Consider the following 48,840-nt stretch of genomic DNA (forward strand, 5'->3'; position numbering starts at 1 on the left):
TTGGTGATGATGGCAGAGAGGTCACACCCGTTCCCATACCGAACACGGAAGTTAAGCTCTCTAGCGCCGATGGTAGTTGGGACCTTGTCCCTGTGAGAGTAGGACGTCGCCAAGCAATTAAAGCACGAGTCAATGGACTCGTGCTTTTTTATTTTAAGGTAAGAAGATAATAAAAAGGTTTCATTATGTGAATGACAAACACACTGCCTAAATTTTACTCATATCATATGTATATAACAAAACGATGTATATTTTTCTAAAAAGTGTTAAGGAATAGGAATAAGTATATTTTAATTCAAAATAGAGAGGGAGGGAATCTCCATCGTCTTCATTTAAAGGAAAATGAAGGTGATTGGGAGAAGCATATGGAAATAAAATATGAGGTTTGCATTGTATGCGAAAATAGAAAAAATGATGGCATATATGTACAAACGAGTTTTATATGTGGTGATTGTGAACGAGACATGATCGAAACTGAAACAAACGATCCGAAGTATATATACTATTTACAACGACTGCGAAAAATTCAAATATCATATTGATAAATAGGCACACATGCCTATTATTTTTTTTGCCAGAATATCTTTGTATAATAGATAGAGAATGAAAAATAAGGAAGAGATGAATATGGATCAAAATCGAATACCGTTATATGAAGCTTTAATCCAATTTCGAGATAAAAACCCTCTATCTTTACATGTTCCAGGACATAAAAGTGGCTTGAATTTCCCGGAGCAGGCACAAGCGGGTTTTAATGATGTACTTTCTATTGATGTAACAGAATTAACAGGACTAGATGATTTACATAGCCCGTTTGAGTGTATAGATGAAGCGCAGCAGTTACTAGCTGATATATATAATGTAAAAAAGAGTTATTTTTTAATCAATGGTTCTACAGTTGGAAATTTGGCGATGATTCTATCATGCTGTGAGGAACACGATATTGTTATTGTACAAAGGAATTGTCATAAATCTATTATCAATGGCCTAAAATTAGCTGGAGTCAATCCAGTGTTTTTAGAACCTTGGATTGATGAATTATATGGTGTACCAGTTGGAGTTCAGCATGAGGTGATTAAGCGAGCTATTGAACGATATCCAGAAGCTAAGGCATTGATTTTAACTCATCCTAATTATTATGGTATGGGGATTGATTTAAAGGAAAGTATTACGTATGCACATGAATATAAAATTCCAGTGTTAGTCGATGAGGCTCATGGAGCCCATTTTTGTATAGGAGAGCCATTTCCGAAGTCGGCACTAGAATATGGTGCTGATATAGTTGTGCACTCAGCGCATAAAACATTACCTGCTATGACCATGGGTTCTTATTTACATATCAATAGTGATTTAGTTTATGAAGAAAAAGTTTCTTCTTATTTAAGTATGTTACAATCTAGCAGTCCATCTTATCCAATTATGGCATCATTAGATGTAGCTCGCTTTGCATTGGCAAATATGAAGGAGAAGGGTTGCCATAAAATTGTTGAGTTTTTAAAGAAATTTAGAAATGAATTGCAGCGTATTCCACAAATCTCTGTTTTAGAGTATCCTTTACAGGACGAACTGAAGATTACAGTACAAACGCGCTGTGAACTGTCTGGATATGAATTACAATCTGTATTTGAAAATATAGGGGTATATGCAGAAATGGCAGATCCGTATAATGTCCTACTTATTTTACCATTGCAAGTGAATGAGCAGTACACGAAAGCGGTAGAAAGAATACGATTAGCATTAGGGAACTATAAGGTAAAAGACAAGATACCATCTATTCGGTATACTTACAAGGGGAGCTTTTCTGCCCTACCGTTTACTTATAAACAATTAAGCAAGTATAAGAAAAAAATTGTACCATTACAAGAAGCTATTGGGATGATTGCAGCAGATATGGTTATTCCATATCCGCCGGGTATTCCATTACTTATGTATGGAGAAAGAATTACTACAGAACACATCGAACAAATTTCTTACTTAGAAAAAATAGGTGCTCGTTTTCAAGGAAATATACAATATATGAATGTGTATGATATAGAAAGTAGGTTTTAGGATGAAGGGATTATTTGTAACAATTGAAGGACCAGAGGGTTCAGGGAAATCGACATTAATTACAAAGCTGTTACCTTATTTCGAAAAAAGAGAACAAGAAATAATAGCAACAAGGGAACCAGGTGGTATTGCGATTTCAGAAGAGATTCGAGAAATCTTACATAAACAAGAGAATACGATAATGGAAGCACGTACAGAGGCACTTTTATATGCTGCAGCGCGTAGACAGCATTTAGTAGAAAAAGTTATGCCAGCTTTAGAGAGAAACTGCCTTGTATTATGCGATCGTTTTATTGATAGTTCTCTTGCTTATCAAGGCTATGCAAGAGGGTTAGGTATTGATAAAGTATTTGAAATTAATCGATTTGCAACAGAAGACTGTATGCCTGGTTTGACAATCTATCTAGATATTGAACCTGAAGTGGGATTAGCACGTATTGAAAAAGATGAGAATCGTGAAGTGAATCGTTTAGATATGGAAAGTATCTCTTTCCATAGGCGCGTACGTGAAGGCTATCTACAGGTTGTAGAGCGCTTCTCAGACCGTATAGTTGTTGTGAATGCAGATCAACCAATGGAAAAGATAATGGAAGAAGTTATACAGCTTATAGAAGATAAATTGTTATAATAGAAGGAAATTATAAAACAAATGAGGTATGCATTATGACGAGAACGTGGGAGCAGCTTTCTGCTATACAACCCATTGGTGTAAAAATGTTGATGAATAGTATTGCAAAAGGGCGTATATCCCACGCTTATTTGTTAGAAGGTGCAAAAGGAACTGGAAAATATGAAACAGCAATTCAAATGGCAAAAAGTTTTCTATGTGTACAAAGAAATGGTGTAGAACCATGCCACACATGCACCAATTGTCGCCGAATTGATTCAGGCAATCACCCTAATTTACATGTTGTAAAACCAGATGGATTATCTATTAAAAAACAACAAATTCATGATTTACAAGAAGAGTTTTCAAAAACAGGTTTAGAGGCAAATAAAAAGGTTTATATTATTGAACACGCAGATCGAATGACAGCTAATGCTGCGAATACTTTATTAAAATTTTTAGAAGAGCCAAGTAGCGATACAACTGCTATTTTACTTACTGAACAAAGTCATCAAATTTTAAATACTATTTTATCACGTTGCCAAGTTGTTACATTTAGACCGCTATCTACGGAATCTTTAATTGGGAGATTGCGGGAGGAGGGAATCACAGTTTCGTTATCTGCTCTTGCCGCGCAACTTACGAATAGTTTCGAGGAAGCATTATTACTGTGTAATGATGAATGGTTTGCACAAGCACGAGATTTAGTGATAAAATTATGTGAAGCGCTCGAAAAAGATACGGCCTCTCTTTTTTTTGTACAAGAAAAATGGGGGAAACACTTTGGAGAGAAGGAACAATTACAACAAGGTCTAGATATGTTACTCCTTATTTATAAGGATTTATTATATGTTCAACTAGGAGAAGAAGATCGTCTTGTCTTTCAAGAGCAAAAGGAGATGTTCCATTCTTTCTCCTACGCTCAGAAGCGCATTGTATCAGCTCTTTTTAATATATTAGAAGCAAAAAATAGAATCAACGCTAATGTAAATGCGCAGCTTGTGTTCGAACAGTTAGTGTTGCGGTTGCAGGAGGGATGACCGTTTTGTATGATGTAGTAGGTGTTCGCTTTAAGAAGGCCGGAAAAGTATATTACTTTGACCCAAATCAATTTGATATCTCAGAAAATGAATTTGTGATCGTGGAAACTGTGCGGGGGATCGAATATGGGAAAGTCGTTATTACAAAGAAACAGGTTGATGAAAACGATGTTGTACTACCGCTAAAGAAAGTCATTCGCATTGCAAATGAAAATGATCGAACAATTGTTGAAGAAAACAAACATGCTGCAAAAGAAGCATATCAAGTTTGTCAACAAAAGGTAGGGGAACACAAACTTGATATGAAACTTGTAGACGTAGAATATACGTTTGATCGTAATAAGATTATTTTTTATTTTACAGCAGACGGTCGTATTGACTTTCGTGAGCTTGTAAAAGACTTAGCTGCAATTTTTCGGACAAGAATTGAGCTAAGACAAATTGGTGTTCGCGATGAAGCGAAAATGCTTGGTGGTATTGGTCCGTGTGGTCGTATGCTTTGTTGTTCTACATTTTTAGGTGATTTTGAACCTGTATCCATTAAAATGGCGAAGGATCAAAATTTATCATTAAATCCTGCGAAAATTTCTGGCTTATGTGGTCGGTTAATGTGTTGCTTAAAATATGAGAATGACGAGTATGAAGCGGCAAAAGAGCAACTTCCTGATTTAGACCAACGTATACAAACACCGCATGGTCTTGGACGCGTTATCGGATTAAATATTTTAGAAAGATTAATTCAAGTGGAATTAGTAGACAAGGAACGGATAGTAGAATATACGTTAGATGAATTAATTAATGAAGGGGTCGTTTCGAGTCAAACCACAGATTAATGAGGTGGGTGCTTGTGGAGAAAAAAGATATTTTTGCAGCTGTTTCCAGTATGGAAGAGCAAATTGGACATTTATATAAGCAGTTGGGAGAATTAAAGCAACATCTTGCAGAGTTACTTGAAGAAAACCAACATATTAAAATGGAAAATGAAAATTTGCGACATCGTTTTGAAGAAGTACAGAATAAGGAAAAACAAAAAACTCAAAAACGAAAAGAAATGAAACCCAAAACGGATATTGGTGAAGGATATGATAACTTAGCTCGCCTATATCAAGAAGGTTTCCATATCTGTAATTTACATTATGGGAGTGTACGTAAAGAAGGAGATTGTTTATTCTGTCTGTCATTTTTAAATAAAAAATGAAATTACCTTTCCAAGTATATTGGAAAGGTAATTTTTTATACATGAGAATAATGATAAGAGGGAATGTATCTTATTGTTACATTAATAGGGAATCAAATGGGGTAGGTTAAGTATAAGAAAGGAAATCGTATATGCACTTATATGAAGATGAACGTTTAGATTATTTATTAGCAGAAGAAATGAAAATTATTCAAAGTCCATCTGTGTTTAATTTTTCTTTAGATGCAGTGTTACTTGCAAATTTTGCGTGGGTTCCGATTCAAAAGGGAAATTTGCTTGATTTATGTACAGGAAATGCTGTTGTTCCGCTTTTATTAAGCACAAGAACAAAAGGAAATATTACAGGTGTAGAAATTCAAGAACGCTTGTATGATATGGGAATCAGAAGTATTCAGTATAACAAGCTAGAGGAACGTATTCATTTAATTCATGGCGATTTAAAAGAAATGCCAGAAAAGCTTGGACGTCATCAATATGATGTTGTAACATGTAATCCGCCGTATTTTCAAACGCCAAAGGCATCTGAGAAGAATATTAATGAGCATTTAGCTATAGCTCGTCATGAAATTATGTGTACATTAGAGGATGTTGTATATGCTAGTAGCCAGCTGGTAAAGCAAGGTGGAAAGGTAGCGTTTGTTCATCGACCAGGTCGATTACTTGATATTGTAACACTTATGAGAAAGTATAAGATTGAACCAAAACGTGTGCAGTTTGTATATCCTAAAGCGGGTAAAGAAGCGAATACGCTACTAATAGAAGGAATCAAAGATGGAAGTGCGGATCTGAAAATTTTACCACCGCTCTTTGTATATGAGGAAAACAATGAATATACAAAGGAGCTTCGTTCAATTTTATATGGAGAAGAATAACCATTATTTTTATGTAGTAGAATGTTCAGATAGAAGTTATTACGCAGGATATACAAATAATTTAGAGAAACGAATTCAAACTCATAATAGTGGGAAGGGGGCACGTTACACTCGTGCTAGACTTCCTGTTGTTTTAAAATATGTAGAGGTTCATAAAGATAAAACAACAGCGATGCAGGCTGAATACCATTTTAAACAATTAAAACGAAAAGAAAAAGAAGAATATATGAAAAAAGGAGAACGCTATGTGGCAGCAAAAAAGCTTTCAAGCAAATGAAAAAGGGGTCTTATATTTAGTTCCAACGCCGATTGGTAATTTAGAAGATATGACGTTTCGTTCGATTCGGATATTGAAAGAGGCTGATATCATTGCTGCTGAAGATACGCGGCAGACGAAAAAGCTTTGTAACTATTTTGAAATTGAAACGCCGGTTATGAGTTATCACGAGCATAATAAGGGAGTAAGTGGACAGAAAATTTTAGATAAGCTAGAAGATGGAAAAACGGTGGCCCTTGTAAGCGATGCAGGTATGCCTTGTATTTCGGATCCAGGTTACGATATTGTTGTAGAAGCTGTAGAAAAGCAATATCATGTTATTCCACTTCCAGGAGCAAACGCTGCTCTTACAGCGTTAATTGCATCAGGATTAGAAACGAAACATTTCTACTTCTATGGATTTTTACAAAGAAATAAGAAAGAACGTAAGGCAGAATTAGAAAAACTTCGTTATGTTCCGACTACCATGATGTTTTATGAGGCGCCACATCGATTAGATGATACATTAATTTCTATGAAGGAGGTACTTGGAAATAGAGAAATTGTATTGTGCCGGGAGCTAACGAAAAAATTTGAAGAATTTATTCGTGGCTCGATAGAGGAAGCGATTGAGTGGACAAAGCAAAATGAAGTTCGTGGAGAATTTTGTATATTAGTATCTGGATCAGAAGAGGAAGCTGCGCCCGAGGAACAATGGTGGGAAGCTATATCAGTATATGATCATATCGAACACTACATAAACGAGCAAGGAATCTCTTCAAAGGATGCAATTAAAAAAGTGGCCAAAGATCGAGATTTGTCGAAACGAGACGTCTATCAAATCTATCATGTCGATAAAAAATAAGCTTCTCATAATTGAGAAGCTTATTTTGCTGCTTGAATATATTGTTGAAGTTCGTTTAAGACTTGTTCAGCGCCTTCTTTGCTTAAAATAATTTTACCTTCAGCTAAAGAAAGGTTACCATCAGATACCTCACCAGTTACTTGGCAAGTCATGTTTGGTTTGTATTTTTTTAGGATGATTTTTTCGTCATCAACGTAAATTTCAAGAGCATCCTTTTCAGCAATACCTAATGTACGACGTAATTCAATTGGAATTACAACACGGCCTAATTCATCAACTTTACGAACGATACCAGTAGATTTCATATTCGTTATCCTCCTCAGATTCTGTAAGTTTGCGAGTCTATATTTTAATTCGTCATTTTTCGACAAAATACCCTATGAACATATGATACCAATCATTTACATTTCCGTCAATTCTTAAATTTTATATTTCATAAAAAGAATCATAGATTTATATATTTCTTGTATAATACAAATTGAAAGAATTAAACAAGTATTTTATTATATTTTTAAATTTTATCAATATTTCAGACAAAATGCTGTATATTTTTTGCGGATATAAGTAATAGATGATAAAGATAATCGAGCATTAATTCGTTTTTATACGTCAGTTTTTGATATACTGTTTATAAATACATATGAGGTCATTTGGGAGGTTCAAAACAATGACAGAGGAAAACAAAACCTTTTATATCACTACTCCAATTTATTATCCAAGCGGAAAGCTTCATATTGGACATGCTTACACAACGGTAGCAGGAGATGCAATGGCACGCTACAAGCGCATGCAAGGATATGATGTTCATTATTTAACAGGTACTGATGAGCATGGACAAAAGATTCAAAAGAAAGCTGAAGAACTACAAGTTACACCGCAAGCATATGTTGATAACATTGTAGAAGGAATTAAAGAGCTGTGGGGGAAAATGGACATCTCTTACGATGACTTTATTCGTACAACCGAAGATCGTCATAAAGAAGTTGTCGAAAAGATTTTTAAACAGCTTGTTGATCAAGGGGATATTTACCTTGATGAATATGAAGGATGGTACTCTGTACAGGATGAAACATTCTATACAGAACACCAACTAGTAGATCCGATTATGGAGGATGGAAAAGTAGTCGGTGGAAAAAGCCCAGATAGTGGTCATGCTGTAGAACTTGTTCGTGAAGAATCTTATTTCTTTAGAATGGGTAAATATGTAGATCGACTGTTACAATTTTACGAAGAAAATCCACACTTTATCCAACCTGAATCACGTAAAAATGAAATGATTAATAACTTCATTAAACCAGGATTAGAAGATTTAGCAGTTTCACGTACTTCTTTTGATTGGGGAGTTCGCGTACCAGGTAATCCAAAACACGTTATTTACGTATGGATAGATGCATTATCTAATTACATTACAGCACTAGGGTATGGAACAGATAATGAAGAGAAGTATAAAAAATATTGGCCAGCAGATGTTCATTTAGTAGGAAAAGAAATTGTACGTTTCCATACAATTTATTGGCCAATCATGTTGATGGCACTAGATTTACCACTGCCGAAAAAGGTATTTGCTCATGGCTGGATTTTAATGAAGGATGGAAAAATGAGTAAATCAAAAGGAAATGTAGTGGATCCTGTTACGTTAATTGATCGTTACGGATTAGATGCATTACGATATTACTTACTTCGTGAAGTTCCGTTTGGATCTGATGGGGTATTCACGCCTGAAGGTTTTGTTGAACGTATTAACTTCGACTTAGCAAACGACTTAGGAAACTTATTGAATCGTACAATAGCTATGATTGAAAAGTACTTTAATGGAGAAATTCCTGCTTTTAAAGAAAGTATAACTGAGTTTGATGGAACATTAGTAACATTTGCACAAGATACATTGCAAAAAGTAGAAGAAGCAATGGAAAACATGGAATTTTCAGTAGCATTAAGCTCCATTTGGCAATTGGTTAGCCGTACGAATAAATATATTGATGAAACTCAACCTTGGGTATTAGCGAAAGATGAGAGTGATCGTGATAAGCTTGCTTCTGTAATGGCACACCTTGCAGAAATGCTTCGTCAAACGGGTATTATGCTTATGCCATTCTTAACAGCAACACCAAGCAAAATTTTTGCACAACTTGGTCTTATAGATAAAGCGCATCAATCTTGGCATAGTCTTTCTAAGATTGGTTGTATTCCAGCGGGTACGAAAGTAGTTAAAGGACAACCTATTTTCCCACGCTTAGAGGTAGAGGTAGAAGTTGAATATATTAAAGAACAAATGAAAGGTTCTGCTCCTAAAGTGGAAGAGAAGAAGGAAGAAGAACCGAAAGCAGAAGAGATTACAATTGATGATTTCTTTAAAGTCGAATTGCGTGTAGCAGAAGTAATAGAAGCAGAGCCTATAAAAAAAGCAGATAAACTGTTAAAGATTCAACTTGATTTAGGCACAGAAAAGCGACAAGTTGTTTCTGGAATTGCTAAATTCTATACACCAGAAGACTTAAAAGGGAAAAAAGTTATTTGTGTAACAAATTTAAAACCAGTGAAATTACGTGGTGAATTATCACAAGGTATGATTTTAGCGGGTGAAGAAAACGGCGTATTATCATTAGCAACAATCGATCAAAATTTACCAAATGGTACAAAAATCAAGTAATCTTGACAAAGTAAGAGATGTTTCACGTGTAACATTCGTGGAGCATCTTTTTCTTGTTAGGAGCATTTTTAATATTACATTTTTTGTATTAATATTGTAATGTTGTTATCATTACGTTGTCAGGAAAGTTTTTTCCCTATGATAGAATTTATTTCAAATAAAAGGAGTTATTTGTCATGTTGTTTGATACACATTCACATTTAAATGCAGAGCAATTTGAAGAAGATTTACAGGAAGTCATTGCAAGAATGAAAGAAGCAGAGGTTACCTATACAGTTGTTGTTGGTTTTGATGAAGCGACAATCAAGAAGGCAATTGAACTCGCAGAAACATATGATTTTATTTATGCAGCAGTTGGCTGGCACCCTGTTGATGCAATTGATATGACGGAAGCTCATTTAGTTTGGTTAGAAGAATTAGCTGCTCATCCAAAAGTTGTTGCTCTTGGTGAAATGGGATTAGATTATCATTGGGACAAATCTCCAAAAGAAATACAGAAAGAAGTATTTCGTAAACAAATTCAGTTAGCGAAAAAAGTAAAATTACCGATCATTATACATAATCGTGATGCGACACAGGATATTGTAGATATATTAGAAGAAGAAAATGCAGCTGAAGTAGGCGGCATTATGCATTGTTTTAGTGGCAGTGTGGAAGTAGCGAAGCAATGCATTGATATGAACTTTTTGATTTCGTTAGGAGGACCAGTAACGTTTAAGAATGCAAAGAAACCAAAAGAAGTTGCTATGGAAATCCCAATGGAAAAATTATTAATAGAAACGGATTGCCCATATTTAACGCCACATCCATTTCGCGGTAAACGAAATGAGCCAAGTTATGTCAAACTCGTAGCAGAAGAAATTGCAAATTTAAAAGGGATTTCATATGAAGAGGTCGCACAAGTGACAATGGAAAATGCAAAAGCCTTATTTGGTGTTAAGTAAGACGAAGGAATAGGGGGCTCATTCCTTCCATATATATTCGTACGGGCCTTGATAAGAAAGAGATATTGCTCACAGAAGCGCAGGCAGAGGATTTTTTCTCCTCTGCTTTTTAAATTACATGAATGGGAAAATAATAATGGAAAAGTATTCGTTTTTTTGTTTTACTAAGTAGAGACGAAATGAGTGTGGAGGCAGGCATGAAAATTAAAGAGATTATCGTTGTAGAGGGTAAAGATGATACAGTTGCGATTAAACGTGCTGTTGATGCAGATACAATTGAAACGAACGGTTCAGCAATCGGTGATCATGTCATTGAGCAAGTAAAGTTGGCACAGCAAAAAAGAGGCGTTATTATTTTGACAGATCCTGATTACCCAGGAGAACGTATTCGGAAAATTATTTCTGAAAAGGTTCCGGGGTGTAAGCATGCTTTCTTACCGAAAGAAGAAGCGCTTGCCAAGAGAAAAAAAGGAGTCGGAATTGAACATGCTTCTAACGAATCCATTCGACGTGCTTTAGAAAATATTCATGAAGAAATGGAAGCATATACGAGCGAAATTAATTGGAGTGACTTAGTGGACGCCGGTTTAGTGGGTGGAGAACAAGCAAAAAGTCGCAGAGAGAAAATGGGTAAGCTATTAAAGATTGGTTATACAAATGCGAAGCAGTTACATAAACGTTTACAAATGTTTCAAGTTTCAAAAGAAGCATTTGCGGAAGCATATAAACAAGTATTACAGGAGGAAAAAAAATGAAGGATATAGCAACGCCGAATCGCACGAAAGATATTGTTGAAAAGTACGGATTTTCATTTAAAAAGAGCTTAGGACAAAATTTCTTAATTGATACCAATGTATTAAATCGGATTGTGGATTATGCAGAAGTTGGCTCAGAGAGTGGTGCAATTGAAATTGGTCCTGGTATTGGAGCGTTAACAGAACAGTTAGCAAAACGTGCCAAGAAGGTAGTAGCTTTTGAAATTGATCAACGACTATTACCAATTCTAGATGAAACATTAGCTCCTTATAGTAACGTAACTGTAATTAATAAAGATGTTTTAAAAGCAGATGTACATGAAGTGTTCGGGGAGCAGTTCGAAGAAGGGCAAGACGTAATGGTAGTAGCGAATTTGCCATACTACGTTACAACACCAATTTTGTTTAAATTACTAGAAGAGAAGTTACCAGTTCGTGGATTTGTTGTTATGATGCAAAAAGAAGTAGGAGATCGCCTAGCAGCTAAACCAGGAACGAAAGATTACGGTTCTTTATCTATTGCGATTCAATATTATACAGAAGTAGAAACGGTTATGACTGTTCCACGTACCGTATTTGTACCGCAACCAAATGTAGATTCGGCAGTTATTCGTCTTTTAAAACGTCCAAAACCGATTGTTGAAGTAAAAGATGAAAAGTTTTTCTTCGAGGTAGTACGAGCAAGTTTTGCACAGCGTCGTAAAACATTGATGAATAATTTATCAAATAATTTAAATGGTTTCCCAAAAGATAAAGAATTGTTAGATCGGATTTTAGTAGAGGTGGACATTGATCCAAAGCGAAGAGGCGAAACATTATCAATTGAAGAATTCGCTGCATTGAGTAATGCATTAGTTTCCTATAAACAGTAAAATGACATTGTGCATCAGTGGTGTATTATGAACTACTGCTGGCAGCAGAAAAGGGCAGCTCAATTCGAGTTGTCCTTTTTGTCACCTTTTCTCTCCTAAATTCATACGTTAAAAACAGAACATGGTTAGTGAGATGGCCTAGTGAGTTTGGAGGTAGGATAATGGCTGTACATGTTGGAGATTTAGTGGAACGAAAGTCCTATAACCGAGACATTCTTTTTCGCATTACAGAAATAAAGGGTGAAATTGCAATATTATTTGGAGAAGAAATTAGGCTTGTGGCAGATGCACCGCTTGAAGATTTAATTAGCATTGATCAGAGAGAATATAAAAAAAGAGAAAAGCGTGAAAAGGAAACGATCGAACGAACATATCGTCTGTTTCAACAAGATTATGTTTTGATGAAGCAACGGCATGAACATAATTCCACAGGTGGATATACGAGTGAAGTTAATTATTTTCAAATGCCAGGTAGGGTGTTGCATATAGATGGGGACCCATTATATTTACGGAAGTGTTTAGATCTATATACAAAGATAGGAGTTCCAGTTCAAGGCGTACATTGTAAAGAAACAGAAATGCACGAAAAGGTAGTTGATTTAATTGATCATTTTCGTCCAGATATTTTGGTAATTACAGGTCATGATGCATATACAAAATCAAAGGGAACTATGGGAGATTTAACGGCCTATCGTCATTCTCGTCACTTTGTACAGGCCGTTCGGGAAGTACGAAAAAAATACCCTTCTTTAGATCAGCTCGTTATTTTTGCTGGGGCATGTCAATCCCATTTTGAAGCTTTAATTCGAGCTGGTGCTAATTTTGCTAGCTCACCTTCACGTATCAATATTCATGCATTAGATCCAGTATATGTAGTAGGGAAAATTAGTTTTACTTCTTTTATGGAACGCGTAAATGTATGGGACGTTGTTCGAAATACCATTACTGGGCAAAAAGGTCTTGGAGGTATTGAGACCCGGGGGCTTTTGCGAACAGGATTACCTTTTCAATATTATGAGGAGTAAGCAAGGTGTAGATACCTTGCTTTTTTTTGCGCGAGAAAAAACATTCTATAAACAAGGATTTATAGGTGGTTGGATAAAAACAGATAAGAACGTGCAGACTATAAAATGATACTTTTATAATATAGTAATTCTTTTATCTATTCGTACGCATTAGGTTCTTGCGAAAATATTGTTTATTATATATAGGCAATAATTAGGATAGATATATCATGGATTTAATCTAAATTACAGCGAGGTGTAGCAAAGTATATGTCAAAACGTTTAGATGAAATTAAAAGTGAATTAGATCACCATCTTGGAAAACGTCTTATGTTAAAGGCGAATAGTGGAAGAAGAAAAACAGTGGAGCAATCAGGTGTATTAGCAGAAACATATCGCTCTGTTTTTGTTGTCCAATTGGATCAACAAGAGGATACACTGCAGCGTGTTTCTTATAGTTATGCAGATGTTTTAACAGAAACGGTAGAATTAACGTTTTATGATGATCCCCATAATGAGGTTATTTTAGGATAATCACCCACTCTGCTACATATATTCCCATAAATAAAAATGATATTTTTTTGCATACTAATTATACCGCAGCGAAATAAGGAGGGACCCTGCATTGAGTAGGCGAAGAGGAGTCATGTCAAATCAGTTTAAAGAAGAGCTTGCAAAAGAGCTTGGCTTTTATGATGTTGTTCAGAAAGAAGGATGGGGCGGAATTCGTGCGAAAGATGCTGGTAATATGGTGAAACGTGCTATTGAAATTGCACAGCAACAATTAATGAAAGAAAACCAGTAGTTGTAAGATAACTTCTATGCTGCGGTAGCCGAGGAGAATTTCCTCGGCTTTTTGCACGCCAAAAGGTATCATCATTTTGCATAAGTAGTTTCATTCTGAATGCTTTTCGTTATAATAAGGGAAGTGTCATCGTCTTACTATAAATTTATGGTAAAATAAACGATAAAAGATTGAGTACATAGAGTGGGTGAATAGATTGAAGCTACTAGTGAAAGCACCGGCAAAGATTAATTTGTCGTTAGATGTACTAGGGAAAAGAAAAGACGGTTATCATGAAGTAAAGATGATTATGACGACGATCGATTTAGCAGATCGTTTAGAGTTAACGGAGTTATCAGAAGACCGGATTGAAATCGTGTCTCATAATCGGTATGTCCCAGACGACCAGCGTAATTTAGCTTATCAAGCTGCAAAATTATTAAAAGAAAAATTTAAGGTGAAGCAAGGTGTATCTATTGCTATTGAAAAAACAATTCCAGTAGCAGCAGGATTAGCAGGTGGAAGCAGCGATGCAGCTGCTACATTACGAGGGCTTAATAAGCTGTGGAATTTAGGTCTAACGATAGATGAATTAGCGGAACTTGGAGCAAAAATTGGATCAGATGTATCTTTTTGTGTATACGGTGGAACGGCGATTGCTACAGGAAGAGGGGAAAAAATTAACCATATAAAGACACCTCCTTCTTGTTGGGTTATTTTAGCAAAGCCTCATATCGGTGTATCTACTGCTGATGTGTATGGGAATTTACAATTAAATCGCGTGACACATCCAGATGTAGAGCAGATGGTTGAATACATTAATAGTGGTGATTACAAAGGAATTTGTAGTGCCGTTGGAAATGTACTAGAAGGCGTGACGTTTGCGATGCACCCTGAAGTTGCGCATATTAAGTCACAGATGAAACGTTTTGGTGCAGATGCAGTTTTAATGAGTGGCAGTGGACCAACTGTATTTGGATTGGTACATCATGACTCACGTATGCATCGCATTTATAATGGTTTAAAAGGGTTCTGTGAACAAGTATACGCAGTACGCCTATTAGGAGAGCGAGAAACGCTTGAATAAAGGCGTATAATACGGTATGATTTGTTTAGAATATTCGTGATTTGGGGTGAGAGTGTGAAAATTAGACGAAGTACAAGATTAGTCGATATGACTTATTATTTATTGCAAAATCCTCGTCAGCTAGTTTCTCTCACTTTTTTTGCTGAACGGTATCAATCGGCTAAGTCTTCCATTAGTGAAGATTTAGTTATTATTAAGCAAACGTTTGAACAACAAGGGGTCGGCACATTGCAAACGATACCAGGGGCAGCAGGAGGAGTGAAATATATTCCATATATAAGTGAAGAAGAAGCAAATCTGGTTATTAATGAACTTTGCAGTTTATTTGAGAATCCAGATCGTATCCTTCCAGGTGGATACTTATATATGACAGATCTTTTAAGCAATCCGCGTTATATCAATGGAGCAGGTCGTCTATTTGCTTCTGTATTTGCGAGACAACCAATTGATGCTGTTATGACGGTAGCAACAAAAGGAATTCCGCTTGCATATGCGGTAGCGAACTATTTAGATGTACCTGTTGTAATTGCAAGAAAAGATAATAAGGTAACAGAGGGACCAACAGTTAGTATTAACTATGTATCAGGTTCATCTAAGCGCATTCAAACAATGACTTTAGCGAAACGTAGTCTTCCAGAAGGGGCTAATGTTTTAATTATCGACGACTTTATGAAGGCTGGCGGAACAATTCAGGGTATGATTAGTATGTTAGAGGAATTTAATGCTAATGTGGTAGGAATTGGTGTGTTAGTAGAGTCAACAGATATTGAAGAAAGACTCATTAATAACTTTGTTTCTTTAATCCGTTTGTCAGAAGTGGATATTAAAGAGAAAACGATTCAAGTGGAAAAAGGAAATTATTCGCTCGTACCATTTAATGAAGGGCTTGTAGAAGCTGAATAAAAAGGTAAAGCATAGGCTTTATCTTTTTTTGTAAATGAAAGTGCTAGTAGGCGTTAAAACTTTTCTTATATAAATCCATGTAACGGCATCATTTCTTTATTTGTTAGGTGGGAGAGAGGAGAGGCTGATTAGATCCCTTTTCGTCTCACGCTAAGAGAAGACAGATAGAAGTGAATGTAGGGAGGATTTGAGTCTTCAGGACAGTAATTTATCTCGATGTTCTTGGTTGGATAAAGTTCCACTTTATATGTTAAAAAATCAAAGTGGGTTTATATAGCTAAAGTTTTACCCCCTACTAGCAAGGTACATTTTATTTGTTCAGAATAGATGACTAAGTGTGTATGGGGAAATTATGTTTGAAAGTAATAATAAAATAATAAAAGGGTGAGAAAATATGAAAGTAGTTCAAACAAATCAAGCACCGCAAGCAATCGGTCCATATTCACAAGGGGTTATTGTAAATAATATGTTCTATAGTTCAGGACAAATTCCATTAACAGTGGATGGAGACCTTGTAACAGGTGATATCAAGGTACAAACAGAGCAAGTATTTCAAAATTTAAAGGCTGTATTAGAAGAAGCAGGCGCATCATTTAATACGGTTGTAAAAACAACTGTATTTTTAAAAGATATGGATGATTTTAATGATGTAAATGAAGTGTATGGAACGTATTTTTCTGTACATAAGCCAGCTCGTTCTTGTGTGCAAGTAGTAAAATTACCGAAAGATGTTTCTGTCGAAATCGAAGTAATTGCCCTTGTAAAATAAGTTTTGTAAGCGATAATTTCTGCTAATTCGTATATTCCATTGAAATAAAAATTTTTATCTTAAAAATTTTTAAAAAATTAAAGGGAAAATAGAAAATTTGTGGAATTTATACAAACATATCGCTTATTTAGAAAAGGGTGGTGAACACAAGATGGAAGTGACTGACGTAAGATTACGCCGCGTAAACACAGAAGGCCGTATGAGAGCAATTGCCTCTATTACCCTAGATCATGAATTTGTTGTTCATGATATTCGCGTAATTGACGGCAATAATGGATTATTTGTAGCAATGCCAAGTAAACGTACTCCGGATGGGGAGTTCCGTGATATTGCGCATCCAATTAATTCTAACACACGCTCAAAAATTCAAGATGCGGTTTTAACGGAGTATCACCGTTTAGGCGAGTTAGAAGAAGTTGAGTTTGAAGAAGCTGGAGCTTCGTAAAATTCGAATGAAAAGAGCCCTAATAAAAAGAGCTCTATAATTTTGCAACAAACTCCTGTAAACACTTACAGGGGTTTGTTTTTTTATTCTTTCGTTTGATATATAGCTCCAAAGTAAAATGGTGGAAAAAATAAAGAAGAAAATAATCCGATCGCTACTATGCAAGGATACTCTTTCCTATCTAAAAGAAAGGTTTTATATTTATTTTGAACAAATCTTCAATTTACTGCCCACGTTATATGTAAACTGCTCATTTCTTTAAAATTACTTGAAATAGTATATCTTATTTCTTAAAAAAAGATACTAAAGAGTAAAACAATCTTATAAGAAGTATGGTAAAATTTAATAGTTATGCCATGTTTCTTGAAATATATAATGATTTAGGATAATATCTTTAATGGATAAATAGGTTGCGATGGAGGGTCTATATGTCAAACAGATTTGCAGTGATTCTAGCTGCAGGTAAAGGCACACGTATGAAGTCCGAGCTATACAAAGTGCTTCATCCTGTATGCGGAAAACCAATGGTACAGCATGTAGTCGATCAAGTATCTCAGTTAGGATTGCAGAAACTTGTAACGGTAGTTGGACATGGTGCTGAAAAAGTGCAAGAACAACTAGGAAACGTAAGTGAGTTTGCATTACAAGCAGAACAACTTGGTACGGCACATGCTGTTGATCAAGCTACTGACGTACTTGCAAATGAAGAGGGAACAACTTTAGTTATTTGTGGTGATACACCACTGATAACAGCAGAAACAATGGAAGCATTGCTTCAGCATCATGAAGAAGCAGGGGCGAAAGCAACAGTGCTAACGGCATACATAGAAGAACCTGCTGGATATGGTCGTATTGTTCGTAACGAGAATGGTCATGTTGAAAAAATCGTTGAGCATAAAGATGCAAATGAAGTAGAGCGAGCTATTAAAGAGATTAATACAGGTACGTATTGTTTTGATAATAAAGCGCTATTTGCTTCACTTTCTAAAGTTTCAAATGATAATGTACAAGGTGAATATTATCTTCCAGATGTAATTGAGATTTTGAAAAACGAAGGTCATATTGTATCAGCTTACCAAACGGAGCATTTCGATGAAACATTAGGTGTTAATGACAGAGTCGCTCTATCGCAAGCGGAAATGATTATGAAAAAACGTATCAACCAAAAGAATATGGTAAATGGTGTTACAATTATTGATCCAAATAACACATACATTTCTGCTGATGCAATTATTGGCAGTGATACAGTTCTTCATCCAGGAACGATTATTGAGGGTAAAACTGTAATTGGTTCTGATTGTGAAATTGGTCCACATACAGTGGTGCGCGATAGTGAAATTGGAAACCGCACGATAATTCGCCAATCTACTGTACATGATAGCAAGCTTGGTACAGAAGTTTCGGTCGGTCCATTTGCACATATTCGCCCAGATTCAGTTATTGGAGATGAAGTACGCGTTGGTAACTTCGTGGAAATCAAAAAAACTGTTTTTGGTAATAGAAGTAAAGCTTCACACTTAAGTTATATCGGGGATGCACAAGTTGGAGAAGACGTGAATCTTGGTTGTGGTTCAATTACGGTGAACTACGACGGCAAGAATAAATTCAAAACTGTTATTGGAGATGGTGTATTTATTGGTTGTAATTCAAACCTTGTTGCTCCTGTAACAGTTGAAGATGGTGCTTATGTTGCAGCAGGTTCTACAATTACAGAAAATGTTCCATCAAAAGCATTATCAGTAGCACGTGCACGTCAAGTTAACAAAGAAGACTATGTTGATCAATTGCTGAATAAGAAAAAATCATAATGTGGAGGGTTAATCTAGATGTCGACTCAATATCTAAATTCTAATTTGAAAGTATTCTCTTTAAACTCTAATAAGGAACTTGCTGAGCAAATTGCAAAGCATATTGGAGTAGGGTTAGGGAAATGTTCTGTTGACCGTTTTAGTGATGGAGAAGTTCAAATTAACATTGAAGAAAGTATCCGTGGTTGCGATGTATTCATTATTCAATCTACAAGCTTCCCAGTAAACGAACATATCATGGAATTACTTATTATGATTGATGCATTAAAACGTGCATCAGCGAAAACAATTAATATCGTTATTCCTTACTATGGTTATGCGCGTCAAGACCGTAAAGCGCGTTCTCGTGAACCAATTACATCGAAACTTGTAGCAAACTTGCTTGAAACTGCAGGTGCAACTCGTGTAATCACTCTAGATTTACATGCTCCACAAATTCAAGGATTCTTTGATATCCCAATCGACCACTTAATGGGTGTACCGATTCTTTCTGATTACTTTGAGACAAAAGGCCTTAAAGATATCGTAATCGTATCTCCTGACCACGGTGGTGTAACACGTGCAAGAAAAATGGCAGACCGTCTAAAAGCGCCAATCGCTATTATTGATAAGCGTCGTCCTCGTCCGAACGTATCAGAGGTAATGAACATTATTGGTAATATCGAAGGCAAAACAGCAATTTTAATTGATGACATCATTGATACAGCTGGTACAATTACATTAGCGGCAAACGCTCTTGTTGAGAACGGTGCTTCTGAAGTATATGCTTGCTGTACACATCCAGTTTTATCTGGCCCAGCAATTGAGCGTATCCAAAACTCAAATATTAAAGAGTTAGTTGTAACAAACTCTATCGTATTACCGGAAGAGAAGAAAATTGATAAAGTACATGAGCTCTCTGTTGCTCCACTGATTGGAGAAGCAATTATTCGTGTTTATGAAGAAGAGTCTGTGAGTGTATTATTCAATTAATTGGATAGAATGAGACGTAACCAAATTTGGTTACGTCTTTTCGTATCGTAAACAGAAAGTAGTGATGCAAGAATGAAATTAATAGTAGGACTTGGGAACCCAGGTAGAGAATATGAATTAACAAGGCATAATATCGGATTTATGGGTATTGATGAATTGGCGAAACGATGGGGCATTTCCTTAAATGAACAAAAATTTAAAGGCATGTATGGTTCAGGCTTTGTTAATGGTGAAAAAGTAGTTTTATTAAAGCCGCTGACGTATATGAATTTATCTGGGGAAAGTATTCGTCCGCTTATGGAGTATTATAAAATTGATGTTGAAGATTTTGTTGTCATGTATGATGATTTAGATATTCCAGTAGGTAAATTGCGTCTTCGTATGAAAGGTAGTGCAGGTGGTCATAATGGTGTGAAATCGACAATTTCCCATTTGGGAACGCAAGAATTTCAGCGGATTCGTATGGGTATTGATCGTCCGAAAAATGGTATGAAAGTAGTGGACTATGTATTAGGGCGTTTTACAGCTGAAGAGTTACCAGAGGTAAATCAGTCTATCGACAAGGCGGCGGATGCATGTGAAGAATGGTTGAAAAAGCCATTTCTTCAAATTATGAATACTTTTAACGGTTAATGTTCTAATCTGGAATATTTTATGATGTTTTTATCCATACTAAAAGTAATTGCAAATTTAGGAGGATAGTATGGAGGGACATTATTACTGTAGACATTGTGGGGAGAAGTTGGGCTCCATTTCCGCAGAAAAGGTATACAACAAAGTTTTATTTCAACTAACAGAGCAAGAGCGATTGGATATGATTCATTTCCATGAAAATGGAAATATATCTATAAAAACAATCTGTGAGTCGTGCCAAGAAACGCTCTCATCTTATCCGGAGTATTATGAGTATGAAAAGTTTTTGCAATAAAATGTTGTCGCTTTGGCGTGTCCAAAGCATTTTTCTGTTTTCTTTTTCCAAAATATTTGCATAAAAATATATTAACTTGCTCTTTTATGTTGAGAGGAGTTTTAAAAATGATAGGTTTATTAGAGCGATTTTATAAAAATAAAGAAATACAATCCATTATTAATGGACTAGAAGAGGGATTGAAAGAGCAACTTGTATCAGGTATGGCCACTTCTTCTCGTTCTCTATTAATGGCTGCTGTATATAAAAAAACAAAGCAGTCACAGCTTGTTGTGACGCATAATTTGTATCAAGCACAAAAGGTGTATGAGGATTTAGTATCATTGCTTGGTGAACAAGATGTATGGCTATATCCAGTTAACGAATTAATTGCGTCAGAAATTGGGGTTGCGAGTCCTGAACTTAAGGCACAGCGTATTGAAGTGTTAAATCGCCTAGCTATGGGAGAGAGTGGGATTATCGTTGTCCCTGTTGCTGGATTACGCAGGTTTTTACCAATAAAGGAATTATGGAAGCAAAAGCAAATCGAGATTAGTCTAGGGCAAGAGATTGATTTAGAGGCACTGCTTCATACATTACACCATATTGGTTATGAACGTAAGTCGATGGTAGAGGCTCCTGGAGAGTTTAGCTTGCGTGGAGGGATATTGGATATTTATCCATTAACTGAAGAGTTACCATTGCGTATCGAATTTTTTGACACGGAAGTAGATTCTATTCGTTCGTTCGATGTAGAAGAACAACGCTCTCAGGATAAAAAGGAAAGCGTGAAATTTGGTCCTGCAACAGAGTTCCTATTTTCAAGGGAAGAGTTAAATGTAGGTATAGAACGACTTGAAAAAGGTTTAATGAAGACGATGCAGAGGCTCTCTGATGAAAAAATCAAGACAGCAGTACTTGAAACGGTTAGCCGTGAGATCGAAATATTAAAAGATGGACAGCCAATAGAGCAAATGTTTAAATATTTATCTATTTTCTATAAAGAACATGCTAGTCTAATAGACTATTTACCTGAGAACGGTGTAGTTATTTTAGATGAAATTTCGCGTATTCAAGAAACGGCATCACATCTTGAAACAGAGGAAGCAGAATGGTATACATCACTTCTAAGTGAAGGGGCAATTATTCAGGATTTAGTGTTTTCGCATCAATTTGAAGAGTTTTTACATCATAAAAAAAGAAGTTTTGTATATTTAACATTATTTTTACGCCATATTGCACATACACACCCACAAAATATCGTTAATGTAACGTGTAAAACAATGCAAGATTTTCATGGACAGATGCAACTTTTAAAAACAGAAATCGATAGATGGACTGAAGGGGATTTCACGACAGTCGTACTAGGGACAGATGAAGAACGTGCGAAAAAATTACAATATATTTTAAGTGATTATGATATTGAAGCAGATATTATTGAATCTACAGATATATTGCTTCCTGGCCGTCTTCAAGTCGCTGTAGGCGATTTACATGCGGGATTTGAAATGCCAATGCAGAAGCTAGTTGTTATTACAGAAAAAGAGCTTTTTCATAAAAAGGTAAGAAAATCACAACGCAAACAAAAATTATCAAATGCAGAGCGTATTAAAAGTTATTCTGAGTTAAAAGTCGGCGACTATGTTGTTCACGTGAATCATGGTATCGGTAAATTTTTAGGGATTGAAACATTAGAAATTAATGGTGTTCATAAAGATTACTTAAATATTAAATATCAAGGTAATGATAAGTTATATGTGCCAATTGAACAGATTGATCAAGTACAAAAATATGTAGGGTCAGAAGGTAAGGACCCGAAAGTTTATAAATTAGGCGGGAATGATTGGAAGAAGGTTAAAACAAAGGTAGAAAAGTCTGTCCAAGATATTGCGGATGACTTAATTAAATTGTACGCAGAACGTGAAGCCTCAAAAGGTTATGCATATACACCGGATACTGCGGAACAACAGGAGTTTGAATCATCTTTCCCATATCAGGAGACCGAAGATCAATTGCGTTCTATTGAAGAAATTAAGAAAGATATGGAACGTGGGCGTCCGATGGATCGACTTCTATGTGGTGATGTAGGATATGGTAAAACAGAAGTTGCGATTCGTGCAGCATTTAAAGCGATTATGGATGAAAAGCAAGTAGCGATTTTAGTACCGACAACGATTCTTGCGCAACAACACTATGAAACAATTCGGGAGCGTTTTCAAGACTATCCAATTAATATTGGATTGTTAAGTCGATTCCGCACGCGAAAGCAACAAAATGAAACAATTAAAGGCTTAAAAGATGGAACAGTTGATATCGTTATTGGAACACATCGTATTTTATCTAAAGATGTAACTTATAAAGATTTAGGCTTGTTAATTATCGACGAAGAGCAACGATTTGGTGTTACACATAAAGAAAAGATTAAGCAATTGAAAGCGAATGTTGACGTATTAACATTAACGGCAACGCCAATTCCGCGTACGCTTCATATGTCGATGCTCGGTGTACGAGATTTATCTGTTATTGAGACGCCACCAGAAAATCGTTTCCCAGTACAAACGTATGTGGTGGAGTACAATCCAGGGTTAATTCGAGAAGCGATAGAGCGAGAGCTTGCAAGAGGCGGTCAAATTTATTTCTTATATAATCGTGTTGAAGATATTGAAAGAAAAGCAGATGAAATTTCTATGTTAGTGCCAGAAGCGCGTGTGACGTATGCACATGGAAAAATGAATGAGAGTGAACTAGAATCCGTCATGCTATCATTTTTAGATGGACAACATGATGTACTTGTAAGTACGACGATTATTGAAACAGGCGTTGATATTCCGAATGTAAATACATTAATTGTATTTGATGCTGATCGCATGGGATTGTCACAGCTTTATCAGCTTCGTGGACGTGTTGGTCGTTCAAACCGGGTTGCTTATGCATACTTTTCGTATAAGCGTGATAAAGTGTTATCAGAGGTCGCTGAGAAGCGTTTACAGGCCATTAAAGAATTTACAGAGCTTGGATCTGGATTTAAAATCGCAATGCGAGATTTATCCATTCGTGGTGCCGGAAACTTGTTAGGTGCTGAGCAACATGGATTTATTGATTCAGTCGGATTTGATTTGTATTCTCAAATGTTAAAAGATGCGATCGAGCAGCGTAAAGGAACACAAGGGATTGAAAATGTAATTGATGTTGAAATTGATTTAGAAGTGGACGCATATTTACCGGATGCGTATATTTCAGATAGTAAACAAAAAATTATGATGTACAAACAATTTAGAGGTGTTTCTACAATTGAGGATATTGAAGAGTTGCAAGAAGAAATGATTGATCGTTTTGGAGATTATCCGCAAGAAGTTGGATATCTATTGCAAATTGCGAATATAAAAGTGTTGGCAATGAAAGAACAGATTGACCTAATTAAACAAACAAAATTCGAAGTGACATTTTTATTCTCAGAACAAGCGAGCCAAAACATTGATGGTGGAAAATTATTCATGCTCGGTAATAGTTTTGGTCGCATGATTGGTCTTGGTATGGAAGGTTCTCGTTTGAAAATTGTTATGAAAACGAATGGATTAGAGACATCAAAATGGTTAACAATTGCTGAAAATTTATTAAAAGGCTTGCCTGACGTGAAAAAAGAAGTAATAAATGCGTAAAACAAAATAAAAAATACAATTCGGCGTGCATAGAAGAAGTAATGTGTAAAATACTATGTCTAACAGTTGGTGATTTTTACATGAACAGGTAAATTCACCACTTTCATCATCAGTAGAAAGTGAGGCAGCATTAGAATGAAAGCAACTGGAATCGTACGTCGAATTGATGATTTAGGTAGGGTAGTAATTCCGAAAGAAATTCGTAGAACTCTTCGTATTCGAGAAGGGGACCCGTTAGAAATTTTTGTTGATCGCGATGGAGAAGTAATTTTGAAAAAATATTCTCCAATTAGTGAATTAGGTGATTTTGCAAAAGAATATGCTGATGCTTTATACGATAGTTTAGGACATAACGTACTCGTTTGTGACCGCGATTCTATTATCGCTGTAGCTGGGGTATCTAAAAAAGAATACTTAAATAAAAGTGTTGGTGATTTAATCGAAAAAACGATGGAAAATCGAAAGTCTGTTATTATAACAGATGAAAGTGAAATTTCGATTATTGATGGGATAACTGAAAAGGTTAGCTCGTATACAGTTGGTCCGATTGTTGCAAATGGGGATCCGATTGGAGCTGTTATTATCTTCTCGAAAGAAGCGGTTATAAATGAAGTGGAGCATAAAGCGGTAAATACCGCTGCAAGCTTTTTAGCAAAACAAATGGAGCAGTAATCTTTCTTAATTATAATATTTTTTACAAAAAAGGAATTCTTTTCGGAAAAGCAAGATTGTAGTTTGTTAAAAGGTAGCGTTTTGCTACCTTTTTTATTGTATAAAGTTAAAAAAGCCTGTTTTTTTCTTTGTGATATAATACGAGGGATGAGAATAGGAAAAGGAGTTTTCTCGTATGGAAGCGAAGAAATATCAAGCTTTTTGGCGCGGGGCTATTATATTAACGATTGCAAGTTTTGTTACGAAAGTATTAAGCGCTTTTTACCGTATTCCATATCAAAATATAGCAGGTGATGTTGGTTTTTATATTTATCAACAAATTTACCCATTTTATGGATTTTGCTTAATTTTAGCTACTTATGGTTTTCCCATTATCATTTCTAAGATAGTGGCAGAGCGTTTGGAACGGGGGAAGCAAGAAGAGGCAGAGGAGATTATTTGTGTTTCTTTTTGGTTTTTATTAGGAATTGGTTGGGTAGGTTTCTTTACGCTATTTTTTGGTGCTCATACGATTGCATCATTTATGGGAGATGTAAATTTAGGTAAACTGTTAAGGGTTATTTCATTTTCATTTTTGTTAATGCCCTTTTTATCTGTTGCAAGAGGATACTTTCAAGGGTTTAACAATATGATGCCGACGGCTATATCACAAGTGATTGAACAAACAATTCGCGTATCAATTATTGTATTTTTATCGCTGTTCCTCATGGCACACGAATTTGATTTATATACGGTTGGCGCAGGAGCGATGTTTGGATCAATCGCAGGCGGATTAATTGGTATAATAGTACTTCTGTTTTATATGCGACACAATTTCCGTTCTATTTTTCTGCAAGGATGGAAGAGAATACGAAATAAGAAAGCGATAATTCGAATCCTTTTTTGGCAAGGGATCGCGGTTTGTGTTAGTAATTTAGTATTAATTTTTATACAAATGGCAGATTCAGTTTCATTTTATACTTTGCTTATTCAGGCAGGAGAACCAGGGGAAGTTGCCAAAGTATTAAAGGGTGTTTACGATAGGAGTATTCCTCTCGTGCAGCTTGGTACAGTTGTGACAACTTCATTTTCACTTTCGCTTATCCCAATTATTACGGCAGCGAAAGAGCGAGGGGACCATCTGTTTATTCAACAAAAGGTGCAGTTAGCGATAAAGATAACTTTTGTAATTGGAGTTGCGGCCTCATTAGGATTAGCCTGTATTATTAAACCAACAAATATTATGTTGTTTGAAAATAGTGAAGGCTCAGGTGTACTAGCTATTTTAGCCGTTTCTATTTTATTTAGTTCTTTATCTATTACAACAGCTTCTATTCTACAAGGTCTTGGGCAAACCGTCAGACCAGCGTTATTTGTTGTATTTGGAGGCTGTCTAAAATTATCGTTCAATTATATGTTAATGCCACATTTGGGTGTAACTGGAGCGGCTGTCGCAACGGTAATTTCACTCATAATTATTGCCTTGCTAAATAGTGCTTTACTTATTCGAGTTGTAGACGAGCCGCTTATTCATAAACAAGGCATATTTGGTGTAACGGTCAGTGGAGTAGGAATGGTTATTATCGTAATGCTATTCATGCGTATTTATGAAAAATTTGGACTAGCCATTGCTGTAGGATATAGAGGAGTGGCTACAATTGAAGCGTTATTAGGCGTAGCGATTGGTGGATTAGTATATCTATTTTTAATTATGAAATTAAATGTTTTTACAAAAAAAGAATTAGGAACTGTTATGAAGCAAGAAAAGATACAAGCTTCATTGAAGAAGAGTGGATAGAGGTGACTGGTTGTGAGTGGAGTAATCACGATTTTAGGATTAGGTGCTGGTGAGTTAGAGCAACTAACGATGGGTGTGTACCGAAAGATTCAAGAAACAGATCATATGTATGTTCGTACGAAGGAACATCCGGTTATTGATGAGTTAGAAAAAGAAGGTGTGAAGTATACTGCTTTTGATAATGTATATGAGGCGCACGATACATTTGAAATTGTATACGAAACGATTGCGAATACGTTAATAGAACAAGCGCAGGGTACGGAGATTATCTATGCTGTACCAGGTCATCCACTTGTCGCTGAACGAACTGTTCAATTGCTTTTACAAAAAGGAAAAGAAAAACAAGTCGAGATACGAATTGAAGGTGGACAAAGCTTTTTAGATCCGATGTTTTCCAGTTTGAAGATAGATCCTATTGAAGGATTTCAGTTGGTTGATGCAACTTCGTTTGAGCGAGGTCAATTAGAATTACGACAACATTTAATTTTTTGCCAAGTATATGATGCGTTTGTTGCATCTGAGGTGAAATTAACATTAATGGAAATGTTGCCTGATGAGTATGAAGTATACATTGTAACAGCCGCAGGGACATCTTTTGAGCAAGTGAAAAAGGTTCCGCTGTATATGTTAGATCATGAAACAGAATTGAACAACTTAACGAGTGTGTATGTGCCACCTGCCACTGAGCGTTCTTCTTTATATCAACAATTTGATGTGCTTAGAGGAATTATTGCTGAGCTTCGTGGACCAAATGGTTGTCCGTGGGATAAAAAGCAAACGCATCAATCTTTAAAGAAATATTTAATTGAAGAAGCGTATGAAGTACTAGAAGCAATTGATGAAGAAGATGATGATCATTTAATTGAGGAACTTGGTGATGTGCTCTTACAAGTTATGCTTCATGCTCAAATTGGAGAAGATGAGGGCTGGTTCTCTGTTGATGATATCATTCGAACGCTATCTGAAAAAATGGTACGCCGTCATCCACATGTATTTGGAGATATAGATGTAGAGAACGCAGAAGAAGTTGTTGCAAACTGGGAAGATATTAAAAAACAAGAAAAAGGGTATGTACGAGAATCAGCTTTAACTGGAATTCCAAAAAGTTTACCACAATTAATGCGAGCGTATGAAATTCAGAAAAAAGCTGGAACAGTTGGTTTTGATTGGGATGATGTACAGCCGATGATGGAGAAAGTTTTTGAAGAATTGAAAGAGTTCGAGCAAGAAGTTGCAAAGATGGATAAAGAAAAAATGTTAAGTGAATTTGGAGATTTATTATTTGCCTTTGTTAATATTGGTCGTTACTATAAACTGAATCCAGAAGAGGCACTGCATACGACAAATGAAAAATTCATGAGCCGATTTCTATACATGGAAACGAAAGTAGCTGAAATGAATAAGGAAATGCAGGAATTAACGTTAGAACAAATGGACGTTTTATGGGAAGAAGCGAAACAGATAGAGAATCAATAGGGGGGAAATGAGATGCGCTTAGATAAGTTTTTGAAAGTGTCGCGTCTAATTAAAAGAAGAACATTGGCAAAAGAAGTAGCTGATCAAGGGAGAATTACAATTAATGGACAAGCTGCAAAGGCGAGTTCTGATGTGAAGGTAGATGATGAGCTTACAATTCGTTTTGGACAAAAAATAGTAACTGTAAAAGTAAATGAATTAAAAGAAACAACGAAAAAAGAAGATGCAGCAAACATGTACTCAGTCGTTCGTGAAGAGAAAGTAAAAGTGGAAGAAGGCTTGTTCTAAATTATTTTATCCCCTCATACATTATTTACTAGATAGTATAAAGCTATGGGGGGATTGACGTGAATCAGGGCTACTCAGCTATGTCTTCTAATCAACAGAATGTTTCTGTAGAACATGATATTATTATGCGAGGTAGACGTGTAATAGATATTACAGGCGTAAAGCAAGTGGAGAGTTTTGATAGTGAAGAGTTTTTATTAGAAACTGTAATGGGCTTTTTAACAATTCGCGGTCAAAACTTACAAATGAAAAATTTAGATGTAGATAAAGGAATTGTATCCATTAAAGGGAAAATTAATGAGATATTGTACATTGATGAGAATCAAGGGGAGAAAGCTAAAGGCTTCTTTAGTAAGTTGTTTAAATGAGTTTAACGATTCAACTGTATACAATGCTTTCTATGATTGGAATGGGTGCTTGGATTGGAGCAGCGTTAGATACATATCAACGTTTTTTACAGCGACCCCAGCGTAAGCGTTGGCTTGTATTTATATATGATATACTGTTTTGGATTGTCCAAGCACTGTTTGTCTTTTATGTATTGCTCATTGTAAATGAAGCTGAATTACGTATATATGTTTTCGTAGCTTTGCTTTGCGGCTTTGCTGCATATCAAAGTTTATTGAAAGCAGTGTACATGCGAGCATTGAATTTTCTTATTTATATTTTTGTGCAAACGATACAATTTTTTATTCAAATTGTACAGCTACTTATGATAAAACCTGTTATTATTATAGCGCAGCTTATTATTGCTTTTATATTATTTTTATTTCGTATACTACTTTCAATCGGGCGTTTGTTGTGGAAGTGTTCCGCAGGGATATTACTTTGGATATGGAAACTTTTTTTCTGGCCTGTTCGATTTGTTACTTTGCTCATATGGAAACTTCTCCCTAACCGTGTTAAACTTTTTATAAAGAGACATGTAGGATTGCTGGAACATACAAAGAAATTGAAGCAGTATATTTTTCAAATCTGGGATTGTATAAAAAAGAAGTTAGGGGGACCTCGGAGATGAGGGAACTGAAGCAAAGAATGATTGTAGAGGAGAATCCAAATTCTGTAAAAGAACATATAATACAGACGAATGAAAATAGGAGGCGATTATATCGCCGATTAGCAGTTTTTTTGGTTTTTGCTTTTACAATTATTGCGAGTATTAGTGTAACATTTTATCAACAAAACAGTTCCATTAGAGCAAAAGAAGTAAAGATTGAAGAAATGAAAAAAGAACTAGGCTCATTAACGAAGCAAGAGAAAAAATTGCAAGATGACGTTCAAAAATTGAATGACGAAGAGTACGTTTTAAAGATTGCTAGGAGAGATTATTTCTTCTCTGGAAAAGGGGAGATAATTTTTCCTGTTTCTAAGTAGGGTGTGTCTTATTGACACTATATTTTAGGATTATATATAATAAAGTAAAATTTGACTTTTTAATTACTAAGGAGGAGCATTTTTTTTATGTCAATTGAGGTAGGCAGCAAGTTACAAGGTAAAGTAACAGGTATTACAAATTTTGGGGCTTTTGTGGAGCTGCCAGAAGGCTTAACGGGTCTTGTTCATATTAGTGAAGTTGCTGATAATTACGTGAAGGATATTAATGATCACTTAAAAGTAGGCGATGAAGTAGAAGTAAAAGTCATTAATGTTGAAAAAGATGGAAAAATTGGTCTATCTATCAAAAAAGCAAAAGAGCGTGTAAGACCAGAAGGAGAACGTCCACGCAGTGAATATCAACGTGGTGGTGATCAACAACGTTCTGGACGTCCACAGCGTAGTCGCTCTTTTAACAGAGATAACCGTGGTGGCCGTGATAATGGTGGAAACCAAAAAGAGACATTTGAGCAAAAGATGGCACGCTTTTTAAAAGATAGTGAAGATCGTTTAACGTCTTTAAAGCGTAATACAGAATCTAAACGTGGTGGCCGTGGCGCTCGTCGCGGATAAAACGAACGTTTTATTCTTAAACATATAGAGAGGTGCCCAGAGTAAATTACTCGGGGTACTTTTTTATGTGAATGATTATAGTTAAAAAAATTTTTTAAAACATGTTGACTTTAAATTGTATTTGATATAAGATACTAATTGTCCGTTAAATAAGACGACATGGCGGTGTAGCTCAGCTGGCTAGAGCGTACGGTTCATACCCGTGAGGTCGGGGGTTCGATCCCCTCCGCCGCTATATTTATTTTAACGGCCCGTTGGTCAAGTGGTTAAGACACCGCCCTTTCACGGCGGTAACACGGGTTCGAATCCCGTACGGGTCATCTAAAAAAGATCATGCATATATTGCATGATCTTTTTTTGTTAAGAAATTGTAAATAAGTACAAGCCTTCTACAAAAACACCTTTTATTTTTTGAATTTTTAATCTTTTAAAGGCACTTAATCTTAGCAAATTGTATATATATAGGTTTATTTTGAATAAAAAGTCGAACGATTATGTAGATGAGAACTGTTGTTTTGACAAAAATCCCAATAATTATCTTTTATAATGACAGTAATTAAACTATGCAGGTGGTGTTAAAAATATGCCAAAAGCAGGAAGGAATACTGTAAACACAAGTACACTGGCTATAAATGATGGACAACTTAGATCAATAACATGGACAAGCAAGTTGAAAGTGAAATTAGAGCAAGTTTTCTTTAGATGGGGTTTTGTGATTGCTGTAATCGGTTTTCTTTTAGGACGAGCATATATATTAACGAACATTTTACCGTTTGCACTACCATTTTTTGCTGCTGTCTATGTAATGAAACGCGATAAAGTACCGCTCGCATTTCTCGCCCTTATGGGTGGCGCGCTTTCCGTTTCAATAGATAATTTATTTTTTGTCTTTGCATCTATTTTTACTTTCTTTATTTATAACATCTTCTTTAGTCGGTTTACACGTAAAATTGTTGGACTTGTACCATTTCAAGTGTTTATCTCCGCATTAACCGCACATCTCGCTGTGGTTTACTTCGCACAGCAAACTGTTACTATGTATGATTTGCTTGTAGGTACCATTGAGGCTGGGGTTAGTTTTGTTTTAACGATGATTTTTCTGCAAAGTGTACCATTATTAACAGAAAGAAAGGGAAAACAACAATCATTAGAAACGGAAGAAATAGTTTGTTTAATTATATTGCTTGCGTCTGTATTGACGGGTACAACGGATTGGTTTATTTATGACGCTTCAGTTCAACATATATTCACTAGATATTTAGTACTATTATTTGCTTTTGTTGCAGGTGCAGCTACTGGTTCAACTGTAGGGGTTGTTACAGGATTAATCTTAAGTTTAGCGAATGTAGCTAGTTTGTCACAACTTAGCTTATTAGCATTTTCGGGGTTACTTGGAGGGTTATTAAAAGAGGGGAAGCGTCTTGGAGTGAGTTTAGGGTTGTTAATTGGTACAAGTTTAATTACATTATATGTGGATAAGCAAACAAATATTATAACAACTTTAATAGAATCGGGAGTAGCGATAGGATTCTTTCTATTAACGCCCAAGGTAATAATTGATCGGCTTGCTAAATTTATGCCAGGAACACAAGAGCATTCACATGACCAGCAACAATATTTAAGAAGAATGCGTGATGTTACAGCAAATAAAATTAATCAGTTTGCAAATGTATTTTCTGCGTTATCTAATAGTTTTTCGGTATATGGATATGTGGAAGAGGAGGACAAAGAAACAGAGGCTGATTTGTTTTTAAGTACAATTACAGCAAAAACGTGCCAATCATGTTTTAAAAAGGATCAATGCTGGGTAGTAAATTTTGATAAAACATATGATTATATGAAACAAATTATGGTTGAAACTGAAGAAGGAACGTTTCAACATAACCGTAAGTTAGTTCGTGAATGGGAAAAGCATTGTGTAAGAGGAAAGAAAGTAACAGATTTAATGGAGGGAGAATTGAGTCATTTCTATGAGGGACAAAAGTTACGAAAACAAATGAAAGAGAATCGTAGAATTGTGGCGGAACAATTATTAGGTGTTTCAAAAGTAATGGAAGACTTTGCAAAAGAAATTCAGCGGGAACGAGAAAATCATCAAGTGCAGGAAGAACAAATTTTACAAGCGTTTCGTGACTTTGGTGTCGAGGTGGAACATGTTGATATTTATTGTTTAGATAGAGGGAATATTGATATTGAAATGATGATTCCAGCGGCATCTAATCAACATGGTGAATGTGAAAAGCTAGTTGCTCCAATGCTCTCGGATATTTTAAAAGAAAATATTGTGGTAAAACATGAGGAACCTTCCGCCTATCCAAATGGTCATAGTATGATATCTTTTGGATCGGCAAAAACATTTTCTCTTGATACAGGACTTGCTACAGCGGCAAAAGGAGGAGGATTTGTATCAGGAGATTCGTATGCAATGATGGATTTAAGTGTCGGAAAGTATGCTCTTGCTATTAGTGATGGGATGGGAAATGGAAAAAGAGCACATATGGAAAGTAAAGAAACTGTTAAATTGTTACAAAAAATATTGCAATCTGGTATTGATGAAGAAATCGCTATTAAGTCCATTAATTCAATTCTTTCGCTCAGAACGACAGAAGAAATGTTTACGACGCTCGATTTAGCTATGATAGATTTACGTGATGCAAGTGCTAAGTTTTTAAAAATTGGTTCAACACCAAGCTTTGTAAAACGTGGGAATGACGTTTTACAAATAGAGGCTAGCAATTTGCCAATGGGAATCATTGAGGAAGTTGAGGTAGACGTTGTAGGTGAACAATTAAAAACAGAGGATATCCTAATTATGATGAGTGATGGGATTTTTGAAGGAGCACAGCATGTGGAAAACCATGAATTGTGGATGAAACGAAAAATTAAAGAGCTACAAACTGATGATCCACAAGAAATCGCTGATATTATTATGGAAGAGGTCATTCGTTCTAGTGATGGATATATTAATGACGATATGACGATTGTTGTTGCAAAGGTAAAAAAGAATATGCCAAAGTGGGCTACGATTCCGATTGTGAGCAAACAAGCGCAATAGAGAAATGTAAGTTTTCGTGGTTTGGTTATGAGGTCTAGGGTAATAATACCTAGGCCTTTTTTTATAGGGTAAAGTAGCTTCAGTTACTATATGAAGGTAGGGGAGATAGGAAAGATAAAAATATGAATTTTATACATCTTTTTTTTGCACAAAGTTTGTAAAAGTTGTACCATTATAAGCAAGATAAGATATTGTTTTTGTTTATTGAAAGGTGATTGTAAAGTTGAAGGATACATTTGTTGAAAAAGTAGATGAGTTTACAAAGCGGCATGATGTATTAAAAGAACATTCGACAATTGTTGTAGGAGTTTCTGGAGGCCCTGATTCTTTAGCCCTTTTATATTATTTGTTAGAGAAAAAGGAAGAAAAGGGATTGGAAATTGTAGTCGCACATGTAGATCACATGTTTAGAGGGGATGAATCCTACAAGGACTTACAATTCGTGGAGAAACTTTGTCAGAAAGTCGGGGTTGTTTGCGAAACAGTAAGAATTAATGTATCGCAATATCAACGGCAATATGGAATGAATGCACAGGTGGCTGCTAGAGAATGCCGGTATGCATTTTTGGAAAGAATAATGAAGAAATATGACGCGTCGTATGTAGCTCTTGGACATCATGGGGATGATCAAGTAGAGACAATTTTAATGCGCCTCGTCCGGGGAAGTACTCCGAAGGGATACGCGGGAATTGCTGTGAAACGTCCTTTCCATACCGGATATTTAATCAGGCCATTATTAGCGGTAACAAAAGAAGAAATTAATGCTTATTGTAATAGGTTAGGTATTACACCACGTATGGATCCGAGTAATGAAAAAGAAGTATATACAAGGAATCGATTGCGTAAACATATTCTACCTTATTTAAAAGAGGAAAATCAGCATGTACATGAGAAATTTCAAAGTTTTAGCATGCTTATGCAAGAGGATGAGGCGTATTTGCAGGAATTAGCTTGCGAAAAGATGAATAAAGTAATTACAAAAAAAAGTGATAAACACATTGTCTTATCAATTCCTGCTTTTGAATCTATACCTATGCCTTTACAAAGGAGAGGGATTCAACTAATATTAAACTATCTTTATGAATACAAGATTCCGTCTTCGCTTTCTTCTATACATATTGACAAAGTTATTGCATTTTTTAAGCGAACACACCCTTCAGGCTCACTTGATTTTCCTGATGGCCTAAAAGTTGTTCGTACATATGAAGAATGTAGTTTTCGATTTAAGCAAGAAATTGTTTTTCCTTTTTCACAAGTTTTATCGGTACCGGGCGCAGTTACATTAGCAAATGGGGATGAATTTGTAGCAGAAATAAATGAGGAATTACCAAGCGACATGAATGAAACAGTATTTGTTGCTAAGTATAATGATATATCATATCCTCTTCATATTCGCTCAAGAGAAAATGGAGATCGCATGTCAATACAAGGTATGAGTGGTACAAAGAAGATAAAGGCTATTTTTATTGAGGAAAAAGTACCAAAAGAAAAAAGAGAAGAGTGGCCGATTGTTTGTGATGCAAGTGGGAATATTATTTGGATTCCATTGTTGAAACGATCTGGATTTGCTATTTCACATGGAGTAGCAGATAAGGATAAATATATGATTATTCACTACAAAAGCAAGGAGTCTTCCGGGAGGATCATGAAATGATGAATCAAGATATCGAAAAAGTATTAATTTCCGAAGAACAAATACAAGAAAAGGTACGCGAGCTAGGTGCAGTTATTGCAGAGGATTATAGAAATACAGTACCTCTTGCAATTGGTGTATTAAAGGGTGCAATGCCATTTATGGCAGATTTATTAAAAAGAACAGATACATATCTTGAAATGGATTTTATGGCTGTTTCTAGCTATGGTCATTCTACCGTTTCAACAGGTGAAGTAAAAATTTTAAAAGACCTTGATACTTCTGTAGAAGGTCGCGATATTTTAATCGTTGAAGATATTATTGATAGCGGTCTTACATTAAGTTATTTAGTGGACCTATTCAAATATCGTAAAGCGAAATCTGTAAAGATTGTTACGTTGTTAGATAAGCCGACTGGTCGTAAAGTCGATCTAAAGGCAGATTACGTTGGATTTACTGTTCCTCATGAATTTGTTGTAGGATATGGCTTGGATTATAAAGAGCAATATCGTAATCTTCCTTATGTTGGAGTATTAAAACCAAGTGTTTACTCAAATTAATTAAATACAGGCGTTATCATTGGATAGGACAGTTTTTCTATGTTACGATTTACTATAGTGTTTATGCCGTGAGAGGAGGTTAGGAATGAATCGTATCTTCCGTAATACCATCTTTTATTTACTGATATTCTTAGTAGTAATTGGAATCGTGAGCTATTTTAATGGTTCAACACAAAAAACGACATCAGTGAGCTACGATAAATTTATTACTAAACTTGAAAAGGGTGAAGTGCGTAATGTGCAACTTCAACCGAAAAATGGTGTATTTGAGGTGAAAGGACAATTTAGCAATGCCAGTCAGGAAGAGCAATTTGTTACCTATGCACCGAATACTGAAGAATTACAAAAGAAAATTAATGACAAAGCGCAAGGTGCTGAAGTGAAGTATCAACCAGCTGAAGAAACAAGCGCTTGGGTGACATTCTTTACTTCTATCATTCCGTTTGTGATTATCTTCATTTTATTCTTCTTCTTGCTAAATCAAGCTCAAGGCGGTGGTAGCCGTGTTATGAACTTTGGGAAAAGTAAGGCGAAGTTATACAATGATGAAAAGAAAAAAGTACGCTTCAGAGATGTAGCTGGAGCTGATGAAGAGAAGCAAGAACTTGTTGAGGTCGTAGAATTCTTAAAAGATCCTCGTAAGTTTGCTGAAGTTGGTGCCCGTATCCCAAAAGGTGTCCTATTAGTTGGACCTCCAGGTACAGGTAAGACATTACTTGCACGTGCTGTTGCAGGTGAAGCTGGCGTTCCTTTCTTCTCTATCAGTGGTTCTGATTTCGTAGAGATGTTCGTCGGTGTCGGTGCTTCTCGTGTACGTGATTTATTTGAAAATGCGAAGAAAAATGCTCCTTGTATCATTTTCATTGACGAAATTGATGCGGTAGGTCGTCAACGTGGTGCGGGTCTTGGCGGTGGTCACGATGAGCGTGAACAAACGTTAAACCAACTTCTTGTTGAAATGGATGGATTCGGTGCAAACGAAGGTATTATTATCATCGCTGCAACAAACCGTCCTGACATTCTTGATCCAGCGCTATTACGTCCAGGACGTTTTGACCGTCAAATTACAGTAGATCGTCCAGATGTAAACGGACGTGAAGCAGTACTAAAAGTACATGCTCGTAACAAACCACTTGATGATGATATTAACTTAAAAGCAATTGCAACTCGTACACCAGGATTCTCTGGTGCGGATCTCGAAAACTTATTGAACGAAGCTGCATTAGTAGCTGCGCGTCAAGATAAAAAGAAAATTGATATGTCTGATATCGATGAAGCAACGGATCGTGTTATTGCAGGTCCTGCTAAGAAAAGCCGTGTTATTTCTGAAAAGGAACGTAATATCGTGGCATTCCATGAAGCGGGTCACACTGTAATTGGTGTTGTCCTTGATGAAGCTGATATCGTTCATAAAGTAACAATTGTCCCTCGTGGGCAAGCTGGTGGATATGCAGTAATGCTTCCGAAAGAAGATCGTTACTTCATGACAAAACCAGAGTTATTGGATAAAATCACAGGTTTACTTGGTGGCCGAGTGGCTGAGGAAATTGTATTTGGTGAAGTAAGTACAGGTGCTCATAATGACTTCCAACGTGCGACTGGCATTGCAAGACGCATGGTAACAGAATTTGGTATGAGTGACAAACTAGGACCAATGCAATTTGGTAGCTCACAAGGTGGTCAAGTGTTCTTAGGAAGAGACTTCCATTCAGAGCAAAACTACAGTGATGCAATTGCGCATGACATTGATGTGGAAATGCAAACAATTATAAAAGAATGTTATGCTCGTGCAAAACAAATTCTGACTGAAAAACGTGATAAGCTTGATATTATCGCTAAGACGTTACTTGAAGTGGAAACGTTAGATGCAGAACAAATTAATCATTTATATGATTATGGAGTTTTACCTGAGCGTAAGAAGTCATCTGAAGATGTGAAAGTAAATATCACAATGAAAAAAGATGACGAGAATACAGAAGATAAATAAAAAATGAAGGAGTGACAATAGTCACTCCTTTTTTCTATGTTAAGAAATTTGTGTGTTTGTATATAAATTTGAAATTTCTTTGCATTAAAAATTGAAATGATGAACAATCTTTTTGTAAAATGATGAAGATAGAAAAAATGGTTATATAGGTATGTATGATATGATGGCATTATCAGTTTTGTACATACTGCAAAAATATAGATTAAATGAGATAAGTGGTGAGAATATGATTTTTGTATTGGATGTAGGGAATACAAATGCGGTGCTTGGTGTATTTGAAGATGGGAAACTTCGCCAACATTGGCGTATGGAGACAGATCGTCATAAAACAGAAGATGAATATGGCATGTTAGTAAAACAATTACTTGAGCATGAGGGTCTTTCTTTTCAAGATGTGAAAGGGATTATTGTATCATCGGTTGTACCGCCAATTATGTTCGCCTTAGAGCGTATGTGTGAGAAGTATTTCAAGATCAAACCTCTTGTAGTAGGACCAGGAATAAAAACAGGTTTAAATATTAAATATGAGAATCCACGTGAAGTTGGAGCAGATCGAATTGTAAATGCTGTAGCTGGCATCCAGTTATATGGAAGCCCGCTTATTATTGTCGATTTTGGAACAGCTACTACATATTGTTATATTAACGAGAATAAGCATTATATGGGAGGTGTAATTACACCGGGTATTATGATTTCAGCAGAAGCTTTATATAGCCGAGCGGCAAAGCTCCCTCGTATTGAAATTACAAAACCAAGTAGTGTTGTTGGAAAAAATACGGTAAGTGCCATGCAATCGGGTATTCTTTATGGATATGTTGGACAAGTGGAAGGTATTGTAAAGCGTATGAAAGAAGAAGCTAAACAAGAGCCGAAAGTAATTGCAACTGGTGGATTAGCGAAATTGATTGCAGAAGAATCAAATGTAATTGATATTGTAGATCCGTTTTTAACATTGAAAGGCTTGCATATGTTATATGAACGTAATGCAAATTTACAACATGAGAAGGGTGAATAAATAAGGATGAAAGATTATTTAGTAAAAGCATTAGCGTTTGGTGGAGAGGTTCGCGCGTATAGTGTACGTACAACAAATACAGTAAGTGAGGCGCAACGACGTCATGATACATGGCGAACTGCTTCAGCGGCACTTGGGCGTTCGTTAACAGCTGGTACAATGATGGGAGCTATGTTAAAAGGTGACCAGAAACTGACGATTAAAGTAGAAGGAAATGGCCCGATTGGTCCCATTTTAGTGGATGCTCATGCAAATGGAGATGTGCGTGGATATGTAACAAACCCGCATGTGGATTTTGAAGCAACAGAGCAAGGGAAATTGCGTGTCTATCAAGCTGTAGGTACAGAAGGATTCGTAACGGTAATTAAGGATATCGGTATGAGGGAACCGTTTGTTGGACAGTCTCCAATTGTTTCGGGTGAACTGGGAGAAGACTTCACATATTATTTTGCTGTTTCTGAGCAAACACCTTCTTCTGTTGGTGTGGGTGTTCTTGTAAATGGAGATGATAGCATTTTAGCGGCTGGAGGGTTTATTTTACAAATCATGCCAGGTGCGCAAGAAGAGACAATTTCATTTATTGAGGAACGCCTACAAAAAATTCCGCCTGTGTCCAAGTTAATTGAACAAGGTCTTTCGCCAGAAGAGTTGTTATTTGAGGTATTAGGGGAAGACGAAGTGAAAGTATTAGAAATAATGGATGTTCAATTTAATTGCACGTGTTCCCGTGAGCGTATTGAAACAGTATTAATTAGCCTTGGTAAGGAAGAATTAGAACAAGTTCGTGAAGAAGAAGAGGAAACAGAAGTACATTGTCACTTCTGTAATGAACGATATAAGTTTTCTAAAGAGGACATTACAAATTTAATTGAAAGCTTGTAATAAGAGTAATTGTACGTGGGGATCGACTGTTCAAATGGATTGACAAACAGCAAATTTTCTGACAAAATCAAAATATAGACAAAACCAATAAAAATACTCGGTGTTAGGAGTGACAGGAATGCGAGTGGCACAATCAGTTTCAGAATTAATCGGGAAAACGCCGATCGTTAAGTTGAACCGCATCGTAGAACAAGACAGCGCAGACATTTATTTGAAATTAGAGTTTATGAATCCTGGAAGTAGTGTGAAAGATCGTATTGCGCTATCTATGATCGAAGCTGCTGAAAGAAAAGGATTAATAAAAGAAGGCGATACAATCATTGAACCGACGAGTGGTAATACAGGAATTGGTTTAGCAATGGTGGCAGCTGCAAAGGGATATAAGGCAATCTTAGTAATGCCAGAAACAATGAGTATTGAGCGTCGTAACCTATTGCGTGCTTATGGAGCGGAATTAGTATTAACTCCGGGTCCAGAAGGAATGGGTGGTGCAATCCGTAAAGCGACTGAATTAGCGAAAGAGCATGGTTACTTTATACCACAACAATTCCAAAACCCGGCGAATCCAGAAATTCACCGTTTGACGACAGGTCCAGAAATTGTTGAGCAAATGGGTGATCAATTAGATGCATTTATCGCTGGTATCGGCACCGGGGGAACAATTACAGGTGCTGGTGAAGTGTTAAAGGAGACATATAAAGATATTAAAATTTATGCAGTAGAACCTGCAGATTCTCCAGTGTTATCTGGAGGGAAACCAGGTCCACATAAGATTCAAGGTATTGGGGCTGGATTCGTTCCTGAAACATTGGATGTGGAAGTATATGATGAAATTATTCAAGTGAAGACAGAACAGGCATTTGAATATGCGAGACGAGTAGCCCGAGAAGAAGGCATCTTGGTTGGTATTTCTTCAGGCGCTGTTATTTATGCTGCGACAGAAGTTGCGAAAAAATTAGGCAAAGGGAAAAAAATTCTTGTTGTTATTCCGAGTAACGGTGAGCGTTATTTAAGTACACCCCTTTATCAATTTGAATCATAATTAATACTGTAGAAAAAAGCATTCCTGAAATGGGGATGCTTTTTTCTTTTTTTGTTTGAAAATAGGAAAAGAGTGAATGACTAGAAAACTTCATGTAAAATAAGTAGTAAAGTTAAAATATTTTCACTAGCTCTCAAGGACAATGCTTTCATACTAACCATCTGTAGTTTGAGGTGATTAGTCTAGGAGAGTGGGATAAAAGAAGACGGGGTGTTGATATGCAACGAAGAAAATCTTTAGCGCTTTCTATTCCATATCAGTTAGATTTTTTTAGGCAGTATAAATTTCTTTCTCAGAATAAGAATCAGCATATTTTATTAGAAAGTGGACGCGGGGGGCGTTATACGATTGTAGGGCTTGATCCTGTAGCGGTGATTCGGGGAAAGAATGAAACGTTACATATAAGTGAAAGTGGTAAGGAAACAATAAAAAGAGGGAATCCATTAGATTTGATGCAACGTTATATGGAACAATGGAAAACGGAGCATAATCCGGAGTATCCTCCATTTCAAGGAGGGGCAATTGGATATTTTAGTTATGATTGTATCCGTTATATTGAGAGGCTTCCATCTCTTGCTAAGGATGATCTGGATATACCTGACATATTCTTTTTATTATTTGATGATGTGTTTGTGTATGATCAAAAGGAAAAAACATTATGGATTATTACACATTATATAGATGAACGTGAAGAAGCAGAAAATCGTTTGAATGAATGGAAGAATCTTTGGCTTAGGGAAGTTCCTGAAGTTACAGTACCATTTGAATGTCCTGAAAATAAAAATGAAGCAGTAGCTTTTACAGAAGAAGAATTTATGAAGGCCGTTCAGCGTATTCAAGAATATATTGGATCGGGGGATGTATTTCAAGTGAATCTGTCGACAAGACAAGAGAAAACATTACAAACACATCCACTTGAAATTTATACGAGTCTTCGTGAAATTAATCCATCGCCATATATGGGGTATTTAGAGCTTGGAGACTTTCAAATTGTTAGCGGTTCACCTGAATTGTTAATTAAGAAGCAAGGGGATGAAGTGAGCACTCGTCCAATTGCTGGTACGCGTTCCAGGGGGAAAGATGAACAAGAAGACGAAAGTTTGGAGAAAGAGTTAATTGAAAATGAAAAAGAGCGAGCAGAACACGTGATGCTTGTAGATTTAGAACGGAATGATTTAGGGCGCGTTTGTAAGTATGGAACTGTTGAAGTAGATGAATTTATGGTGATTGAAAAATATTCGCATGTGATGCATATCGTTTCTAATGTGCGTGGTGAAGTTAGGGAAGATAAGGATGCTTTTGATTTAGTGAGAGCGGTTTTTCCAGGTGGAACAATTACTGGAGCACCTAAAATACGTACAATGGAAATTATAGAAGAATTAGAACCGATTCGCCGCGGGATTTATACAGGTTCAATTGGTTGGATTGGTTACTCAGGGGATATGGAGTTAAATATTGTGATTCGAACGCTTTTGGCAAAAGGTGGACAAGCGTATGTACAGGCCGGGGCAGGAATTGTAATTGATTCAAATCCAAAAAATGAATATAAAGAGTCGTTAAAAAAGGCAATCGCTTTATGGCGTGCAAAAGAATGCAGCGAAGAAACGGTTAGGTGAGAGAAATGATATTGATGATTGATAATTATGATTCTTTTACATTTAATTTAGTACAGTTTCTTGGAGAACTTGGCCAAGAGCTTGTAGTTAAGCGTAATGATGAAGTTGCAATTTCGGATATTGAACAGATGGAACCAGACTTTTTAATGATTTCGCCAGGACCTTGTAGTCCGAATGAAGCTGGTATAAGTATGGAAGTTATTAAATATTTTGCAGGGAAGATTCCGATTTTTGGGGTGTGTTTAGGTCATCAATCAATTGCACAGGTGTTCGGAGGTGATGTTGTTCGCGCAGAGCGTTTAATGCACGGAAAAACGTCTCAGATGTATCATGATGGGAAAACAATTTTTTCTGAGATTCCAAATCCATTTACGGCAACTCGTTACCATTCTCTTATTGTCAAAAAGGAAACATTGCCAGAATGTTTAGAAGTAACATCTTGGACAGAAGAGGGTGAGATTATGGCGCTTCGTCATAAAACATTGCCGATTGAAGGAGTACAATTTCACCCAGAGTCTATTATGACTTCTCATGGAAAAGAGTTACTACGGAACTTTATTCGTAGTTATAGCTTGCGTGTATCATCATGTTAATTTATGTGAATGGAACATATGTAGAAGCGAATAAAGCGAAGATCTCTCCATATGATCATGGATATTTATATGGATTAGGTGTTTTTGAAACGTTTCGCATTTATGACGGTCATCCATTTTTATTAGATGATCACTATGAACGTTTAATGGACGCTCTTTCTATGCTACAAATTAAGTGGACGATGACAAAAGATGATGTTTGTTATATTTTACAGGAGTTACTTTTAAGGAATAAGCTGAATCATGCGTATGTGCGTTTGAATGTATCGGCTGGTATAGACGAAATAGGTTTACAAACAGAGGTTTATGAAGAGCCTTCCGTTATTGTATTTATAAAGCCTTTGGCTGCCCCTAGTGTAGTGGTAGAAAAGGAAGGGGTTATTTTGAGACAAGTGCGAAATACGCCAGAAGGGGCATTTCGATTAAAATCTCATCACTACTTAAATAACATTTTAGGAAAGCGAGAAATCGGAAATGTTGTAAGTAAAGAGGGGATTTTCTTTACTAAATCGGGACATGTAGCGGAAGGAATTGTTTCGAATCTCTTTTTTGTGAAGGGCCGTGTTTTATATACGCCTTCGCTTGAAACTGGAATTTTAAATGGAATTACTCGCGCTTTTATTATAAAGATTGCTGAAGTATTAAATATGCAAGTAGAGGAAGGTTTCTTTACGAAAGATGAATTACTTTCCGCAGACGAGGTATTTGTAACAAATTCTGTGCAAGAAATCGTGCCACTTCGTCAAATTGAAGAGAAAGATTTCTTGGGTAAAGAAGGGGAGGTTACAAAAAACTTGATGCGTGTGTATGAAATGCATAGAGAAAAGCTTTGGAGCCGGAATGAATTGTGGAGAGGAGATGTGCAAGGTGAAGTGGAACTATGATTTGCGCTGTGGCGAATATACATTAGATTTAAATAAAAAGACATTAATCATGGGGATTTTAAATGTTACACCAGATTCATTCTCAGATGGTGGAAACTATGATGAGGTGAATGCCGCTGTAAGGCGTGCGAAAGAAATGGTGAAAGACGGTGCCGATATTATTGATATTGGCGGGGAATCAACTCGTCCTGGTTTCGCGAAAGTTTCGGTGGAAGAAGAGTTAGGACGTGTAATTCCAATGATTCGCGCGGTTTCGAAAGAAGTAAAAGTACCTATTTCTATTGATACGTATAAAGCTGAAGTAGCTAAGCGAGCAATTGAAGCGGGTGCTCATGTTATTAATGATATATGGGGAGCGAAGGCTGAACCGAAAATTGCGGAAGTCGCAGCGCATTATAATGTACCGATTATTTTAATGCATAATCGTGATAATACAAATTACCGTAACCTGATGGCTGATATGATTGCGGATTTATATGAGAGTGTTAAAATTGCCAAAGATGCGGGTGTACCTGATGAAAATATCATGTTAGATCCAGGTATCGGTTTTGCGAAGACGGCAGAACAAAATTTAGAAGTGATGCGTCATTTAGAAAAGCTAAACGTATTAGGGTATCCAGTTCTTCTTGCGACTTCTAGAAAATCATTTATTGGTCATATTTTAGATTTACCAGTAGAGGAACGTGTAGAAGGTACTGGGGCTTCGGTATGTCTTGGTATTGAAAAAGGCTGTGAAATGATCCGAGTGCACGATGTAAAAGAAATGGCACGTATGGCGAAGATGATGGATGCAATGATTGGTAAGGGGGGAAAGTGATTGGATAAAATTTATATCCATGATATGGAATTTTACGGTTATCATGGTGTATTTCCAGAAGAGAATAAACTAGGACAAAGATTTAAAGTGGATTTAACAGTGGAGCTGGATTTAAAACAAGCGGGCGAAAGTGATAACTTAGAGCATTCGGTAAATTATGGGGAACTCTTTGGACTTTGCAAGCAAGTGGTTGAGGATCAAACGTATAAGCTTGTAGAAAGCATTGCAGAAAATATAGCGGCGAATATATTAAATCAGTACGTAAGTATTTTGCGCTGTACAGTAAAGGTTGTTAAACCGGATCCGCCAATACCAGGGCATTACCGTGCTGTGGCGGTAGAAATTATGAGAGAAAGATCATGAAAAATATAGCATATGTTGCGTTAGGGTCAAATATTGGTGATCGTTATGCTTATTTATTGGGAGCAATTGAGTTGTTAAAACAGAATCCGTATATTCAAGTGGAGGCTGTTTCTTCTGTGTATGAAACGGATCCGGTGGGATATACAGATCAAAATCGGTTTTTAAATCTAGTTATAAAAATTTCTACCAATTTAATGCCGCAAGAGTTGTTGGAAATAACGCAAAGAGTTGAGAATGATTTAGGGAGAAAAAGGAAATTTAGGTGGGGACCACGAACCATTGACCTTGACATCTTGCTCTATAATCAAGAGAATATTGAAGCAGAGAATCTCATTGTTCCGCATCCGCGGATGTTCGAAAGAGCTTTTGTTATCGTTCCGTTGTTAGAGATTAATCCAGATATAAAACAAGACATTTCACATTCACAAGTAGATGAAATGAAAAGGCGAGAGGGAGTAACGGTATGGAAGCAGAAAAATGGGGAAGACGCATTCGTGCTTTTCGGAAATTAAAAGGTTATACGCAGGAAGGCTTTGCGAAGGAATTAGGGGTATCTGTATCTGTTTTAGGAGAAGTTGAGAGAGGGAATAGAACCCCTTCTCAAGATTTTGTAATAGAAGTTGCTAAGACATTAAATATTTCAATAGATGAATTAATGCCAAAGTGAGGATAAAGGAAGGTGATAGTCGAGTGTTGAAAATTGCAAACATTGAAATGAAAAACCCAGTTGTACTAGCACCGATGGCGGGAGTATGTAACTCTGCATTCCGTTTAACAGTAAAAGAATTTGGTGCAGGTTTAGTATGTGCTGAAATGGTAAGTGATAAGGCGATTTTATTTAATAACAAAAAAACATTAGATATGTTATATATCGATGAGAGAGAGAAGCCACTAAGTTTACAAATTTTTGGTGGTGAGAAAGAAACGCTTGTGGGTGCTGCAAAATATGTAGATAAAAACACAACGGCGGATATTATTGATATTAATATGGGCTGCCCAGTTCCGAAAATTACAAAGTGTGATGCTGGAGCGAAGTGGTTATTAGATCCGAATAAAGTATATGAAATGGTAGCTGCGGTTGTGGATGCTGTTGAAAAGCCAGTGACAGTTAAAATGCGTATTGGTTGGGATGAAGACCACATTTTTGCGATTGAAAATGCTAGAGCTGTTGAACGTGCAGGCGGTCAAGCGGTAGCGGTTCATGGACGTACACGTGTTCAAATGTACGAAGGAAAAGCAGATTGGGACATCATTAAGCAAGTAAAACAATCTGTAAATATTCCTGTTATCGGAAATGGCGATGTAGAAACACCTCAAGATGCGAAACGCATGCTTGATGAAGTTGGTGTGGATGGTGTTATGATTGGACGAGCGGCTCTTGGTAACCCTTGGATGATTTATCGTACAGTAAAATACTTAGAAACAGGGGAGTTATTACCGGAACCAACAGTGCGTGAGAAGATTGATGTATGTATGCTTCACTTAGATCGTCTTATTGATCTGAAAAATGAAGATATTGCAGTAAGGGAAATGAGAAAGCACGCAGCTTGGTATTTAAAAAATGTTCGTGGTAATGCAAGAGTACGTAATGGGATTAATATTTGTAATACGCGTCAAGATCTTGCTTCTTTATTAGGTGCATTTGTAGAGGAAGTAGAAGCGAAACAAAAAACAATTCACGTTGGTTAAGAAGAAAGTGGGCGGGAGTGATTGACATTCTTCCGCGCAATTTCTATAATTACGTGAAAGTAAGGAGAACTGCCAGTATACTACTGGCAGTTTTTCTAGTTGAGTAGAAAATGATATACTATATATATTGTAAAATTTAATAGAGCTGGAGTGATATCAATACCATGGATAACATGAACCACGAAGAATTGAATGACCAATTGCTTGTTCGTCGCGAGAAGTTACATAATTTACGTGAACAAGGAATCGATCCGTTTGGTAAACGTTTTGAACGTACGAATTCAACGAAAGAATTATTAAACTTATATGGAGAGTTCTCTAAAGAAGAGTTAGAAGAGAAAGAAATCTCTGTTTCTATTGCTGGACGTATTATGACAAAACGCGGTAAAGGGAAAGCTGGTTTTGCACACATTCAAGATTTACACGGACAAGTTCAAATTTATGTTCGTAAGGATGCTGTTGGTGATGAGCAGTATGAATTATTTAAGATAGCTGATTTAGGTGATTTAGTAGGAATTGAAGGGAAAGTTTTCAAAACAAACGTAGGGGAACTTTCAGTAAAGGCAACAGGCTTTACGTTATTAACGAAAGCACTTCGTCCACTTCCAGATAAATATCATGGATTGAAGGATGTTGAACAACGCTATCGTCAACGTTACTTAGATTTAATTACAAACATGGAAAGCCGCGAAACATTTGTTACTCGTAGTAAAATCATTCGTGAAATGAGAAGATACTTAGATGATAATGGCTATCTTGAAGTGGAGACACCGATGATGCATGCGATTGCGGGCGGAGCATCTGCTCGTCCATTCGTTACACATCATAATGCATTAGATATGGAATTATATATGCGTATTGCAATTGAATTACACTTAAAGCGCCTTATTGTGGGTGGTTTAGAGAAAGTATACGAAATTGGTCGCGTATTCCGTAATGAAGGTGTATCAACACGTCACAATCCTGAATTTACAATGATTGAATTATATGAAGCGTATGCTGACTATAAAGATATTATGAAACTAACAGAAAATATGATTGCTCATATTGCGAAACAAGTACTAGGTACAACAACAATCCAATATGGGGAACAAGAAATTAATTTAGAACCAGAATGGACACGTCTTCATATGGTGGATGCAATTAAAGAATATTCTGGAGCAGATTTCTGGAATCCGATGAGTGTAGAAGAAGCGCGTGAATTAGCAAAAGAACACGGTGTGGAAATTAAAGATACAATGGAAGTTGGTCATATTATTAATGAATTCTTCGAACAGAAGGTAGAAGAAAAGTTAATCCAGCCTACGTTTATTTATGGTCACCCAGTGGAAATTTCTCCTCTTGCGAAAAAGAATGATGAGGATCCACGCTTTACAGATCGTTTCGAATTATTCATTGTGGCACGTGAACATGCAAATGCATTTACAGAATTAAATGATCCGATCGATCAAAAAGAGCGTTTTGAAGCACAATTAAAAGAGCGTGAGCAAGGTAATGACGAAGCGCATATGATGGACGATGATTATATTGAAGCACTTGAGTACGGTATGCCTCCTACAGGTGGACTTGGAATTGGTATTGACCGTCTTGTTATGCTATTAACAAATGCACCATCTATTCGTGATGTGCTGTTATTCCCGGCAATGCGTCATAAACAAGATTAATTTAAGCTTTGGAGATTTCTCCAAAGCTTTTCTTTTTGTTATTTTGTTTTCTAGTATAGTGAAGTTTAAATGAATTGTTTTCTATATAGAAGAAAGCTGCTTTTGTGTGGGGATTTGATACTAGTTTTATACTTTTTTATTATGTTAAAAATTTTATTAAAAAAACTATTGCATTTTAATAAATGAACTGGTATATTTATATTCGTTGTCACGAAAGACAACACGGAAAACAAACGAAAACAACTTTTTAAATAAAAAAAGTTGTTGACGAAAATATAACAAAGTGTTATATTAATAAAGTCGCTTCGGCGGCAAGAGAGTTCTTTGAAAACTGAACGAAACAAACAACGTGAAACGTCAATTTTTATTTTAGATGCTAGACAAACTAACTTTATTGGAGAGTTTGATCCTGGCTCAGGATGAACGCTGGCGGC

50 protein-coding genes, 2 tRNA genes and 1 rRNA gene are annotated in these 48,840 nt (G+C 36.2%); 52 read left to right on the forward strand and 1 reads right to left on the reverse strand.

The window, feature by feature from the left end; all coding sequences use genetic code 11:
- From rrf to rsmI, 10 genes are all read left to right on the forward strand, one after another.
- A 5S ribosomal RNA gene (gene rrf, locus ACX5JI_RS25450) occupies positions 1-115 on the forward strand.
- 250 nt (positions 116-365) lie between these two features.
- Positions 366-542: a sigma factor G inhibitor Gin gene (locus ACX5JI_RS25455; RefSeq protein WP_459503760.1), complete on the forward strand. Its 177-nt coding sequence runs from the start codon at positions 366-368 to the stop codon at positions 540-542.
- Positions 543-627: 85 nt separating this feature from the next.
- The gene (locus tag ACX5JI_RS25460; RefSeq protein ID WP_459503761.1) at positions 628-2,049 is read left to right on the forward strand and encodes an aminotransferase class I/II-fold pyridoxal phosphate-dependent enzyme; all 1,422 of its coding nucleotides are present in this window, start codon (positions 628-630) and stop codon (positions 2,047-2,049) included.
- Position 2,050: 1 nt separating this feature from the next.
- Positions 2,051-2,677 (forward strand): dTMP kinase, encoded by a 627-nt coding sequence (tmk, locus tag ACX5JI_RS25465; protein WP_459503762.1) that lies wholly within the window; start codon positions 2,051-2,053, stop codon positions 2,675-2,677.
- 35 nt (positions 2,678-2,712) lie between these two features.
- Positions 2,713-3,696, forward strand: a complete 984-nt coding sequence (holB, locus tag ACX5JI_RS25470; RefSeq protein ID WP_459503763.1) for a DNA polymerase III subunit delta' — start codon at positions 2,713-2,715, stop codon at positions 3,694-3,696.
- 5 nt (positions 3,697-3,701) lie between these two features.
- Positions 3,702-4,529 (forward strand): PSP1 domain-containing protein, encoded by an 828-nt coding sequence (locus ACX5JI_RS25475; protein WP_003194202.1) that lies wholly within the window; start codon positions 3,702-3,704, stop codon positions 4,527-4,529.
- Between the two features lie 14 nt (positions 4,530-4,543).
- Entirely contained in the window at positions 4,544-4,894 is a 351-nt protein-coding gene (yabA, locus tag ACX5JI_RS25480; RefSeq protein WP_286123037.1) for a DNA replication initiation control protein YabA, read from the forward strand.
- A gap of 131 nt (positions 4,895-5,025) precedes the next feature.
- A complete protein-coding gene (locus tag ACX5JI_RS25485) occupies positions 5,026-5,766 on the forward strand; it encodes a tRNA1(Val) (adenine(37)-N6)-methyltransferase (protein ID WP_459503764.1) in 741 nt (246 codons plus the stop codon).
- Positions 5,753-6,043, forward strand: coding sequence for a GIY-YIG nuclease family protein (locus ACX5JI_RS25490; protein WP_459503807.1), 291 nt, complete (start codon positions 5,753-5,755; stop codon positions 6,041-6,043). The genes ACX5JI_RS25485 and ACX5JI_RS25490 overlap by 14 nt, the downstream gene beginning before the upstream one ends.
- The gene (gene rsmI / locus ACX5JI_RS25495; RefSeq protein ID WP_459503766.1) at positions 6,012-6,887 is read left to right on the forward strand and encodes a 16S rRNA (cytidine(1402)-2'-O)-methyltransferase; all 876 of its coding nucleotides are present in this window, start codon (positions 6,012-6,014) and stop codon (positions 6,885-6,887) included. The genes ACX5JI_RS25490 and rsmI overlap by 32 nt, the downstream gene beginning before the upstream one ends.
- 20 nt (positions 6,888-6,907) lie before the next feature.
- Here rsmI and abrB read toward each other — a convergent pair whose 3' ends face one another.
- Complete coding sequence (gene abrB, locus ACX5JI_RS25500) at positions 6,908-7,192, reverse strand: transition state genes transcriptional regulator AbrB (protein ID WP_026593102.1); 285 nt, start codon at positions 7,190-7,192, stop codon at positions 6,908-6,910.
- Between the two features lie 335 nt (positions 7,193-7,527).
- Here abrB and metG point away from each other — a divergent pair, with 335 nt between their 5' ends.
- The 42 genes from metG (at position 7,528) to lysS (ending at position 48,406) form a co-directional block, all read left to right on the forward strand.
- Positions 7,528-9,537 carry a methionine--tRNA ligase gene (gene metG / locus ACX5JI_RS25505; RefSeq protein WP_459503767.1) on the forward strand — a complete coding sequence of 670 codons (2,010 nt, stop codon included), beginning with the start codon at positions 7,528-7,530 and terminating at the stop codon, positions 9,535-9,537.
- Between the two features lie 176 nt (positions 9,538-9,713).
- On the forward strand, positions 9,714-10,481 hold the full coding sequence (locus ACX5JI_RS25510; RefSeq protein ID WP_459503768.1) for a TatD family hydrolase: 768 nt from the start codon (positions 9,714-9,716) through the stop codon (positions 10,479-10,481).
- A 197-nt stretch (positions 10,482-10,678) separates the two neighbouring features.
- A complete protein-coding gene (gene rnmV / locus ACX5JI_RS25515; RefSeq protein WP_459503769.1) occupies positions 10,679-11,236 on the forward strand; it encodes a ribonuclease M5 in 558 nt (185 codons plus the stop codon).
- On the forward strand, positions 11,233-12,108 hold the full coding sequence (gene rsmA, locus ACX5JI_RS25520; RefSeq protein ID WP_459503770.1) for a 16S rRNA (adenine(1518)-N(6)/adenine(1519)-N(6))-dimethyltransferase RsmA: 876 nt from the start codon (positions 11,233-11,235) through the stop codon (positions 12,106-12,108). Before rnmV ends, rsmA begins: the two co-directional genes overlap by 4 nt.
- A 161-nt stretch (positions 12,109-12,269) precedes the next feature.
- Entirely contained in the window at positions 12,270-13,133 is an 864-nt protein-coding gene (yabG, locus tag ACX5JI_RS25525; protein WP_459503771.1) for a sporulation peptidase YabG, read from the forward strand.
- Positions 13,134-13,382: 249 nt separating this feature from the next.
- Positions 13,383-13,646, forward strand: a complete 264-nt coding sequence (veg, locus tag ACX5JI_RS25530; protein WP_026593109.1) for a biofilm formation stimulator Veg — start codon at positions 13,383-13,385, stop codon at positions 13,644-13,646.
- Positions 13,647-13,737: 91 nt separating this feature from the next.
- Positions 13,738-13,917, forward strand: a complete 180-nt coding sequence (sspF, locus tag ACX5JI_RS25535; RefSeq protein ID WP_459503773.1) for an acid-soluble spore protein SspF — start codon at positions 13,738-13,740, stop codon at positions 13,915-13,917.
- Between the two features lie 196 nt (positions 13,918-14,113).
- Positions 14,114-14,983 (forward strand): 4-(cytidine 5'-diphospho)-2-C-methyl-D-erythritol kinase, encoded by an 870-nt coding sequence (ispE, locus tag ACX5JI_RS25540; protein ID WP_459503774.1) that lies wholly within the window; start codon positions 14,114-14,116, stop codon positions 14,981-14,983.
- A 54-nt stretch (positions 14,984-15,037) separates the two neighbouring features.
- On the forward strand, positions 15,038-15,886 hold the full coding sequence (gene purR, locus ACX5JI_RS25545; RefSeq protein WP_459503775.1) for a pur operon repressor: 849 nt from the start codon (positions 15,038-15,040) through the stop codon (positions 15,884-15,886).
- A gap of 394 nt (positions 15,887-16,280) precedes the next feature.
- The gene (locus tag ACX5JI_RS25550) at positions 16,281-16,655 is read left to right on the forward strand and encodes a RidA family protein (protein ID WP_459503776.1); all 375 of its coding nucleotides are present in this window, start codon (positions 16,281-16,283) and stop codon (positions 16,653-16,655) included.
- 151 nt (positions 16,656-16,806) lie between these two features.
- Positions 16,807-17,100 carry a septation regulator SpoVG gene (gene spoVG / locus ACX5JI_RS25555; RefSeq protein ID WP_000454042.1) on the forward strand — a complete coding sequence of 98 codons (294 nt, stop codon included), beginning with the start codon at positions 16,807-16,809 and terminating at the stop codon, positions 17,098-17,100.
- 428 nt (positions 17,101-17,528) lie between these two features.
- The gene (glmU, locus tag ACX5JI_RS25560; protein WP_459503778.1) at positions 17,529-18,908 is read left to right on the forward strand and encodes a bifunctional UDP-N-acetylglucosamine diphosphorylase/glucosamine-1-phosphate N-acetyltransferase GlmU; all 1,380 of its coding nucleotides are present in this window, start codon (positions 17,529-17,531) and stop codon (positions 18,906-18,908) included.
- A gap of 18 nt (positions 18,909-18,926) precedes the next feature.
- Positions 18,927-19,880, forward strand: a complete 954-nt coding sequence (locus ACX5JI_RS25565) for a ribose-phosphate diphosphokinase (protein ID WP_000107420.1) — start codon at positions 18,927-18,929, stop codon at positions 19,878-19,880.
- A 72-nt stretch (positions 19,881-19,952) separates the two neighbouring features.
- Complete coding sequence (gene pth / locus ACX5JI_RS25570; RefSeq protein ID WP_459503779.1) at positions 19,953-20,513, forward strand: aminoacyl-tRNA hydrolase; 561 nt, start codon at positions 19,953-19,955, stop codon at positions 20,511-20,513.
- A 70-nt stretch (positions 20,514-20,583) separates the two neighbouring features.
- The gene (locus ACX5JI_RS25575; RefSeq protein ID WP_459503780.1) at positions 20,584-20,808 is read left to right on the forward strand and encodes an anti-sigma-F factor Fin; all 225 of its coding nucleotides are present in this window, start codon (positions 20,584-20,586) and stop codon (positions 20,806-20,808) included.
- A gap of 107 nt (positions 20,809-20,915) precedes the next feature.
- Positions 20,916-24,446 carry a transcription-repair coupling factor gene (gene mfd / locus ACX5JI_RS25580; RefSeq protein WP_459503781.1) on the forward strand — a complete coding sequence of 1,177 codons (3,531 nt, stop codon included), beginning with the start codon at positions 20,916-20,918 and terminating at the stop codon, positions 24,444-24,446.
- A 135-nt stretch (positions 24,447-24,581) separates the two neighbouring features.
- A complete protein-coding gene (gene spoVT / locus ACX5JI_RS25585) occupies positions 24,582-25,118 on the forward strand; it encodes a stage V sporulation protein T (RefSeq protein ID WP_459503782.1) in 537 nt (178 codons plus the stop codon).
- 175 nt (positions 25,119-25,293) lie between these two features.
- Positions 25,294-26,895 carry a putative polysaccharide biosynthesis protein gene (locus tag ACX5JI_RS25590; protein WP_459503783.1) on the forward strand — a complete coding sequence of 534 codons (1,602 nt, stop codon included), beginning with the start codon at positions 25,294-25,296 and terminating at the stop codon, positions 26,893-26,895.
- A 12-nt stretch (positions 26,896-26,907) separates the two neighbouring features.
- On the forward strand, positions 26,908-28,371 hold the full coding sequence (yabN, locus tag ACX5JI_RS25595; RefSeq protein WP_459503784.1) for a bifunctional methyltransferase/pyrophosphohydrolase YabN: 1,464 nt from the start codon (positions 26,908-26,910) through the stop codon (positions 28,369-28,371).
- Between the two features lie 12 nt (positions 28,372-28,383).
- Positions 28,384-28,659 (forward strand): RNA-binding S4 domain-containing protein, encoded by a 276-nt coding sequence (locus tag ACX5JI_RS25600; protein WP_459503785.1) that lies wholly within the window; start codon positions 28,384-28,386, stop codon positions 28,657-28,659.
- Between the two features lie 59 nt (positions 28,660-28,718).
- A complete protein-coding gene (gene yabP, locus ACX5JI_RS25605; RefSeq protein ID WP_459503786.1) occupies positions 28,719-29,027 on the forward strand; it encodes a sporulation protein YabP in 309 nt (102 codons plus the stop codon).
- Entirely contained in the window at positions 29,024-29,677 is a 654-nt protein-coding gene (gene yabQ / locus ACX5JI_RS25610; protein ID WP_459503787.1) for a spore cortex biosynthesis protein YabQ, read from the forward strand. The genes yabP and yabQ overlap by 4 nt, the downstream gene beginning before the upstream one ends.
- Positions 29,674-30,033 (forward strand): cell division protein DivIC, encoded by a 360-nt coding sequence (divIC, locus tag ACX5JI_RS25615; protein WP_459503788.1) that lies wholly within the window; start codon positions 29,674-29,676, stop codon positions 30,031-30,033. The genes yabQ and divIC overlap by 4 nt, the downstream gene beginning before the upstream one ends.
- Positions 30,034-30,120: 87 nt before the next feature.
- Complete coding sequence (locus ACX5JI_RS25620; RefSeq protein WP_459503789.1) at positions 30,121-30,606, forward strand: S1 domain-containing RNA-binding protein; 486 nt, start codon at positions 30,121-30,123, stop codon at positions 30,604-30,606.
- Between the two features lie 161 nt (positions 30,607-30,767).
- Positions 30,768-30,841, forward strand: a tRNA-Met gene (locus ACX5JI_RS25625).
- Positions 30,842-30,854: 13 nt separating this feature from the next.
- Positions 30,855-30,926 (forward strand) — tRNA-Glu (locus ACX5JI_RS25630).
- A gap of 263 nt (positions 30,927-31,189) precedes the next feature.
- Complete coding sequence (gene spoIIE / locus ACX5JI_RS25635) at positions 31,190-33,661, forward strand: stage II sporulation protein E (protein WP_459503790.1); 2,472 nt, start codon at positions 31,190-31,192, stop codon at positions 33,659-33,661.
- 223 nt (positions 33,662-33,884) lie between these two features.
- Positions 33,885-35,315, forward strand: a complete 1,431-nt coding sequence (gene tilS / locus ACX5JI_RS25640; RefSeq protein ID WP_459503791.1) for a tRNA lysidine(34) synthetase TilS — start codon at positions 33,885-33,887, stop codon at positions 35,313-35,315.
- Positions 35,312-35,854 carry a hypoxanthine phosphoribosyltransferase gene (hpt, locus tag ACX5JI_RS25645; RefSeq protein ID WP_459503792.1) on the forward strand — a complete coding sequence of 181 codons (543 nt, stop codon included), beginning with the start codon at positions 35,312-35,314 and terminating at the stop codon, positions 35,852-35,854. Before tilS ends, hpt begins: the two co-directional genes overlap by 4 nt.
- 85 nt (positions 35,855-35,939) lie before the next feature.
- Positions 35,940-37,841, forward strand: coding sequence for an ATP-dependent zinc metalloprotease FtsH (ftsH, locus tag ACX5JI_RS25650; RefSeq protein WP_459503793.1), 1,902 nt, complete (start codon positions 35,940-35,942; stop codon positions 37,839-37,841).
- A 226-nt stretch (positions 37,842-38,067) separates the two neighbouring features.
- The gene (locus ACX5JI_RS25655; protein ID WP_459503794.1) at positions 38,068-38,856 is read left to right on the forward strand and encodes a type III pantothenate kinase; all 789 of its coding nucleotides are present in this window, start codon (positions 38,068-38,070) and stop codon (positions 38,854-38,856) included.
- A 6-nt stretch (positions 38,857-38,862) separates the two neighbouring features.
- Complete coding sequence (hslO, locus tag ACX5JI_RS25660; RefSeq protein ID WP_459503795.1) at positions 38,863-39,738, forward strand: redox-regulated molecular chaperone HslO; 876 nt, start codon at positions 38,863-38,865, stop codon at positions 39,736-39,738.
- Between the two features lie 118 nt (positions 39,739-39,856).
- Positions 39,857-40,780 carry a cysteine synthase A gene (gene cysK, locus ACX5JI_RS25665; RefSeq protein ID WP_459503796.1) on the forward strand — a complete coding sequence of 308 codons (924 nt, stop codon included), beginning with the start codon at positions 39,857-39,859 and terminating at the stop codon, positions 40,778-40,780.
- Between the two features lie 218 nt (positions 40,781-40,998).
- Positions 40,999-42,396 (forward strand): anthranilate synthase component I, encoded by a 1,398-nt coding sequence (trpE, locus tag ACX5JI_RS25670; RefSeq protein ID WP_459503797.1) that lies wholly within the window; start codon positions 40,999-41,001, stop codon positions 42,394-42,396.
- A 5-nt stretch (positions 42,397-42,401) separates the two neighbouring features.
- On the forward strand, positions 42,402-42,989 hold the full coding sequence (gene pabA, locus ACX5JI_RS25675) for an aminodeoxychorismate/anthranilate synthase component II (protein ID WP_459503798.1): 588 nt from the start codon (positions 42,402-42,404) through the stop codon (positions 42,987-42,989).
- Entirely contained in the window at positions 42,983-43,873 is an 891-nt protein-coding gene (pabC, locus tag ACX5JI_RS25680) for an aminodeoxychorismate lyase (protein ID WP_459503799.1), read from the forward strand. The genes pabA and pabC overlap by 7 nt, the downstream gene beginning before the upstream one ends.
- The gene (gene folP, locus ACX5JI_RS25685; protein ID WP_459503800.1) at positions 43,830-44,690 is read left to right on the forward strand and encodes a dihydropteroate synthase; all 861 of its coding nucleotides are present in this window, start codon (positions 43,830-43,832) and stop codon (positions 44,688-44,690) included. Before pabC ends, folP begins: the two co-directional genes overlap by 44 nt.
- Positions 44,691-45,053, forward strand: coding sequence for a dihydroneopterin aldolase (folB, locus tag ACX5JI_RS25690; protein ID WP_459503802.1), 363 nt, complete (start codon positions 44,691-44,693; stop codon positions 45,051-45,053).
- Complete coding sequence (gene folK / locus ACX5JI_RS25695) at positions 45,050-45,565, forward strand: 2-amino-4-hydroxy-6-hydroxymethyldihydropteridine diphosphokinase (RefSeq protein WP_459503803.1); 516 nt, start codon at positions 45,050-45,052, stop codon at positions 45,563-45,565. The genes folB and folK overlap by 4 nt, the downstream gene beginning before the upstream one ends.
- Positions 45,517-45,720: a helix-turn-helix domain-containing protein gene (locus tag ACX5JI_RS25700; protein WP_459503804.1), complete on the forward strand. Its 204-nt coding sequence runs from the start codon at positions 45,517-45,519 to the stop codon at positions 45,718-45,720. The genes folK and ACX5JI_RS25700 overlap by 49 nt, the downstream gene beginning before the upstream one ends.
- A gap of 23 nt (positions 45,721-45,743) precedes the next feature.
- Positions 45,744-46,742 carry a tRNA dihydrouridine synthase DusB gene (gene dusB / locus ACX5JI_RS25705; protein WP_459503805.1) on the forward strand — a complete coding sequence of 333 codons (999 nt, stop codon included), beginning with the start codon at positions 45,744-45,746 and terminating at the stop codon, positions 46,740-46,742.
- Between the two features lie 164 nt (positions 46,743-46,906).
- Complete coding sequence (gene lysS, locus ACX5JI_RS25710) at positions 46,907-48,406, forward strand: lysine--tRNA ligase (protein ID WP_459503806.1); 1,500 nt, start codon at positions 46,907-46,909, stop codon at positions 48,404-48,406.
- Positions 48,407-48,840: the final 434 nt, after the last annotated feature.

The sequence above is a fragment of the Bacillus sp. C1 genome (assembly GCF_054570475.1).

Bases quoted from the DNA above. Each gene is read 5' to 3' on its own strand.
- ACX5JI_RS25455 (WP_459503760.1), top strand. From the start codon at position 366: ATGGAAATAAAATATGAGGTTTGCATTGTATGCGAAAATAGAAAAAAT.
- ACX5JI_RS25460 (WP_459503761.1), top strand. From the start codon at position 628: ATGGATCAAAATCGAATACCGTTATATGAAGCTTTAATCCAATTTCGA.
- tmk (WP_459503762.1), top strand. From the start codon at position 2,051: ATGAAGGGATTATTTGTAACAATTGAAGGACCAGAGGGTTCAGGGAAA.
- holB (WP_459503763.1), top strand. From the start codon at position 2,713: ATGACGAGAACGTGGGAGCAGCTTTCTGCTATACAACCCATTGGTGTA.
- ACX5JI_RS25485 (WP_459503764.1), top strand. From the start codon at position 5,026: ATGCACTTATATGAAGATGAACGTTTAGATTATTTATTAGCAGAAGAA.
- ACX5JI_RS25490 (WP_459503807.1), top strand. From the start codon at position 5,753: ATGGAGAAGAATAACCATTATTTTTATGTAGTAGAATGTTCAGATAGA.
- rsmI (WP_459503766.1), top strand. From the start codon at position 6,012: ATGTGGCAGCAAAAAAGCTTTCAAGCAAATGAAAAAGGGGTCTTATAT.
- abrB (WP_026593102.1), bottom strand. From the start codon at position 7,192: ATGAAATCTACTGGTATCGTTCGTAAAGTTGATGAATTAGGCCGTGTT.
- metG (WP_459503767.1), top strand. From the start codon at position 7,528: ATGAGGTCATTTGGGAGGTTCAAAACAATGACAGAGGAAAACAAAACC.
- ACX5JI_RS25510 (WP_459503768.1), top strand. From the start codon at position 9,714: ATGTTGTTTGATACACATTCACATTTAAATGCAGAGCAATTTGAAGAA.
- rnmV (WP_459503769.1), top strand. From the start codon at position 10,679: ATGAAAATTAAAGAGATTATCGTTGTAGAGGGTAAAGATGATACAGTT.
- rsmA (WP_459503770.1), top strand. From the start codon at position 11,233: ATGAAGGATATAGCAACGCCGAATCGCACGAAAGATATTGTTGAAAAG.
- yabG (WP_459503771.1), top strand. From the start codon at position 12,270: ATGGCTGTACATGTTGGAGATTTAGTGGAACGAAAGTCCTATAACCGA.
- veg (WP_026593109.1), top strand. From the start codon at position 13,383: ATGTCAAAACGTTTAGATGAAATTAAAAGTGAATTAGATCACCATCTT.
- ACX5JI_RS25550 (WP_459503776.1), top strand. From the start codon at position 16,281: ATGAAAGTAGTTCAAACAAATCAAGCACCGCAAGCAATCGGTCCATAT.
- spoVG (WP_000454042.1), top strand. From the start codon at position 16,807: ATGGAAGTGACTGACGTAAGATTACGCCGCGTAAACACAGAAGGCCGT.
- glmU (WP_459503778.1), top strand. From the start codon at position 17,529: ATGTCAAACAGATTTGCAGTGATTCTAGCTGCAGGTAAAGGCACACGT.
- ACX5JI_RS25565 (WP_000107420.1), top strand. From the start codon at position 18,927: ATGTCGACTCAATATCTAAATTCTAATTTGAAAGTATTCTCTTTAAAC.
- pth (WP_459503779.1), top strand. From the start codon at position 19,953: ATGAAATTAATAGTAGGACTTGGGAACCCAGGTAGAGAATATGAATTA.
- ACX5JI_RS25575 (WP_459503780.1), top strand. From the start codon at position 20,584: ATGGAGGGACATTATTACTGTAGACATTGTGGGGAGAAGTTGGGCTCC.
- mfd (WP_459503781.1), top strand. From the start codon at position 20,916: ATGATAGGTTTATTAGAGCGATTTTATAAAAATAAAGAAATACAATCC.
- spoVT (WP_459503782.1), top strand. From the start codon at position 24,582: ATGAAAGCAACTGGAATCGTACGTCGAATTGATGATTTAGGTAGGGTA.
- ACX5JI_RS25590 (WP_459503783.1), top strand. From the start codon at position 25,294: ATGGAAGCGAAGAAATATCAAGCTTTTTGGCGCGGGGCTATTATATTA.
- ACX5JI_RS25600 (WP_459503785.1), top strand. From the start codon at position 28,384: ATGCGCTTAGATAAGTTTTTGAAAGTGTCGCGTCTAATTAAAAGAAGA.
- yabQ (WP_459503787.1), top strand. From the start codon at position 29,024: ATGAGTTTAACGATTCAACTGTATACAATGCTTTCTATGATTGGAATG.
- divIC (WP_459503788.1), top strand. From the start codon at position 29,674: ATGAGGGAACTGAAGCAAAGAATGATTGTAGAGGAGAATCCAAATTCT.
- ACX5JI_RS25620 (WP_459503789.1), top strand. From the start codon at position 30,121: ATGTCAATTGAGGTAGGCAGCAAGTTACAAGGTAAAGTAACAGGTATT.
- spoIIE (WP_459503790.1), top strand. From the start codon at position 31,190: ATGCCAAAAGCAGGAAGGAATACTGTAAACACAAGTACACTGGCTATA.
- hpt (WP_459503792.1), top strand. From the start codon at position 35,312: ATGATGAATCAAGATATCGAAAAAGTATTAATTTCCGAAGAACAAATA.
- ftsH (WP_459503793.1), top strand. From the start codon at position 35,940: ATGAATCGTATCTTCCGTAATACCATCTTTTATTTACTGATATTCTTA.
- ACX5JI_RS25655 (WP_459503794.1), top strand. From the start codon at position 38,068: ATGATTTTTGTATTGGATGTAGGGAATACAAATGCGGTGCTTGGTGTA.
- hslO (WP_459503795.1), top strand. From the start codon at position 38,863: ATGAAAGATTATTTAGTAAAAGCATTAGCGTTTGGTGGAGAGGTTCGC.
- cysK (WP_459503796.1), top strand. From the start codon at position 39,857: ATGCGAGTGGCACAATCAGTTTCAGAATTAATCGGGAAAACGCCGATC.
- trpE (WP_459503797.1), top strand. From the start codon at position 40,999: ATGCAACGAAGAAAATCTTTAGCGCTTTCTATTCCATATCAGTTAGAT.
- pabA (WP_459503798.1), top strand. From the start codon at position 42,402: ATGATATTGATGATTGATAATTATGATTCTTTTACATTTAATTTAGTA.
- pabC (WP_459503799.1), top strand. From the start codon at position 42,983: ATGTTAATTTATGTGAATGGAACATATGTAGAAGCGAATAAAGCGAAG.
- folP (WP_459503800.1), top strand. From the start codon at position 43,830: ATGAATTGTGGAGAGGAGATGTGCAAGGTGAAGTGGAACTATGATTTG.
- folK (WP_459503803.1), top strand. From the start codon at position 45,050: ATGAAAAATATAGCATATGTTGCGTTAGGGTCAAATATTGGTGATCGT.
- ACX5JI_RS25700 (WP_459503804.1), top strand. From the start codon at position 45,517: ATGGAAGCAGAAAAATGGGGAAGACGCATTCGTGCTTTTCGGAAATTA.
- lysS (WP_459503806.1), top strand. From the start codon at position 46,907: ATGGATAACATGAACCACGAAGAATTGAATGACCAATTGCTTGTTCGT.